Source organism: Arthrobacter sp. TE12232 (assembly GCF_054062615.1).
This window is the reverse complement of sequence record NZ_JBSSFK010000001.1, coordinates 2,573,788-2,631,458: the sequence shown is the minus strand read 5'-3', so window position 1 is coordinate 2,631,458 and position 57,671 is coordinate 2,573,788. Positions and strand designations below refer to the sequence as shown.

Genomic DNA, 57,671 nt, shown 5'->3' with positions numbered 1-57,671 from the left:
GCCGCCATCGGTCGATTTCCAGACGGAGATCGGCTCGCACCCTGCCCAGACGACGCCGGGCCGGGACTCGGCATCGGGGTGGATCTGCCAGATTCGCTCCAAGGCGGCGTCCGTGCCGTCGGGGAACGTGATGGCGCCGTTTTCGGGCTCCTCCCACGTCCCGCCCAGGTCATCCGAGTGAAAGACGGTGGGACCCCAGTGCTCGGAGCGGACCCCCACCAGGATCCGGGTCCGCCCGCCGCGGCTGTCGATGCCGATGCTGGGCACTTCACTCATCAGAAAATGCGGCCCGGACAGGGACCATTCCCTCCGGTCCGGGCTGGTCGCCAGCCACAGACCCTTCTTGGTGCCGATCGCCAGGATATAACTCTCTGCAGTAGCCATGCCCCCCATGCAACCACCCGCACCGGAAGGCCGCAACGGTTTTCTTGCGATGCCGCCGTGGTCCCGGGACGGTGCGCCGGCGTGCCGGGCCCCGCCGTCAGTCGACGAACTCCGACTGCGTCTCGATAAAGTCCCAGTCCGCGTCCGTCAATGATCCGGCGCCGCCGGCGTCGAAGATCCCCCGCTTGACGGTCTCGGGCAGCTCGATGGTCCGGAGGTTTTCCCGGAGCCATTCCTTACTCGCCAAATCCAGATCCAGCCACCACATATAGATCTCCACGGCAGCCACCTCCTCCTGTGTTCTTCAACCGTAGGCCCCGCCCCCGGGGTGTACAAGGGATGCGCCGGGACCGGCACCGCAACGGGTCCGGCCGCGGGACCGGGAAGTAAGTCCCTGTTCAATGCGACACCGCCGGGCAAGAATGAAGTATGTCTGCCGAGTCCGCCGAGTCCGCCGCCGGGCCCTCGCCCGTCGTGGTGGCCGTGCTTCCGGGACAGCATCCCGAGGTGCTGCAGACCGCGGGAGCGCTTGCCAAGCGCCTCGCCGCGCCTCTGGTCTGCGCGTATGTGGACGAGGCCAGCTACCTCGTGGAGTGGGATCCTGAGCGGTCCGCGCACCGACTGTCGCTGCATCCGGACACGGACAACGACGAGATCCGGGCGACAACCCAGGAGCTGCGCTCCACCATTGAGGCAAGCTGCGGCGGCCTGGGCATCGACTGGTGCCTGCGCACCCTGGCGGGCGACCCGGCCCGGGCGATCGGCAGGCTGGCCACCGAGACGAACGCGCTCATGATCGTGGTGGGGACCCCGGAACCCGGACTCGGCCACCGCATTTCGGCGGCGCTCAATGGCTCCGTGGCGGCATGGCTGAGCCACCATCAGGAGCATCCAATCCTGATCGTTCCGGCGGCAGGAAAATAAAGCGAAAGTAGTTATTCGGGGTGCTGGCGCTATCCCACTACCGCCGAGTAAGCTCGATACGTAGGCCGGATGAACCGCCTACCCAATAGCTGCTCCGGAGTGCGTATCCCCCAATAACGCACTCCGGAGCTCTTTAATTTCCGCCATGCGCCGAATTCACCGCCGGGCCGCCCCGAACGCTTGAAAACATACCCCTAGGGGGTATATGTTGAGGGCATGAGCGAGTCCGAAGTTCCCGTCACAGCCCCCCTGGCGCCCCACGAGGAGCGCGGCTACACCTCCAATAAGGAGGCCTACCTGCGCCGGCTCAAGCGGATCGAAGGCCAGGTGCGAGGCATCGCCCGCATGGTTGATGAGGACAAATACTGCATCGACATCCTCACCCAGGTTGCCGCCGTCACCAAAGCCCTGCACGCGGTGAGCCTGGGGCTCGTGGAAGAGCACATCGGCCACTGCGTCGTCGGCGCCGCCTCGGAGCCGGATCCGGAACTGCGGGCCGAAGCCATCGATTTCAAAGTCAAAGAGGCCGCCGATGCCATCGGCCGCCTCCTGCGCTAAGAATTGCACCACCCACCCCACCACCGGGCCGGGGAACCATCCCCTGCCCAGCGACAAGGAGCACGCCATGGGCACCGTTTCCACTACCGTCAACGTTTCCGGAATGACCTGCGGCCACTGTGTGTCCTCCGTCAGCGAAGAACTTGAGGCGCTCTCAGGCGTCGAAAAGGTCGACGTCGACCTCAAGGCCGGCGGCATTTCCAGCGTCACGATCACCTCCAGCGAAGCATTGTCGTTTGCCGAGATCGGCGAGGCGGTCGCTGAAGCGGGCTACCTCGTGGTCGCCACCGAGGCCTGAGCGCCCTTGCGGGCCGGCGGACGGCACAGAACGGACCGAGCGATGAGAACAGAAGGGCGCCGTGCGTAACGAGCAACTGCTGCACCAATCCGGAAGCCGTGTCATTGACCTCGATATCGAGGGCATGACGTGCGCCTCCTGCGTCAACCGGATCGAACGCAAACTCGGAAAACTCCACGGCGTCGAAGCCTCCGTCAATCTGCCCCTTGAGACCGCCCACGTCACCGTCCCGGCGGCCATCACAGACGAACAAATCACCGCCACCGTCGCCGCGGCAGGCTACAAGGCCACGATCCGGCCCCCCAAGCACCCGACTGACGCGAGTGGCCCCGCCGAAAGCCCCAAGCTCGGCCCCCGGCTCGTCGGGGCAGCCGTCCTCACCATCCCGGTGTTTCTCATTTCGATGTTCCCGGCCTTCCACTTCGCCAACTGGGGCTGGGCAGCAGCCCTCCTCGCCCTGCCCGTGGTTACCTGGGCGGCGTGGCCATTCCACCGGGCAGCCGCCGTCAACGCCCGGCACCTCTCCTCCACGATGGACACGCTCGTCTCCATTGGCGTGACGGCGGCCTACGTCTTCTCGGCCTGGCAGCTCTTCGCGGACCCGCTAATGACCGCCCACCCGGAGATGGACGGAACGGGGATGGACTCCGGCGGACTCTACTTCGAGGTTGCCTCGGTAGTCACCACGTTCCTGCTGCTGGGCCGGTATCTGGAGGCCAATGCCAAGCAAAAAGCCGGAGACGCCCTCAAGGCACTGCTGAATCTGGGTGCCAAGGATGCCACAGTGCTCCGCGACGGCCAGGAGCAGCAGATTCCCGCCGATCGGCTGGGGGTAGGCGACCTCATTGTGGTCCGCCCCGGCGAGAGGATTGCGACTGACGGCATCGTCGTCGAAGGGTCCTCCGCGGTCGACGCGTCGCTGGTCACGGGTGAATCGGTGCCGGTGGAAGTCGGCCCGGACAGCTCGGTCACGGGTGCCACCATCAACACCTCCGGCCGGCTGCTGGTCCGCGCCACGCGCGTCGGCGCCGAAACCACCTTGGCCCAGATGGGCCGGTTGGTCTCCGAGGCGCAGACCGGCAAGGCGCAGATTGCGCGCCTCGCGGACCGGATCAGTGCCGTCTTCGTGCCAGTGGTCCTCGCCATCGCCGTGGTGACCTTTGGCGCCTGGCTGCTCGCGGCCGGCCCGGAGATCAGCGACGCCGAACTCCGGGCAGCGTTTACGGCCGCCGTCGCCGTACTCGTCATTGCCTGCCCCTGCGCCCTGGGCCTGGCCACCCCGGTGGGGCTGCTCACCGGAACCGGCCGGGGCGCCCAGCTGGGCATCCTGATCCGGGGCCCCCAGGTCCTCGAGGACACCCGGACCGTTGACACCATCCTGCTGGACAAGACCGGCACCGTGACCACCGGCCACCTCGCCGTCGACGGAACAGAGGCCTTCGGAGCGTTCACCCCTGCGGAGGTTCTGCGTCTGGCCGGAGCCCTGGAGGCCGCGTCTGAACACCCGATCGCCCGCGCCATCACTGCCGCGGCACGGGACGCGGCACTGGTTACGGCACCGGGTACGTCACCGGACGCCGCGGCCGGGGCGCCGGCTGCAGGGAACCGCGAGGTCGCGAACGGCGGCGCCGGCCTGGCCGTCGTCGCCGGTTTCCGCTCCGCGCCCGGCGGCGGCGTCCAGGGCACCGTCGAGGGCCGGCTCCTGACGGCAGGCCGTACGGGCTGGCTGGAGCAGAACGGCATCGCGCCCGCCGCCGCGCAACTGGAGGCACTCAGCACCGCCGAAGCCTCCGGCGCCACAGCGATCTGGCTCACCGTGGACGGGGAGCCCGCCGGCATCATCAGCCTGCGGGACACGCTCAAGCCGGGCTCCGCAGCCGCGATCTCGCGGCTGCGCGGGCTGGGTCTCCGGCCGATCCTCCTGACCGGGGACAACGCCGCCGTGGCCGCGCAGGTGGCAGCCGCCGTCGGCATAGCTCCGGAGGATGTGTTCGCAGGGGTGCTGCCGGAGGGCAAGGTCGAGGCGGTGCGGAAGCTGCAGTCCGACGGCGCCACTGTCGCCATGGCCGGTGACGGCGTCAATGACGCCGCCGCGCTGGCCCAGTCGGATCTGGGCATCGCGATGGGCTCCGGCACGGATGTTGCAATCGAGGCCGCCGACCTGACGGTCATGGGCAACGATCTGGGGCAGGTCGCCCAGGCCATCGAGCTCTCCCGCCGGACCCTGGCGACCATCAAAACGAACCTCTTCTGGGCCTTTTTCTACAACGCCATCGGCATTCCCATAGCGGCCCTGGGACTCCTGAATCCGATGATCGCAGGGGGCGCCATGGCCGCGAGTTCCGTGCTGGTGGTGGCCAATTCGCTGCGGCTGCGCAGCTTCGGCAGGTAGGCCGGCCTTCGCCCGGGTCCCCCTCAGGCCGCGCCAAAGCGGGCGGCAGCTTTGGCTTTGGCCTTGGCAGCTTCCTCTCCGCGGTCCTTTGCCGGCGCGTGGGTCACGAGGGAGTCGAGCAGGTGCTGGGTGGCGTGGGCAATCTCGTGTACAGCCCGGTTGAAGGCCTCTTCGTTCGCCTTGGACGGCCTGGTGCTGCCACTGATCTTGCGCACGTACTGCAGCGCGGCGGCTTCCACCTCGGCGGTGGTCGCATGGGGTTCAAAATTATGGAGGGTCCGGATATTTCGGCACATAGCTCCATGCTAGGTGTCCCGAGGCCCGGGAACGAGGGCACCGCTACACGACGCCGGACCCGCATTGGGGCCGGCGCCGGCGGAACGCGCCTACGGTACGGGTTCGACGTCGTTCGCGTGGTCCAACGGGGCCGGCACCGGGGCGGCGCGCAGTTCGTCCAGCCGGACCAGGACCACACCGCCGACGATCAAGAGACCGCCGAGCAGCTGAATGGTGCCGGGCAGTTCGCCGAGCAACAGCCAGGCCCAGATGACGGCGAAGAGGACTTCGGTCAGCGACACGAAGGACGCCACCTTGGATCCGAGGGCCCGCGCGGCGACAATTCCGGACACGTACGCCAGGACCGTGGCCAGGACCACGAGGCCGCCGAGGGCGACCCACCAAGGGGTGATCCAGGGTCCCAGCCGCGTGTCGGCCGTGCCGAAGGCCATCGGCACCAGACCGGTGGCGGCCGCGAGCCACATTACGACGGCTCCGACCATCAGGCCGCCGGAAGCCAGGACAATCGGCGGGAGGGTGTCGTTTTCCTTGGCCGTGATGAAGAAGTAGATCGCGAGGCAGACCGCGGCCGCTATTCCCCACAGCACGCCGATCAGGTCGATCTTCACGGCACCCGTCAGGTCCAGGACCAGCACCAGTCCGCCCAGCGACAGCAGGGTGCCGGCGATGGTCAGCGGGCGGGGACGCTTCCGGCTCGCGGCCCACAGCCACAACACGATGATGACGGGCGCGAGGTACTCCAGCAGGAGGGCGACGCCCACCGACAGCCGGGACACCGCATTGAAATAGAACAGCTGGCACGCGGCGACCCCAATGACGCCGAAAAGCAGGATGGTCAGCCAGTTGTCCTTGAGTTGGTGCCAGCGGCCGCGCAGCGCCGGGATGGCGGGAACCGCGAGGATCAGCGCGGCGCCGGTGAGACGGCCCGTAACGGCGGCCCCGGGCGTCCAGCCCGTTTCGAGGAGGGCCTTCGCGAATGATCCGGAGATGCCGAAGACCGCCGAGGAGAACAACGCGATGCCCAGGCCCGAGGCCATGAAGCTGGACGCAACACCGGACCGCCTGGTGCCGGCCGTGGCGCCCCGCGCCGTGCCCGTTGTCTCCCCCATTGCGCTGCCGGCCGGTTCCGAGGCAGGCCGCAGGGCGGCAAGGTCTTGGACCGGGGCGGCGACGGTGCGGCGGGGGGCAGACACGGCATTCTCCTGTCAGGAGTAAAGTGGGGTTATGGTCATGACATTACGCCCGCGCAAGGTAAGGAGTCAAGATGGTCTTTGCCCCTGACACAGAAGTTGCCCTGCGTTCCGTGGTCAACCTCATCAACACCGCCGCGAACGGCCAGGAACATCTGGCCACGGTCGAGGACCTGGACGGTTTCCTGGCGGCTGAGGGCTTCACTGGCTCCCGGACATGGGACCAGGCCGAGCTGGAAAGCATACGGCGGCTCCGCGGCGAACTCGCCGAGCTCTGGGTGGCGGAGGAGGCCGCTGCCGCGGAGACCGTGAACCGGCTGCTCCGCGAGGCCCGGGCACTCCCCCAGTTGGTCAAGCACCATCCGTGGGACTGGCACTTGCACGCCACCACGCCCGAGGCCCCGCTGGCCGACCGGATGAGCACGGAGGCGGCCATGGCGATCGTGGACGTGATCCGCAGCAAGGAAATGGACCGCCTGCTGGTGTGCGCGGCGGAAGACTGCGACGCCGTCGTGCTCGATCTGAGCCGCAACCGCTCCAAGCGCTACTGCGACACGGGAAACTGCGCCAACCGCGCGCACGTGGCGGCATACCGGGCTCGCAAGGCGGTGTCCTGACCTGCGGGGCCCCGGTGTTGCGTGGTTAGGCCTGCGGCGTCAGGCGTGCGGTCCGTTGTCGCCGGAATCGGCCGAATCGACGGGGCCACCGGTTTCGGGCCCGGGCTGCACAGATGGGCCGCCGTGGCCGGAAGGCGACCGCTTGGAGCTGAGGTTGACGCCGGAGCCCTTCCCCAAGTGCTCGGCGTTGTCCTTGTAGCTCATCGAGAGCATGGCGGCCACCACGAGGATCACAATGAAGGCGATCCCGGCGCCGATGAAGGCCAGGTCAAAGCGGGGCGAACGGGCGCTGCCGCCCGAGGCGAAGATCAGGACGCCGAAGAACACCACGACGGCCCAGAACGCGGAGAACATGAGCGTTCCCTTGACCGAGGTCCGCACGTTGCGGGACGCTCCGGATTTCTGCTGTGCCAAGGTGTTTTCCTCCTGCAGCCTGCGCGGGAAGCGTGGCTGTCTTGTTACCGCAATTGTTCTACGCCGGGTAGAACCTGTCGGTACTAGTTTACGGCCTCCGCGGAATCGCCCCGAGCATCATGCCGCAGGGTCAGCCCGGACAACATCCACAGGACGCCACTGATGATGGCCCCGCCGCCGGCCACGCCGAGGAGCGCGTGCGCACCAAGGCCGATGAAGAACGGCAGCGCGATCGCCGTGCCCAGCCCGATCACGCCGGAGGCGATCCAGTCCCGGGCCAGGACGGAACGTCCGCGGCCCAGAATGCCCGCGAGCAGCTCCGCAATACCGGCAACGCCGAGACCGATTGCGGCGATCGTTCCGAAGACGAGGGAGCTGGGGATCATGGCCACGGCTGCACCGGCCCCGGCCAGGACGGCCCCGCCGGCAGAGAGGATCCTGCCAGCACGTTCACGCGGACGGTACCCGGACTTCGTCACCGTCCAGATCAGCACAACGCCGGTGGCCAGCAGGTACAGGCCGCCGGCCCAGCCCATGCCCGCCTCGGATGGCGCGGCCCAGAACACGGTCACCGCGCCAAACACGAGCGCAACGGCAGCCCTGACCAGCACGGGCTTCCAGAGGTCGGCCGCGGCGCGGATGGCAGGGGTCGCGTCAGGCGCTGCGGGAAGAGTCACCCGTCCAGTTTAGTGCGAAGCCGGCACTGCGCGCGCCGGGACCAGGACGCCAGCCGGCGGAGGTCCGGCGGCGGGCGGCGTCGGCCGGCCGGTCCGGCTCACCGCGCGCCGAGTACCATCCAGCGGTCCGTCCGCGCCCGAAGGCCCAGCGTCAGCGCCCGCGCCGCCATGTAGCCCAGGGAGAAGGCGGCCCAGAGCCACAGCAGCCCCGCGCCGCCGCCCGCGCCGGAGTGCCGCACCGCCAGGAGCAGGGGAAGATAGGCCGCGAGATTCACGACGCCGGCGATCGCGAGATAGCGGGCGTCGCCGGCTCCAATGAGGACGCCGTCGAGGACGAAGACGTAGCCGGCGACCGGCTGGCCCGCGGCAAGGACCCACAGGGCGAGCGTAAGCGCCGCCCGGACCTCGGCGTCGGACGTGAAGAGGGCGCCCGCCCACGGCGCCGCCGCCGCGAGGAGGATCCCGGTCAGGGCGCCGAAGCCGAGTCCCCACCGCGTCATGGTGCGCGTCAGCGCCCGGACGGCGCCGGGCCGGGCCGCCCCGAGTTCCTTGCCGATCAGGGCCTGGGCCGCGATCGCCAGGGAGTCCAGGGCGAAGGCGAAGAACGTGAAGATGGTCATTGCCAGCTGGTGCGCGGCAAGATTGACTGGACCCTGGGCCGTCACCACCACTACCGTGGCAAGAATCGCGATGCGCAGGCTGAGCGTGCGCAGCATGAGCCAGGAGCCGACCTTGGTCAGGGCCCGGATCCCGCGCCAGTCCGGCAGCAGGGACACCCCGTGGTTGCGGGCGTTGCGCCGGACGATCAGCACGTACACGGCCGCCATGGCCCATTGCGCGATGCTCGTGCCCACGGCGGAACCTGTCACGGACCAGCCCAGCCCGTAGACGACGAACAGGTTCAGCACGGTGTTCAGCGTGAATCCGGCAGCGGCGACGGCCAACGGGGTCCGGGTGTCCTGAAGCCCGCGCAGCACGCCGGTGCCCGCGAAGATGAGCAGCATCGCCACCAGGCCCGGCATGGACCCGCGCAGGTAGTCCATGGCATACCCGTGCACCTCGCCGCGGGCACCCATCAGGTCCAGGAGGGGCCCGGCGGCCAGGAAGCCGGCGGTCGCCAGGACGATGCCCAGCAGGAGGGCCAGCCAGATGCCGTCCCGTCCGGCAGCGAGGGCTTTTGCGAGCTGGCCGTTGCCGATGGCCCGCGCGACCGCCGGCGTCGTGGAGTACGCGAGGAACACCATGAGTCCCACGGCCGTGTGGAGGACCGCCGATGCGAGCCCGACGCCGGCCAGTTCGGCCACTCCGAGGTGGCCCACGATTGCCGAGTCCGCGAGCAGGAACAGCGGTTCGGCAATCAGGGCTCCGAAGGCCGGCACTGCCAGGCGGAGGATTTCCCGGCGGTGCCCCGTGGACGGCGGCAGGGTCTTGGGCAGGGAAGCGGAGGCAGGCACGGCTTAACCCTAGCGGGGTGCACGCGACGTCGCCCGGCGTCATTTAGTTGACTTTTCAACTAAACTGGGTAACCCTTAAGTTGAAAGTACAACTTCCTCGCTGCTTCGGCCCGTTCCGCAGTTTGGGGACTCCGCTTTTTGCGGATCCCATCGTTTCGCCCCGGCCGACGCGGCGGTCCACTCGAGAAAAGGCCCCCATGAACCAGCCCGCACTGACCACCTCCGCCCGAACCATCCTGCGCGTTATTACGGGATTCCTGTTCGCGGCCCACGGCTGGCAGAAATTCAACGAATTCACCATCGCCGGCACCCAGGCTGCCTTCACCCAGATGGGCGTCCCGGCGGCCCAGGCGGTGGCACCCGTCGTCGCGACCCTCGAACTCGTCGGCGGCGTCGCACTGATCCTGGGCGTGCTCACCCGCGTGTTCGCCGCCCTCCTCGCACTGGACATGCTCGGCGCCCTCTTCCTGGTCCACGCCTCCGCCGGCGTCTTCGTCGCCACCGGCGGCTACGAGCTGGTGCTGATCCTGGCGGCCGCCGCTCTGGCCGTGGCCCTCGTTGGCGCCGGCACGGTCTCTGTGGACAAGGCGCTCTTTGGCCGTAGCGGATCCCGGCTCCGCGTCCTCGCCTGAGGCGTTTTTCCCGGCACCTTTCAGCGCTCCCGGCGGGCGGTCACCTCGCGGTGGCCGCCCGCCGTCGCATGTCACCGGCTTCGGATGCCGGCGGTTCGCATGCCGCGGCTTATGGCGTCCCGGACAGCGATTGTGTCGCCGGCCCACGGCTCCCGGCCGGCCCTTCAGTAAACTCACAGCATGAGCGAGAACGCGCCCAATTCCGTGACCCTGCGCTTCCTGGCGGCCCCCACCGACGTCGGCCACAGCGGTTCGGTCGACGCCGGCACCGTGCTGGAGTGGGTGGACAAGGCGGCCTACGCGGCCGCCGTCGGCTGGGCAAAGTCCTATTGCGTAACGGCCTACGTGGGAAACATCCACTTCGCAGATCCGGTCAACAGCGGTGACATGGTGGAGGTCGAGGCCACGATCGTCTACACAGGGCGGTCCTCGATGCACATCCGCACCGTGGTGTCCTCGAGCGATCCCAAGGGCGGACCCGCCACCATGCGCAGTCAGTGCATCGTGATCTTCGTGGCCGTGGGCGCAGACGGCAAGCCCATACCGGTGCCGCAGTTTGAACCCGCGACGCCGGCAGAAATCGAGCAGCGGGACGACGCGCTGGCCCGGATCAAGGTCCGCGAAGAGATCGTCCAAGCCATGAGCGAGCAGGAATACACCGATGCCGGCACGGCCGAACGCGTGGTGCTGCGGTTCATGGCGGCGCCCACGGACGTGAACTGGGGCGGCAAGGTCCACGGCGGAATCGTTATGAAGTGGATCGATGAGGCCGCGTACGTCTGCGCCTCCCGGTACTGCGGAAAGGACACCGTCGCCGTGTTCTCCGGCGGCGTGCGGTTCTACCGTCCGTTGCTGATCGGCCACGTCGTGGAAGTGGAGGCCCGGCTGGTGTACACCGGCACGAAAGGCATGCACATCGCCGTGCACGTCCGTTCGGGAGACCCCAAGGGACGCGAGCTGAACCTCACCACGTACTGCCTGACGGTCATGGTGGCCCGCGACGAGACGGGCACATCGGTCCCGATCCCGCAGTGGGTTCCGGTCTCCGACGAAGACAAGCGGCTGCACGCCCATGCCCGCGAACTGCTGGAAATCCGCGGCCGGGCCCCCGGGAACCGGCTGCCCAACCATCTGCTCGCGGCAGGCGGCAGCTAGGTCCTGGCCGGGCCGGCGGGCGGGGTTGGTCCTGGTCGGGCTGACGGGCGGGCCGGGCCAGCCGGGCGGGCCGGCTAGAAGCCGCCGCCACCGCCGGCGTCGGCCGCCATGTTGGCAAACCGCGAGTAGTGGCCCTGGAAGGCCACAACAATGTCTTTCGTGGGGCCGTTACGGTGCTTGGCGATCAGGATGTCCGCCTCGCCGGCGCGCGGGGACTCTTTGTCGTAAACATCTTCACGGTGCAGCAAGATCACCATGTCGGCATCCTGCTCGATGGAGCCGGATTCACGCAGATCCGAGACCATGGGCCGCTTGTCCTGTCGCTGCTCCGAGCCACGGTTCAGCTGCGACAGTGCAATCACGGGGACCTGGAGTTCCTTGGCCAGGAGCTTCAGCGCACGGGAGAACTCGGAGACTTCCTGCTGACGGGATTCCACCTTCTTGCCCGAGCTCATCAACTGCAGGTAGTCCAGGATCACGAGCTTGAGGTCATGCTGCTGTTTCAGGCGCCGGCACTTGGCCCGGATTTCCATAAGCGACATGTTGGGGCTGTCATCGATGAACAGCGGGGCATCGTTCATGCGGCCCATCGTGGTGGCGATCTTGGACCACTGCTCGTCTTTGATGGTGCCCTTGCGGAGGTCTTGAAGGCCGATCGTGGCCTCGGCGGACAGCAGGCGCATGGCGATCTCGTTGCGGCCCATTTCGAGGGAAAACATGACGGTGGCGAGGTTGTTCTTGATGGCGGCCGAGCGGGCGAAGTCCAACGCGAACGTGGATTTTCCGACGGCGGGGCGCGCGGCGATGACGATCATCTGGCCGGGATGCAGGCCGTGGGTCAGTTCATCGAGCTCGTAGAAGCCGGTGGGGACACCCACCATGCCCTCGCCGCGGTGTCCCGAGGCCTCGATCTCGTCCACCGTGGACTCCATGACGTCCTTGAGGACCACGTAGTCCTCGGCGGTACGGCGTTCGGCGACGGCGTAGACCTCGGCCTGGGCCTGGTTGACGAGGTCCTCCACCTCGCCGTCCTGCCCGTAGCCGAGCTGAACTATCTTGGTGCCGGCGTTGACAAGGCGGCGCAGCACCGCGCGTTCGCCCACGATTTCGGCGTAGTATCCGGCGTTGGCGGCGGTGGGGACCGTCTGGATGAGTTCGTGCAGGTAGGCGGGTCCACCGATCCTGTTGATTTCCCCGCGTTTGGTCAGCTCGTCCGAGACCGTCACGGCATCGGCAGGTTCACCGCGGCCGTAGAGGTCAATGATGGCCTCGTAGATGGTTTCGTGTGCCGGACGGTAGAAGTCCTGGCCGCGCAGGATCTCGACGACGTCGGCGATGGCGTCCTTGGAGAGCATCATGCCACCCAGGACTGACTGCTCCGCGGGAATGTCCTGCGGGGGCTTGCGGCTGCCCTCGGCTCCCCGCGTACCCTCGACTGAGTCCAGATGCGTAACTGACAAAACTGCCGTCCTTCATTGTGTGCCGCGGCGGATATCCTTTCGCCGCGGCGCGTAAGCGCTGTGCGGTGATGCCCAGCTGCCCTGATGCCTAACTGCTGCGGTGCCCACCCGCTGTGGTGACGCCCAACTGCTGGGGTGCCCAGCGGCTGTTATGCCCAACTGCTGCGATTCCCAACTGCAGTGATTCCAAACTGCTGTGATTCCCAACAGCGGTGATTCCCAACAGCATTGCCTGGCGCCACCCAATTCGTATCGGTCAGCTCCGACAATTCGCGCCGGTCCTCCCTGCGCGGTTCTCCACAGCACTGGTGCGGCCGTACGCCGCCGGGATCCCGGGGCGGGTTTCCTCAATGGGCACCGCCCGGCGACCGAAGGATTTCCGCTTCCAAAGCCCGATGTCCTGCAACGTTATCCCCCGATCGGGCAGGCACCAACCCGGACGGTGCGCCGCCCTGTGGATAACCTGTGCACTAGTGGCAGATGCTTGTGCACAGTCTGTGGGTAGAGCTGTGGATAGAAAAAAAGTTGAGTCCGTAATCCGTTCTTGACCTGCGGAAACATTGGATTCATCTTGTGGACACAAAACTATTTTCGCCAAGGTTCATCCACAGCCTGCACCTTGCGGCTGGGGATACGCCGCGGCATGGGAGGCCACATTCGCGGCCTGATGCACGCATTTTGTGAGCGGACTCACGCCATTGGGGAGGATTGAGGTGGAGTTGACGCGGGCCGCGGCGCACTGTAGACGGGGTGCAGAACATGCTGTGGATAACCGCAATCTGGCATAAGCTCTAACCATGGGCGATGTACTGATAGTCATGTTGCCTGCCCTCATTCTGGCGGCGGTGCTCTGGGCGGTCACCACGGTCCTGAAACCGCGGAATTTCGGCATCTCAGACGCCGAGCGCTACCAGCGGGAACTGGCAGTAAAGTCCCAGGCCCACTATGCCGCGCAAGTCGAGGCTGCCGTGGCCGCCCGAGCCCGGATTGAAGCGACCACGCGCCCAAGCCAGAACTCCCAGCAGCAGTCGCAACAAGAGGACCATGCCCGCTCAGCGTTGCTCTCCCGGAACGCCTCGGCCCCTGCAGGGACGCGGCACGGAGACCCCCTGCTCGCCGTCGGACACCTCAGTCCCCAGCTCCTCCAGGAGCTGCAGGCGCTGGCCCGCAGCGGCCATAAGATCAAGGCCACCCGGCTGCTTCGGCAGTCGACGCACTCAGACCTCAAGACCGCCAAGAATTATGTAGATCGGCTGTAGCACATGGAAGCACTGCTCATCCCCGTCCTGATCCTGGTGCTCGTGGCCGCTGGCGTGCTGCTGGCGGTCCGGGCATGGAGCCGCCGCGGCCAACGCTCCCGACCGGAGGCCATGCCACAGCCGGACCCCGACTCCGCGGAGCTCGCCCGGGCGGCGGCCGCCAAGCTCAACCAGGAGCAACACCGGCGGCTGTACGCACTGATCGCGCAGGGACAGGCCATGGCGGCCATCAAGGTGTACCTCGAAGCCACGGGAGAAGGCCTCCGGGCGTCCCGCGACGCTGTCGCGGCTCTAGCGGCCCACCCCCAGCCGTTCCGTGCCCCAGAGGCCGTCAAGGAGCCGGCCCCGGACGAGGACGAGGTGCCGCAGCGGTTTTCGTACCGCTACCGCGCGATCGCGAGCAAGGGCGACGTCACGCGCGAGGTGAGCAGCAACATGCTCAATGACGAGATCTACGGGAGAATCCGCACCCTGGCAAAGAGCGGCGACACCGAGGCGGCGGCGACCGCACTGACCCGCCACTCGGATATTTCCATGAAGCAGGCCAGAGAGTTTATCGCTCTGCTCGACGACTGATCACGGACAGCTCGAAGAGGCCCGGATTGCCCGGCCTGTAGACGCTACCGCTGGCCGGAGATCCCGGCGAGCAGCTGCTCAAACGGCAGGGACTCCAGCATGGCCGGCTTCTGTTGCGACCCTGAGTCCTGGAGCAGGCGGACGAACTCCCCTGCCGCCCGATCCACGCGCACGGACAGCGGCGAGCCGCCGTCGTCGTTGTTTCCCCAATCCTGGGGACCGGCGAAGACTGCGGTGGCCGCGATCCGGGTCCGAAGGTAGGTGAACAGCGGCCGCATCGCGAAGTCCAGCACCATCTGGTGCCGGTCCGTGCCGGCGGTGGCACCGAGGAGAACCGCCTTGCCCTCCAGTGCCTTGGGATCGAGCACGTCGATGAAGGACTTGAATAACCCGCTGTAGGACGCGCTGAACACCGGGCTGACGGCGATGACGCCGTCGGAGGCCTCGACGCCGGAGATCACGTCTGCCAGCCGCGGAGCTGCATAGCCGGTGACGAAGTTGTTGGCGATGTCCACGGCGAGGTCCCGCAGTTCCACGACCTCGATGTCCACGGCGTAGCCGGCCGCAGCAAGCTGCCGCTCGGCCGAAGCCGCCAGCTGATCCGCCAGCAGTCGGCTCGACGAGGGGACGCCGAGTCCGGCGGAGATAACGGTGATACGGCGGGTTTCCACGGAGTGCTCCTAAGTTGAATCAAGGTCAGCAATGCTAATACATGCATTTGCATCTACCTACACAAGAGGCGGCCGCATGGATTTATTCCCGCCCCCGTTGCGCCATCATTCCTGGTCCCCAAGAGGGGGGAATAACAACCGCAGCTGATGGCGCAACGGCTCAGAGCATGACCCATCCCTCGATGCAGCTCGTGGAATCTCCGCCCACCCAGATGTCCTCACCGGCGGCCTCGACGTAGATCCGGCCGGCGCGACCCAAGGCGGTCCCCTGCGCCGCGACGAAGGCCTCCGGAGCACGTCCGCTGCGGATCAGCCACTGGGCCGCGCCGGCGTTGAAGCTGCCCGTGACGGGGTCTTCCGCGGCGGCGTCCCCCGGAACAAAGGTGCGCACCTCGAAGTCGACGGCGGATCCGGCCCGGTGCCGCCCGATGACGCCCACCTTGAGCCCGGCCATCGCCGCATAGTCCGGGCGGATGCCCAGCACCTGTTCTGCCGATTCCAGCAGCACACCGATCCAGTCCGGGCCGTTGACCAGCCACGACGCATCCAGCAGGGCTTCCCGGGGCAGCCCCAGGCCGGCGGCGATACGCCCCAGGTCTTCCTCCGCCACCGCTCCCGAGCGGGTCAGCGGCGGGGCCGCGAACGCGAGGCGTCCGGCGTCGCGCTTCACCCTCACCAGTCCGGCACCGCATTCCTGGACCACCACATCGTCCTGCTGCGGGATGCCGCCCGCCTCAAGCCAGGCGTGCGCCGAGCCCAGGGTGGGATGGCCGGCAAAGGGAAACTCTTCGCTGCCGGTAAAGATCCGCACCCGGTAGTCGGCGTCGGGGTGCGTGGGCGGCAGCAGAAACGCGGTCTCCGCAAGATTGGTCCAGTTGGCGAACTGCTGCATTGTCCCTGCCGCGAGCCCCTCGGCGTCGACGACGACGGCCAGCGGGTTTCCGCGGTACGGCTCGGCGGAGAAAACGTCGACCTGGTTGAAGGGACGAAGGCGGGGCGACGCGGCGGGATCAGGGTTCACCGCAGCAGGCTAGCATCAGCGCCCCCAATAGGGGCCGTGAGTGACCCGCGTTGACGTTAAAGCAGAAGGCCCCCGCTGTCGGATCCTCAGAGGGATCCGACAGCGGGGGCCTTCCGGCAGTCCGGGACTGCCTAGCCGGGGAGGCGAGTAGTCGAAAAGACTACTTGCCTGCGACGACGTCGAGTTCGATCACAGCGGAAACGTCGTCGTGCAGACGGACGTTTGCCTGGTAGGAACCGGTCGACTTGATGTGTGCCGGCAGTTCAACCTTGCGCTTGTCGATGCGGCCCAGGCCAGCGGCCTCAACAGCGTCGGCCACGTCGCCCTGCTTGACGGTGCCGAACAGGCGTCCGGTTGCGCCAGCCTTGACGACCAGCTTGACCGGCTTGGCGGAGAGTGCAGCGGCCTGCTTCTGAGCGTCTTCCAGGGAAGCGTGCTCGCGGGCAACGCGGGCAGCCTTGATGGACTCAACCTGCTTCTCGCCACCCTTGGACCAGGTCAGGGCGAAGTTGCGGGGCAGCAGGTAGTTACGTGCGTAACCGTCCTTGACCTCGACAACATCGCCAGCAGCACCGAGACCGGTTACTTCGTGGGTCAGAATGAGCTTTGCCATGTTAGTTAATCCCTTCCTTAGCCGCGGCCAGCGCCGGAGTAAGGCAGCAGAGCAACTTCGCGGGCGTTCTTGATTGCCTGGGCGATCTTGCGCTGTTCCTGCACCGTGACGCCAGTGACGCGACGGGCGCGGATCTTTCCGCGGTCGGAGATGAACTTGCGCAGCAATGCTACGTCCTTGTAGTCGATGACAGTGATGTCAGCGGCCTTCAAGGGGTTGGACTTTGGTTTGGGCTTACGGAGTTCAGCCTTAGCCATCGTGGAGCTCCTATTCGATGGAGCCCGTGGATATTGATCCACGGGATGGTGGTGATCCGGCGCAGTCTGCACCCGGCCGCCTTGCGGCGTCCCGGCGGCTTTCGTTGCCGGACCTTAAATGTTGTTTAGAAGGGAGGTTCGGAATCCGGGCCGTTGCCCCAGCCGCCGCCTGCATTGCTGACCCCGGGCGTGGCCCAGGGGTCTTCCTGCGCAGCGGGCTGGTTGCCGCCCCAGTTTCCACCGGCGTTGCCGCCCTGGTTTCCACCAGAGTTGCCACCGAAACCGCCGCTGTTGCCGCCGCCGAAGCCGCCCTGTCCACCCGGAGCGCCGGAGCGCTGGGTGCGGTTGACCTTGGCATTGGCGTAGCGCAGGCTCGGGCCGATTTCATCGACCTCGAGCTCGATAACGGTGCGCTTCTCGCCTTCTTTGGTTTCGTAGGAACGGCTCTTCAGCCGGCCGGAGACGATCACGCGCATGCCCTTGGTCAGGGATTCGGCGACGTTTTCGGCTGCTTCACGCCAGACCGACGCGCGGAGGAACAGGGTTTCCCCGTCCTTCCACTCATTGGACTGCCGATCGAAGGTACGGGGAGTAGAAGCGATGGTGAAATTCGCTACGGCCGAACCGGACGGTGTGAACCTGAGTTCGGGGTCACTGGTGAGATTACCGATGACCGTGATAGTGGTTTCGCCTGCCATCTACTGCCTCCTTGTGCGTTCCTGCGGGGATGAAGATTGAAGGTTGACCGCTGAATTACTCAGCAACAACTTTCTGCTCTTCAGGGCGGGTGATCTTGGTGCGCATGATGGTCTCGTTGAGACTCAGCTGGCGATCAAGTTCCTTGGCGGTAGCCGGCTCAGCGGTGAAGTTCACCACGGCGTAGATACCTTCGGACTTCTTCTGGATTTCGTAAGCCAGGCGACGACGGCCCCAGATGTCAACCTTTTCGATGGTTCCACCATCGTTGGTGATGACGTTCAGGAACTTCTGAAGCGACGGCTCAACGGCACGCTCTTCGACCTCGGGGTCGATGATTACCATCAATTCGTAAGGACGCATATGTGAACCCACCTCCTTTGGGCTAAGCGGTTACGGCATTTCCGTAACAGGAGGTTCATTTGCGGTGCCGTGCGATGCCCGGCCACCGGAACGGAGGCAGGGCGCAGCACAGACTTCAATATCTTAGTGCATCGTGGCTTGTTTCGGCGATTCCTAACGGGTCAACGCTAGCCCGGGCGCCCGGCGGCGGGAACGGGCTAGGACCCCCATGTGGAAAACCGCCGCGCGGCCGGGGGTCGGGAAGCCGGCCGCTGGTCTGTGTCATGATCTGAAAATGGACACCGACACCGACACCGACCCCGCAGCCGCGCTGCCGCCGGTCCGCCGCAGCCGGCTTCGCTTCGCCGTCATGGTGCTGGTGGGGCTCCTCGCCGCCGCGGCAACAGGGATGGCAGGGCACTGGGTGGAAGCCCCGGCGGTCGGATGGGGCTGCGCCGCGGCCTGCTATGTGATCTGGGTCTGGCTGGTCGTGGGCCGGCTGGGCCCCGCCGAAACCCGGGCTCACGCCACGGCGGAGGACCCGTCCCGCAGCGTCACCGACCTGCTGATCCTGGCCACGAATGCGGCGAGCCTTGTGGCGGTGGTCGCCGTCGTCATCGATTCACACAGCAGCGACAACGTGGCGCGCCTCGGCGGCGGAGTGCTGGCCCTGGCATCGGTGGCGCTGTCCTGGCTGCTGGTCCAGACCCTGTTCACACTGCGGTACGCGGAGCTCTACTACGGCACTGAGCCACGTGCGGGCGGGGCCGTTGGCGGGATCGACTTCAATCAGGACGGACCCCCGCAGTACACGGATTTCGCGTACCTCGCCACGAGCCTCGGGATGACCTACCAGGTCTCGGATACCGCGCTGAAAAACCATGGCGTGCGTGCCGAGGCGCTCAAGCACAGCCTGTTGTCCTACGTTTTTGGGACCATCATCCTGGCCGCCACACTCAACCTCGTGGTCGGGCTGACCGCCTAACCCTCGTGCCGATTGGGGCCGGCGGGGGGCAGTCGGCGTCCGCTTCAAATGCTCCGCATACATTGCGGTCGCACTACTCGAATTCGCCCGAACCACTACTCGATTATTCGTGCGCCGTAGTAGTCCGGCAGGCCCAAAGCTATATTTGCTTCAGCACGGCCATTTGGTCAGGGATTCCGCTCCCGCCCCGGAGCACGATTTCGGACCTTTGCTTTGGAAGAAGCATTGGACTGTGAGGATTAGCAGCTCAGATTGGCTTCATTATTTCTTTTCCCAGAAGGAGATGATGCCAGTTCTGAACGGTCTCGAGGGATGAAATGGGGGGCACATGGTTTTGTTTGGCCGAGACAAGGAAATCGCCCGCGTCCTTGCGTTGATCCGAAGCCCCCGCGAGTCCGCGATGACGGTTACGGGAGGTCATGGAAGCGGCAAGTCGTCGCTGCTCGCGGAAATTGCTAAGTGGGATGAGTACCGGACGGTCCTCCTCCGCGCTAATCCTTCAGAGTCAAGTTGGCCCTTTTCCGGCCTTACCGCGCTGCTCAACGGAATTGACGACCCCGCGCTGGCGCCCCTCACCAACTATGTGGCCACGTCACCACGCGGAAACCTCGACGCCGCGGACATTTCAACGATGCTCCTCTCCGCTCTCCGGCAATGGTCCGCGGACCGGACGGTTGTCGTGATTGACGACGCCGAGCAACTCGACCCTGCCAGCCAGACTGTCCTCGGCTTCCTGGCTCGCCGCCTTGCAGGAACAGGACTGGTGCTCATTGCAAGCATGCGCGGCGAGGCGCCGGAGAGTCCGTTTGCCCGGCTGGCCACTCTTCAATTGGAGAATTTGAGCCTCAGCGACGCAGTACGAATGCTCGAAGCCATAACGCCCGGAGTGGGCAGCACAGCAGTAATCCACGCTGTTGCAGCGGCCACTCACGGCAATCCGTTGGCATCGATCAACCTCTACAATCAGCTGATGCAGCGCCAACTGCAGGGGCAATACGCCCTCCCTGTCCCCTTGCACTGGAACGGAAGCTTCGAGCCTGATCTGGCGGCATCGATTTCGGCGTTTTCGCCACGAGGACGGCGGGCACTTGACCTCCTTTCCCTTTCTTACCGGAGCAGCGCCGCTCTTCTGGAGGAAATGCCCGGGGACCTATGGGCGGGCGTGGATGAAATTGTCTCCGCCGGAATAGCCGTCCAAACCGGTTCGCACCTCAGCATTCAGAATCAAATGCTACGCGCGCACGTTTTCTCAGCTATGCAACCTGCGGAAAGAACCGCACATCACCACGCGTTGGCTGCAGTCGCCGAAAAAGCGGATCGACAGGCCTGGCCGTGGCACTTGAGCTACACCCCGGCCGTGCGCCGGGACACATCATTCACCTTGCTCCGCCACGCCATTGAACTTGTGCGGGCGGAGGAGACGCAATCTGCGGTCGAGTACATCGAGCGGGCCCTCACCATCAATCCCTGGGAGGCAGAGACGGCTGCCAGGCTAGGCACAGTCGCGGAAGTGCTGTTCAGCAGGGGGGAATTCGTCCATGCGAAACGCTACTTGGACTGGGCACAACGGATCACGAAAAACCGTGCGCTGACACTGCGCCTCACCGGGCTCGATTTCCAGATGGAGCTGATGAAGGGCAATTCCGTGCGGCCGAGCATGATGCTTCGGCTCATTAAGGAATTCGGGCATCATGATCCGGGGCTCTCCGCCTGTCTCCTCTCCATCGGCGCCCTGCACATGGCCGAGCGCTGGCAGGTCGAGGATGCCGAGCAACTGTTGGAGCACGCGGAACATTTCCTGGGCGAAGCGTCCAGCGAGGCCCTGGCCGTGAACCAGCGCGCAAGACTACTGGCCGGCGCCGTAAAAGGGAGCGTTGAACAGATATCCCGAGCAGCCGACGGCGACGCCAACAGTTCCCCGGCATCGCTACTACTCAAGGGGCGCGCTCTGACATATGCCGAGAATTACGAGGGAGCCCGCGACCTCTTTTCCCTTGTCCGGAACTTAAGCGCGGCCAGCGATGCGAACTGGAGTGAGACGGCGCGATACTTCGCAGCGGACAATGAAATCCGCGCCGGAAACTTTCGCTCCGCCATTGCACTCATAGATGAAATTGCCAGTTCAGCGACAAGCCAGCAGTACCACCGCGGGATGCGCAACAATTTTCTGCTCTGGCGGGCCCATTCGGTCGGGGACCAGGTGGCGGCCCACGATTGCCTCGCCGAGGCTCAAACGTTTGTCAGCGCCGACGCGCCACCGCCGGCGGCGGCGCAGCTCTTTGCGTGCCAGGGGCATTTTGCGCTGATGCGGGGCGACCTTGAGGAGGCCTGCACCTTCCTGTCGAGGGCTGTCGAAATTGGAGTCGGCTTCAACAATCCGGCCCTTCTGCGCTGCGAGGCCGACCTGGTGGAGGTGCTGGCCCGGACGGGCCACCGACGCGAGGCCGCCCGGGCCCTCACCGGGATGGAGTACCGGGCCGCCGGCCTGAGGTCCCAATGGCTGCGGATCGCTGTCTCCCGGTCCCGGGCCTTGGTCGCGGAAGGAGACCACTCCCTGGAACTCTTCGTCCAGGCCCTGAATTCCTGGCAGAAGGATGATTCCTTGTTCGAACGTGCCAGGACGCTTCTCTGCTACGCCGAGCGGCTGGAGACTTCCGGCAGGCACAAAGACGCCAAGAACGCCCTGCTGAAGGCAAAAGCGCTGTTCGAAGAGGCGGGAGCCGCGTCGTGGACACAGACCGTGGACGCAATGCTTCTCGGCGACCACCTGCAGGATGTCCCGGAGATCCACGGCCCGGCGCTGCCGCTGCTCTCGGACCAGGAACGCGAACTTGTCCAGCTCGTCGCCCGCGGCCGGCGCAACAAGGAAATTGCAGCCTCGCTGTTCGTCTCCGTCAGGACGGTCGAAGTGCGCCTCACCGCGATATATCGGAAGCTGGGGGTCCAGTCACGTTCCCAACTGACGTGCCTTGTGTCTACCGGAGGAACAGTTCCATTACCGGAGCCAGCCCGTGAGGCGTCCGTCCTGGCCGTCTAGGGATGCGCCTGCTCGGAGCCTCTGTCCTGCCCGGAGCGGGCTCGCAGCCGACCGAGGGATCGCCACATCCACAATCCCGCAGATCCCGCATACTTCTCCCGCCCGGACCACATGAAGCCGCCGATTCCGGTTTCTTCCGGTCCGTCAGCGCTAGTTTTTCCCTAGGCACACAGAGTGAATTGCTGAACCGGGTCGATGAGACCGGCAACCGCCGGCTGGATCCGCAAAGAATCGGCGCCGCGCCGCGTAGGTCCGGTGAGAGAGAAGGTGGGGGATGGCGGTTTGGACAGCGGCGCGTCGGGACAGGCAACCCGGCGGAAATCGACCGGCTTCCGGCGCGGAACGCCGCTTTGCACGGGCCGCAGCCGCCCGTCTCAGATTCAATCCGGCCCCTACCGGCCGGATTGCCGGGTCCGTTGCTGCACAACGAACCCGCGAACAGGAGCTGGCGGTATCCGGAGCTGACGGAACCCGCGTCCGGATGCTGCCAGCCAACTTCACGACCGTGTCCACCGCGCAGGCTCCGCATCCCCGCGCCGGCGTCCTGAGCAGCGGGCGGGTGTGACCAGGTGAGTGAGCTCCTGCTGATCGCCGCCACCGGCCTGGGCCGTGAGGTACTGGCGACCGTTCGCAGCGGCGGACGCTACGACGTCGTTGGTTTCCTTGACGACGACGAGCTGGCCGGGACCGACGTGGACGGAGCGCCAGTCCTGGGAACCATCGACGACTCGGTCCACTACACGCACGCCTTCTTTCTGGTCTGTCTGGACGCCGGCCGTCCCCGCGAGGCCGTAGTTGAACGGCTGAGTGCCCTCGGCATTGGCCGCAACCGCTATGCCACAGTGCTGGACCCGTCGGTCCGAATGCCCGAAGGATGCCGGATCGGGCGGGGCAGCATCCTGCTGCAGAACGTGACACTGACCGCCTCTGTCACCTTGGGTTCGCACGTGGTGGCCATGCCCGGGGTCACGTTCACGCACGACGACGTCGTGGCGGACTTCGCGACGTTTGCCGCCGGGACCACTCTTGGCGGAGGTGTCCGGATAGGCCGTGCCGCCCACCTCGGCATGAATTCCAGTGTTCGGGAACGGACGTCGATCGGCGCGTACGCGACGGTCGGCATGGGTGCCGCAGTCCTGAGCGATGTCCCCGACGGCGAAACGTGGGTGGGTGTCCCGGCACAACCGGTCGACCGCGGGGAATTCAGCGGAGTGGCGGGGCAGCTGTGAACCGCGGGCGGCCAGTTCAATACGCTCTCCGAGAGGCGGTCTAAACAGCATGCGCATTCTCGTCTACCCCCACGAGCTGGGTATGGGGGGAAGCCAAATTAATGCACTTGAACTCGCCTCTGCCGTGCGGAACCTCGGCCATGAAGTGTTCGTTTTCGCCACTACCGGAATTCTGATCGAAAAAGTAAAGGAATTATCACTTCAGTTCATCGAAGCGCCTCCTCGGAGGCATGGCGTTGACCCGGCCACGATCCGCAAACTGACGTCCACTGTCCGGAGTCTGGACATAGACCTGGTTCATCCGTATGAGTGGGCTCCCTGCGTGGAAACAGCTTTCGGGCCAGCGCTGCGTTACGGCACCACGTCCGTCATGACGGTACTTTCCATGGACGTGCCCGACTTTCTGCCCAGGCACTTTCCGCTCATCGTCGGAACGCAGGGACTCGCTGAAGAGGAGCGACGGCGGCGAACGAATATCCACGTCATAGAACCACCCATCGACACGGCCTACAACAAACCCGGGGCCACGGCGATGACACGCCAGCAGCTGGGTATTCCCGACGACGAGTTCGTCATCACCATTGTGGGCAGGCTCAGCACCGATCTTGGAAAGCTAGAAGGTGTCCGGACTGCCGTCAGAGTGGTCGATCGCCTGGCCGCCCGCTTCCCCGTCACGTTATTGGTCGCCGGCGATGGGCCCGGGCTCCGGGAGGTCAGGACGGCCGAGCAAGACATTAACCGCCAGCACGGCCGCAAGGTCATTCGTGCAGCAGGCAATGTGGTGGATCCGCGGCCCTTTTACGACGCGGCTGATGTGGTAGTGGGAATGGGCAGTTCCGCACTGCGCGGGATGTCGTACGGGAAGCCTCTAATTGTGCAGGGTACAGCTGGTTTCTGGCGGCTTTCCTGTCCTGAAAATGAAGAGCAGTTTCTTATGGACGGATGGTTCGGCCACGGCTCTGGCGGGGACGGTGCTGTTCCACTTGAAGATGTCCTGGTCCGTTTAATCAACAGCGCCGGGCTTCGGGCGTCGCTCGGTGCCTACAATCGGCGGCTGGTTGAGCACAGATTCAGCCTTGAACATGCAGCCCAGCGGCTTGAGTCTATTTACCTTCGTGCCGTAAAGGCACCTCAGCCAACCGTGCTGAGGAGCAGATCTCTGATCCGCACCGGGTATGAAGTGGCTAAATTTCGCACTGTCATAAACCTTGAGACATCAGGTCTGCGCCTCGCCAAGGGGGCACGACAATGAGCCAGCAAAATCTGGGGCGGCAGCTGGGAAGCGGGCTGGCATGGAGCACCATCAATAGTCTGGTTCTCCGGCTGGGGAGCTTCGCCGTCGGAGTAGTCATCGCGCGGATTCTCGCCCCAGAACAGTTCGGTGTTTTCGCCGTGGCCCTGACTGTCCAGGCAGTGCTGATGACCCTCGCGGACCTCGGCATGAGCGCAGATTTGATCAGGTCCGCAGATCCCGAACGCATTGCTCCAACCGTTGCAACGCTGGCTCTGGCATCTGGTACGACGTTGGCCATAACTATGGCCCTGTCCGGCCAGGGGGTGGCCGATCTGCTCGGCAGTCCGGACGCTGGACCCGTGATTTCGGTAATGGCCTTCTCCCTTCTGCTAGCTGGCGCCGGAGTGGTGCCCTATGCCTCCCTGCAGCGCCGTTTTGCGCAAAAGAAGCTGTTCGGGATCGCGGCCGCAGATTTCATCATCGGGACGGCCCTCACGATTGTCTTGATTCTGGCCGGCTGGGGAGTCATGGGTCTGGCGTGCGCACGGATCGTCTCCCAAAGCGTCACTCTTGTACTCCAGTTCGTCCTCTCCGGAGAGAAAGTCCGCTTTGGCTTTGACAGGGCAGTAGCGCCTGCCGTGCTCTCTTTTGGGGTCCCCGTAGCCCTCGCCAACATGCTCTCTTGGGCGTTGTTAAACGTAGACAATGTGGCCATCTCACGGCTCTCGGGTCCAGTGGCTCTTGGCTTCTATTTTCTGGCGTTTAATGTGTCCAACTGGCCGATGAGCGCTGTTGGTCAGGTGGTGCGGTCCGTCTCTATCCCGACGTTTTCACGGCTGGCCACAAGCAGACCGGACCGTAACTTTGCGGTCCTTGTTGGTCCGGTGTGGGCGATATCGCTGCTTGTCGGCCTCCTGCTCTCTGTCCTCGCTCACCCCGTGATTGAACTGGTCTACGGACCAGGTTGGCTGCCTGCCGCTGCAGTCCTGGCTTGGCTCGGGGTCTTTGGCTCGCTGCGCACTCTCTTCGATCTCTCCGCTTCCTATCTTCTGGCCCGCGGAGCATCGAAGGCGACGCTCCTGGTCCAGATTGCCTGGATCGTGGCGCTCATCCCCGCAGTGGTCCTTGGGCTACGAGCCGACGGCAGCCCGGGAGTCGCAGCTGCACACCTGGCTACGGCTGTCCTCGTCGTCTGTCCTGCCTACGCTTTGGCGCTGCAGCGATGTGGTGCTGATCTTCGCGCTGTCGGCGCCAAGCTATGGCCTCCGGTGGTTGCCGGGCTGCCGGCAGGAGCCGCGTCCATGGCGGTTGAGGCAGTAGTGCCGGGCCCGTTTTGGAGCTTCCTCGCCGGCGGCTCTGTCTGCGCTACTGTCTACGCGCTCATTCTTGCCCGGTGGTTCCGGAGACAAATCCGTGAGGCAAAGCAGCTGACCAACCGACAGGATCCGACTGTGCCAGTAGCGGGCCAGCCGGTTCAGGAACACATCACCACGTTGAAGGAAGTGACATGACGCACCTAGTACCGTTGGTAAATCTTTCGAGGCAGCAGGCACAGGTTGCGGACGCCATACGCGAAGGATTCAATCGCGTCATTGCGGAGAGCAGCTTCATACTCGGTCCCCAAGTCACAGAGTTTGAGGAGGCTTGGGCCCGATACTGCGGCGCCGCCGCCGCCGTCGGGGTCGGCAATGGCACGGACGCGATCGAACTTGCGCTCCGTTCCGCGGGTGTCGGTCGAGGCGACGAAGTGATATTGCCGACAAACACCTTTGTGGCGACAGCCGGCGCGGTTGTCCGTGCCGGCGCTGATGTGGTCCTTGCAGATTGTGACGATAACTTTCTCGTGTCGCCCCGGGACGTCGCGCAGAAGCTGACCTCGCGCACCCGGGCCGTACTCGGGGTCCATCTCTATGGCCAGGCTGCACCCATGGAAATTATCCGGGACGAGATTGGCGACGATGTCGTGCTTATAGAGGACATGGCGCAAGCACAGGGTGCCAGGCGCTTCGGGCGTCGTGCCGGGTCTTTGGGAGACATCGCCGCGACAAGCTTCTACCCGGGCAAGAATCTGGGAGCCTACGGCGACGCCGGCGCACTCATGACCAGCTCGGAGGAGTACGCGGAAATGGCCGCGAAACTGCGAAACCATGGCGGGACGCAGCGATACGACCATCCGGAGATCGGCTTTAACTCCCGGTTGGACAGTCTTCAGGCTGTCGTGCTCTCGGCGAAGCTGGATCTTCTTGACGAATGGAACCGCCAGCGTCAGGCTGCCGCGGCTTTCTATGACGAGCTGCTCTCAGATCTTGATGGAGTGATCCCTCCCAAGGTCGCGGCCGGCAACGACCACGTATTCCACCTGTATGTCATCCGCGTGGCGCGCCGGGATCGGGTGGTCAATCGGTTGCAGTCGGCGGGAGTAGGTGCCGCAATCCACTATCCGACGCCGGTTCATCTCCTGCCGGCGTATGCGGGCCTGGGCCACAGGGTCGGGGACTTCCCCTGCGCCGAGCGTCTGGCGGGCGAAATCCTGTCCCTGCCGATCTATCCCGGGATTACGCACGATGAACAGACGTACGTCGTGGACCAGCTGCTCATTGCCATGGGGCGGTGAGCATCCATGACCGCAACGGCAGCGCAGGTGACTGACAGAATCCGCGTGCGCGCCCGAGAGCATCGTGGCGATCCGCCAACGGTGACAGTGGTGATTTCCTGTTTCAACTACGCCCGGTACCTTCGCCAGGCAGTGCAAAGCGCGGTCAGCCAGGACGGAGTAGCGGTCGACGTCATCATCGTTGACGACGCGTCCACGGATGACAGCCTTCGCGTCGCGCGGGAGTTGTCATCCAGCTATGGGTCTGTCCAAGTGCTGGCTCATGCGAGCAATCGAGGAGTCGTGAAGACTTTCAACGACGGCGCCAAAGCCGCTTCAGGCGAGTTCCTGGTGCGCCTGGACGCTGATGACTTGCTGACGCCGGGCTCCCTCCGGCGAGCTGTGGCTGTCGCCCGGGCCTATCCATCAGTGGGGCTGGTATACGGACACCCTCTCCACTTTTCAGGCGAAGGGCTGCCGTCGCCGCGATCCAGGGCGGCATCGTGGACGATTTGGCCCGGTCGTTCATGGCTTCTGGACCGTTGCCGGAGCGGGATAAACGTCATCACGTCGCCGGAGGCACTCGTACGGCGGTCAGTTCTGGAGGAGATCGGCTACCAAGCGCCGCTTAAGCACACTCACGACATGGAACTATGGTTCCGCATCGCAGCCTTCGCGGACGTTGCCTACATCCACGGTGCGGATCAGGCCTGGCACAGGGAACATAGCGGGAGCCTCTCGGCACGGGAAGTGGACGTTCTGGTGGACCTGCAGGAACGTCGTGAGGCATTCGATGTCCTGTTCAACGGGCCCGCGGGAAGAATTTCCGAGGCTCCGTTTCTTCGCCAGGCCGCAACTCAGGCCCTGGTCAGCGAAGCACTCTCAACCGCACGCCACGAGCGGGACCGCGGCAGCCGGGATTCCCAGCTGCATTCGTCCTGCCTGGATCTGGCCATCCAGCTAGATCCCGGCGTGGCCCGAAGGCCCCTATGGCGGGCTCTTACCAAAACGAACCGCCGCAGTTCGACCCAGTGGCTCAGGACGATGGGACTCGCCCGCCGCCTCCGCGGACGGTTCACATCGCAAGTGAGATGGAATCGTTGGCATCGGAACGGAGTCTACTGACATGCGAGGGCTCACCAGTCCGGCTGATGTTTACGAGGATGAGTCCTTCGGCGCGTGTCAGGCCTGCCCTCGGCAGCCTGACGCAGCCGACAGCGGGAGCATTGCCGGTGGATTCGCCGCCCGGCCTAGATCGGGCCAGCAAGTTCCAGGGTCAAGGATCCGGTGGCGTGAGTGGAGGAGCTATGGAATCTGAAAGCGGCCAACTGGTCGTGGTGACGCCCAGTTACGCCAGGGATTACCAACTGTGCCGGGATCTGAATCGCTCAATTGTCGCCTGGATGCCCGAGCACGTTCAGCACCACATCGTGGTACCTCGAAAGGACTTACCGCTTTTCCGAGCGCTAGCCAGCAGCAGAACAGTCATCCACGATGTGGGGGAGTTTTTGCCTTCCGACATGCTGAAAATGCCAGCCGTCAACCTGTGGGTCAACATCAAACGCCCGTGGCCACCAATACGCGGCTGGATTACTCAGCAGTTGGTAAAACTTTCCACTGCCGCGACCCTCGACGCCGACGCAGTCCTGCTCATAGACTCCGATATGGTCCTAGTCGCCCCCACTGAGTTGGCTTCCTTTCAGCAGGACGGGAAGTTGGCCATGTATCGCAAGCCTGAGGCGGTCCACGAAGGATTGCCCAGACATCGCCTGTGGCTCGAATCCGCAAGAAGCCTCCTGGGTCTGGAGCCGCCCGATGCCGGGAACCTAACGGACTACATCTGCTGGCCGTGCATCTGGGACGCCGAGACTGTCCGTGCCATGCTCGGAAGGATCGAGGAAGTCACCGGCATGGCATGGCAGTCGGCCATCGCCGCCCAACTTCACTTCTCCGAGATGATGCTCTACGGAACTTACGTCGATGAAGTTCTGGGCGGCCCGCCGGCGGCAACTTCGGACATGAAGAGCATCAGCTATTCGGACGAAGTGGCCCTGAGTTCGGCCGAACTGAGTGGGTTACTCCGTGCCGGTCCAACCGATGTTCTCGCCGTGATGATTTCAGCCAAGGCTGGTATTCCGGAGGACGTCCGTTCGAACGCGCTGGATGACTATGCCGAATACCTTGCAGAAAGCCACTCCGGGTTTGATGGAGGTGCCCCGTGACTCTCTCGTATCGACAGGCCACCGATCTTTGGCGGCTTGTACAGACCCATGGTGCTCGTGGAATCGCCACGGCAGCATGGAGGCGAACAGCCAATAAGATCAACCAGCGACTCGACTTAGGAACGGCAGACTTGCCCGTTCGTGTCGAGGACCTCATGGAATCAAGAAACGTTTCCTTGACCGCCCCCACTTGGCGGGCCGAGTCCGCGCTACGGATCGGATGGGTTTGCGCGCCCCCTGGGCCCGGCTCCGGGGGACACACGACGCTCTTCAGAATGGTGGAAGAGGCAGAGGCGCGCGGGCACGTCTGCACGCTGTTCCTTTACGACAAGAACTCCGACGATGTGGCGCGCCATGAACAGGTCATCAGACGGTACTGGCCCCAAATCAGAGCAGAAATTCGAAGTGCCACAGGGCGAATCGAGGGCATCGACGCCCTCGTCGCCAGTTCGTGGGGGACGGCCCATGTGGTCGCCAAGCGGGCTCCCTCGACGGTGAACTGTTTCTACTTCATCCAGGATTACGAACCTTACTTCTATCCACGGGGAGCCTTGTATGCTCTCGCCGAAGAGACGTACAGATTCGGGTTCACAAACATTGCCCTGGGGGAGATGGTGGCATCCAGGCTGTTGCACGAACTGGGAATCGCGGCCGATGCCATCGTTCCGTTCGGCTGCGATACAAGCGACTACAAGATTCTCCCCCGCGACGCTGCCGCAACGCCACGGGCTGGCATCGTCTACTATGCGAAAAGGACCGTTGACCGGAGGGGATATCTTCTGGCCAAGCTGGCGCTGGAGGACTTTCATCGTCGGCACCCGGAGCAAGAAATTCATATCTTCGGAGACACCGTCTCCGGCTGGCCATTCCCCGTTACGAATCATGGGTCCTTGAGCCCCACCGAGCTAAATGTGCTGTACAACCAGACAATTGCGAGCCTGGCGCTTTCGTTCACCAACATCAGCTTGGTTGCCGAGGAACTCATGGCTGCCGGGAATGTACCTGTCCTGAACGACCATCCATTCTCCCGAGCCGACCTATCCGCTCCTCACGCAATCTGGGCGCCAGCCACGCCCTCGGCAATTGCCGACGGCCTGTCTTCTGCTGTTACCGCCACGGATGTCGACGGCCGCGCCCAGCTCCTGGCTGAAACCGTTCGCAAGGACTGGTGCAAACCGTCAACGCTTGTTTGTCAGGAAATCGAACGGGTCTGCAGTCCACCCTCCACGCGTCAGGCCCTGTACGACGCAACAGGGGTGGGCTCATGACCTGGCATCGCTTGGCCCTGACGCGATCTTCTATCATGGGTCGTAGCCATGCCGTCCGTAGCCCTATCCTGCCGATCGGACCCGTAGCCGGAGCAACAAAGGGACGAAGCGTGCCCCCACTTGTTCGAGCGGTTGCCTTCTGCATCTTTTTCTTTCCATCATCCATGGTGATAAAGCCCGTCGGTGCAGCCGGCACCGTGCCGATGCTCTTGGGAACGCTCATCTTCGTCCTTTGGATCTGCTCCGTACTTTTTGGTCTTCACGATCCCGTGGCGTTCCGGCATCCTGGACGAGTCAGTTTGACGGCCTTGTTTCTAGGGATATGCGCCTCCTATTCGGCCCTTTACGCTGGCATCTCCGGTGCCAGCACCGAGGCAGCCCGTTCTTCCGCCGATCGTTGGCTGATCCTTTTGATGGCCACCGCCGGCATAGTCCTCGTTATTGGCGAAGTCGTCCGCACGCTTGACGACGCCATGGTACTCACTCGAGCCCTACTGTCGGGAGCACTCTTCTGCTGCCTGGTTGCTATTGTCCAGTTCTTCCTTCACATCAACCCCATGGAGTGGTTCCAGTACGTCATGCCCGGGTTTAGTTACAACGGAGGGGACACCCCATTTCAGGCACGGGGTGCGCTCTTGCGCGTTGCGGGTAGCACCTTCCACTCCATAGAACTGGCCGTAGTTGCCGCTATGCTCCTGCCGCTGTCTATCTGGCGTTTGATATACGATCGACGGGGATGGATCGGTTTCAAGTTGCTGGGCACCATGCTCTTGGTATTTGCGATCGCATCAACGGTCTCGCGATCCGGAGTCCTTGGTCTCATGGTTGGACTCTCAGTATTCATACCTTTCCTTCCAAAAATTCCCCGCACCTGGGCGCTACTTGCGTCTCCGGTGGCCCTTGCCGGCCTATTTCTCAGTGTGCCTGGGCTAATCACCACCCTCACTGAGACGGTCACTTCTTCGAACTCGGATCCTTCAATTTCCACCCGGACAAACAACTATCCCCGGGTCGAGTCCATGGTGGCAGAGCGACCGTGGCTTGGTGCGGGTCCAGGAAATTACCAAGCTGACAGCGCAATCCACATTCTTGATAACGAGTACTTGAACGCAGCTGTGACCCTAGGCCTCGTGGGCCTTCTTGCGGTCTCGATCTATCTCCTTGTTCCGGGCGCGACCACAATAATGGCAGCGCGGGCCGCACCGAACCCCCAACTGAAGTCGTTGGCTGGGGCCGTGGGCGCCGGAGCACTCGTTGCAGGCATATGCTCCCTCACATTCGATTCTCTGTCTTTCCCCATTTTTGCCCTCACCTATCCGGTTCTAGTCGGCTTAGGTGGAGCTGTATGGATAATGACAAAGAAAGGTATCGAGGCCGATATCTCGACCAGCAGCAAACAAGCAGGAATCGAAGAATTTAAAACTGACGGTCATAAGTTACTGGGAGGGCAGCCATGGATCCGATAGCAGTCTTGAAAACACTATGGCACCACCGATTCGTTTCCCTGCCCATACTGCTACTGACTTTTGCCGCAGCCATATACATATTCGAATTTGCTCCCCGATCCTATGAATCCTCTACTACTTACGCTTTGATAAATCCGGACGTCCCAACGCAGCAGGAGATTGAAAATAATCCGGCCCTGGAGCAGCTCAACAAGAAGAACCCGTACCTCCGCTCCTCGGATCCGTCACTAATCGTTCAAGTCCTCCTCACTCGACTCAATGACAGTTCCACCGCCGATAGGCTGAAGGAACAGGGGCTCAGTTCCGACTACACTGTCAGTCGCGGCGTTGGCGGGGTCAATGGATTCCTGGTCGACATCACCGGGACCGCTGAAACTCCGGGAAAGTCATTTGCGACGACTCGAGCCCTGGGGGAAATGCTCGAGAAAGATCTCTACGACGCGCAAAAGATCAATGGTGCTGACGATACGTATCTTTTCACCTCGATCGTCGTGGCGTCTCCTGATAAGGCCACGGAACAATTCTCCAGCAGGCTCCGGTCCGTCATTGCAATATTCCTGGCCGGAGTGGTGCTCATGTTTGGTTCCGTCTCGATCGCCCGATCGGTCTCGGTGTCCCGCAATCGACGCACTTCCCAGGGAGGAGAGCTGCCGGATGCTGTTAGGAAAAGGAGAGTCCGAAGGAAGGCCAAACCCCCGCAGGATTCGGATCCCCAAGAGCCATCCATGAAGAGTGGCCGCCATGAGTTCGCTCCTGAATCGCCCGGAGCCCAACAAGCGGGCTCGGATGACGCCCAGCGACTCTCCGAGCTCGCAAAATGAGCGGGCATCGTCTCAGCGGCAATGTACGGCTTGGCTACCTCGTCCCTGAATTCCCGGGACAGACGCACAGCTTCTTCTGGCGAGAGCTCGGCGTGCTGCGGCAACTTGACGTTTCTCCGGATGTGGTTTCCACACGACGTCCCGCAGGTCGATGTGCGGGCCAGGAGTGGGCGGCCACGGCACAGGAGCTCACAACCTACTTGGCTCCATTGTCCATTTCTGCCGTCATGGCAACCGTGGGCGAATTTCTCCGCACGCCCCCGCGATCTCTCGCGGGCGCAGTTCGGGTGGCCAGCCTGGCAGCCAATGGAGGGGCGCAGTCCAAAGGCCCCGGTGGCCGGTTCCAGGCCTTTGCGACCCAAATCGGGTGGGTGATGATGGGAGCACGGATCGCATCCGTCGCACGTGAAATGGAGTGGGAGCACGTCCACGTTCACTCGTGTGGAAACTCCGCATACGTTGCCATGTATGCAAATTTGCTCAGCGGCTTACCTTACAGCCTGACGCTCCACGGACCGCTGAGCGACTACGGAGACAATCAGCGCTTGAAATGGAACCGCGCGGCGTTTGCAATAGTCATCACTGAGCGGTTACGTCGCGAGATTAGGACGTCACTCGGGTCTTCGCTCCCCGGGACCATTGAAGTCACGCCGATGGGCGTGGATGTGCAGGAGTTCAGCAGGGACGAACCCTATGTGCCTTGGTCGGGTCAGGAACCGTTCAGGATATTCTCATGCGGTCGCCTGAATCCCAGCAAAGGCCACGATGTTCTCATGGGTGCCGTGGACACGATGGTGCGGAGCGGCGCGGACGTGCAGTTGACAATAGCGGGCGAGGACGACGCGGGAGGGAACGGCTATCGTCAGGACCTCGAACGACTGACGATAGCGCTTGGCATCAGCGATCGCGTCCGTCTGCTCGGAGCCGTATCAGCGGTGTCGGTCAAGAGTGAACTTAGTCGAGCACATGTGTTCGCCTTGGCCAGCCACGCCGAGCCGCTCGGCGTGGCCATCATGGAAGCGATGTCCATGGGGGTCCCCGTCGTTTCGACGAATGCCGGTGGGGTGGCAGAACTGGTCGAGGACAAGGTCAGCGGCTTGCTCGTCGACCCTGGCAATCCGGATGTGCTGGCAGAGGCCGTCCTCCACGTCATGCATGGTCCAACTCTGGCCCGGAACCTCAGCGAAGCGGGGCACCGCCGCGTGCAGGCTTCATTCAACTACCGGCGAAGCGGGGAAGTCCTCGCACGCATGGTTCGTGCAACTAGCGTGGGAGAGGAATCCCCCGAAGCGAGCTGGAGGCAAAACGACCATGCGCGGCTTGGCATGAGGCGCCGCGCCCGTTCCGTGAAATATCCGGCGCTTGCCGAAAATCGTGAACCTTCCCGTGCTTCGGAGCAAAATTCGGCGGGACAACGGACCCCGCTATTGGAGTCAGGACCGCAAAATATTCAACGGCACGCCGAGTTTTAGATTCAACTAAAGAATAGTGTGGAGTTCTCATGCCAAAAATTGCTCACCCAAAGCTTTCCAGTAATAAGAGGCACCGCAGCAGCCTCTTCGGAGTGTGGGCGGCCGTCGGTCTGACGCTGACGGCCACCCTGATCGGCGTAACAACTCCGGGGATGGGGCAAGTAGGATTCGCGCCTAATGCGATCGGGGCCGGCGTCACTGAACCGCCTAACCCGCTCGCAAGCCTTCCGACGATTCCTTGGGAGGGTGGTCCGGCCTACTGGAGCAAGTTCCCAAAGGCAAATGCCGCACGATGGACTGATCCAGGATTCTTCCCCATATCTGTATTCATGGGAAAGCCGGAGCACGCTGCGGAACTGAAGTCCATTGGCATCAACACCTACATGGGCGCCGAACATGACGGCTCACCGATTTCCATGATTACGAATCAAGGCGTCTTTGTCATTGCGCAGGATGAATGGACGCAAACCGAAATCGGAAGTGATTCCAACACGGTTGCTTGGTTCATATCCGACGAATGTGATATTGGTGTGGGGTGCACGGGCGCAAATGCGAAAGAAAACCTCGTAGATCAGAGAAATAAGGTAGATCGGGTTCACGCCTTTGGCGACGGCCGCTTCACAATGGCAAACTATTCGAACGGCGTCTTGGACACCTACTGGGCCCAAGGTTCCATGGCGGAACTAGTGAACCTCGTCGATGTGGCCAGCGTAGACAAGTACGCGTACACCAGTCCATTTGTCGACAACCAGATGCTCCAATCGTCTCACTGGCCGGTCGGAGCAAATCCGGTGGCGGCCGCTTCATACGGGTGGTTGGCGGATCGACTCCGGGCCTATCAGAATCCTGTCGGAGTCCACCCCAATTGGGTCTTCATCGAGGCGGCCATGCCTCTGCTCAATGATCCCGGATCCCTAACAATCACCCCGACGCAAATCGAGGGGGCAGTTTGGTCCGCTATCATTCACGAAGCCCGTGGATTGGCCTATTTTCAGCACAATAACGGTTCGACGTGTGGATTTTATTCTTTGGTCGACTGTGATCAGGCCAGGCTAGACGAAATCAGGAAGATTAACGCCGGCGTCCAGTCACTTGCCCCTGTGATCAACACCCAGTCGTATCAATTTAGCTTCAACGACACGACGAATACAATGCTTAAGGCTTACGCAGGATCGGCATATATCTTTGCGGATATCGGTCTGGGTCAGTCTCCGGGTCTTAAGCACTTCGTCCTCCCGCCGGGAGTCACTGGGTCGACTGTGGAAGTCGTCGGGGAGAACCGGACGCTGCCGGTTTCGGGTAATGCATTCAGCGACACCTTTGCCGGCGAATATTCTCATCACACCTACAAAGTGTCGTTCTAGCGCGGCGTCTCTGGGAATCGGGGCCTGCCGCGACGACTCCTTACACAGCAGCTCATGTCGCTCCGGTCGTTCCCGGCGCGCGGCGGTGGCACGGGACCGGTCGATGTAACCCGGTTCTTACTGGTGGGGGAATTGATTCCGTGGCATACGTGAAAAAGGGCCGCGCTCTGACGTTGGCACCACCGCATCAACGTTCCCGACGACCGTGTCATTTCCGGCAGCCTGCCGGCCGGCGGACGCGGCCAGGTCATTGTCGAAACAGTTGAGCCAGCGCGGGGTGCCACACCTGCGTGTCGCGGATTCGCGGCGGAAGGACCACCGCGTCGAAGGATCCGCGACATCCCCGTTGCCGGTCCCCTAGAGTACCCGTTCCACGAACCATGAAGAGTCGGGGCGACAAGGATCGTGGACCAGGACACCGGCCAGGTCTTGGACGTGGTCTACGGGCGCCGCATCGGACAACCCCTGGGCCCAGCGATGCTCCTGCGGGCCGGCTGGCGGAGATCTTAGCGGTCGATGACTCCACCGCGGTGAAAGCGGAACCCCAGACCCTGGTTGAAGGCTGACGGACGGGCGGGAACCCAAAAGCTCTACCGAACCGTGTGCCGCCGGTCGAAAGCATTCAGGATCCTCGTCGTCAGAGGCGTCAGTGTCGGCGGCGAGTGCCGTCCGGACGGCGAAGGCCTGACCCGCAGATCCTGACCAAAGCGACCGGTGGTCCCATCGTGGACGACCACCGGCGGTGGCGCTGGAGAGTCCCCCATGCCCCAAACGGGAGCTCCTCCGCAAAACGAATCCTGGGATGCCCACTCAGCCGGGGGCTGAACCACGGCTGAGTGGGCACGGTCTCCATTCATCTAGCGGTTGAAGATGACGTCGACCCAGTAGTTGGTGTTGTTGTAGCTGTTGTTGGGGAACGCAGTGGCTCCATAGCTGTAGACGCCGTTGGAGCCGTCGGTCCCGCTGGCCAGGCCGTGCAGCGGAGGGGTGTCCGCAGCACTGCTGAAGTAGCCTCCGTTAGCCGAATAGAACCCGTTCGGGGCCTGGTAGGAAACCACATAGGTGGTGTTGGCCGTGATGGCCACCGGACTGGAGAATGTAGCCTGCTGCCAGCCGGAGGCGGTTTCACCCGAGAACGTCACCGAGGCCAGCAACGTCCCGGAGGCGGACCACAGATGGCCGGTATGGGTCCCGGTATTGCTGCTTCCCTTGTAGAACCGGACACCCGTGACAGTCCCGGCCACGTCGGAACGGAACTTCATGCCCAGTTCCACAGCGTTAGCGTCGTTGACCGTGACGGTGGACGGCACCGAAGTCGAACTGAACACACTGCACGGGCAACCCGCCTGCGCGACAGCTGTGGTGAATGTCCAGGAATACGGTGCCGCCATGGTCTGGCCCGTGGCGTTCGTGGCCCCGCTGACAGTAGCCGTATACGTCGTGCCGTACGCCAGGGAACTTCCCGGCGTGAACACCGCTGTAGTGCTGGCCGAATCGTAGGAAACCGTACCAGCCACCGCATTGCCGCCGCTGTCCTTCAGGCTGAACACCACGGACGACGCCGTCACCGCCTGATTGAACGTCGCCGCCGGCTTCACGCCCACATCCACACCCGTCGCACCGCTCGCCGGACCAACTGATGAAATTGCGGGTCCTGTTGCGTTGAAGATGACGTCGACCCAGTAGTTGGTGTTGTTGTAGCTGTTGTTGGGGAACGCAGTGGCTCCATAGCTGTAGACGCCGTTGGAGCCGTCGGTCCCGCTGGCCAGGCCGTGCAGCGGAGGGGTGTCCGCAGCACTGCTGAAGTAGCCTCCGTTAGCCGAATAGAACCCGTTCGGGGCCTGGTAGGAAACCACATAGGTGGTGTTGGCCGTGATGGCCACCGGACTGGAGAATGTAGCCTGCTGCCAGCCGGAGGCGGTTTCACCCGAGAACGTCACCGAGGCCAGCAACGTCCCGGAGGCGGACCACAGATGGCCGGTATGGGTCCCGGTATTGCTGCTTCCCTTGTAGAACCGGACACCCGTGACAGTCCCGGCCACGTCGGAACGGAACTTCATGCCCAGTTCCACAGCGTTAGCGTCGTTGACCGTGACGGTGGACGGCACCGATTTGGCACTGAACACACTGCACGGGCAACCCGCCTGCGCCGCGGCTGTGGTAAATGGCCACGCGTAAGCCGTCATGGTCTGGCCCGTGGCGTTCGTGGCCCCGCTGACAGTAGCCGTATACGTCGTGCCGTACGCCAGGGAACTTCCCGGCGTGAACACCGCTGTAGTGCTGGCCGAATCGTAGGAAACCGTACCAGCCACCGCATTGCCGCCGCTGTCCTTCAGGCTGAACACCACGGACGACGCCGTCACCGCCTGATTGAACGTCGCCGCCGGCTTCACGCCCACATCCACACCCGTCGCACCGCTCGCCGGAGACACCGACGAAACAGCCGGCGCCGTCGGTGCCGCGGCCGTGGTGAATGTCCAGGAATACGGTGCCGCCATGGTCTGGCCCGTGGCGTTCGTGGCCCCGCTGACGGTAGCCGTATACGTCGTGCCGTACGCCAGGGAACTTCCCGGCGTGAACGCCGCTGTAGTGCTGGCCGAATCGTAGGAAACCGTCCCGGCAACGGACGAATTGGCTGAATCCTTGAGCGTGAATACCACCGAGGACGCCGTCACCGCCTGATTGAACGTCGCCGCCGGCTTCACGCCCACATCCACACCCGTCGCGCCGCTCGCCGGAGACACCGACGAAACAGCCGGCGCCGCCGGAGCCGCGGCCGTGGTGAATGTCCAGGAATACGGTGCCGCCATGGTCTGGCCCGTGGCGTTCGTGGCCCCGCTGACAGTAGCCGTATACGTCGTGCCGTCCGCCAGGGAACTTCCCGGCGTGAACACCGCTGTAGTGCTGGCCGAATCGTAGGAAACCGTACCAGCCACCGCATTGCCGCCGCTGTCCTTCAGGCTGAACACCACGGACGACGCCGTCACCGCCTGATTGAACGTCGCCGCCGGCTTCACGCCCACATCCACACCCGTCGCACCGCTCGCCGGAGACACCGACGAAACAGCCGGCGCCGTCGGTGCCGCGGCCGTGGTGAATGTCCAGGAATACGGTGCCGCCATGGTCTGGCCCGTGGCGTTCGTGGCCCCGCTGACGGTAGCCGTATACGTCGTGCCGTACGCCAGGGAACTTCCCGGCGTGAACGCCGCAGTTTTGCTCGCCGAATCGTAGGAAACCGTCCCGGCAACGGACGAATTGGCTGAATCCTTGAGCGTGAATACCACCGAGGACGCCGTCACCGCCTGATTGAACGTCGCCGCCGGCTTCACGCCCACATCCACACCCGTCGCGCCGCTCGCCGGAGACACCGACGAAACAGCCGGCGCCGCCGGAGCGGACGGGCTAAAGGCAGCATCCACCCAGTAGTACTCCGCGTCGTAGATCTGGTTGGGAAAGGTCGACGACGTGCCGTACCGAAAGAACCCATTGGGGGTGCCAGGAAGGCTGCGGGTGAAATGCAGAGGGGCGCTGTCCGTGCTGCCGTTCCCCGCCGGTGGCGGAGACGGGTGGTTATAGAAGAATCCCTCGTCTTGGGAATAGTGGCCGGCAGGCGCATAGTAGGAAACCACGTACATGGTGTTGGCTGCAACAGCAAGGGCCGGCGACAAGCTGACGGTTTGCCACCCTGTGGACGACTCTCCGGTGAAGGTGGCAGTGGCTAGGCGCTGCCCGGACATGTTCCAGACATTCCCCACATGTGTGCCGGTGTTCTTCGCGGCCTTGTAGAATCGCACGGCGCTGATGGTTCCGGCGACATCCGTGTAGAACTTCGCGCCGACCTCGACGCCGGACCCATCACCGGAGTCCGCCGCCGCCGGGGCGACATTCACGCCGACCAGTGAGCACGGGCACGAAATGTTAGTAACAGATCCTGGGGCTGGAGACTCAAGGTTGCCGCTGTCGTCCACTGCCCGAGACTGCAGGGTCGACGTCGGGTTTCCGTGTGCAATCCACTGATAGGTCCAGCTTGTGGTTCCCGTGGCGGGGCGCCAGGTCTTGCCGCCATCGGTGGATATCTCGACGCCCGCCACGACGCCACCGGTGTCCGCAGCGGTGCCGCTGATGGTCACGACCGTGCCATCAGCTATTGTGGCGCCTCCCGCAGGAGACGTAATCCTCGACGTCGGCGCCGTGGTATCCGTTGACGCCACGGCCGGCGTCAGTCCGGCGATGATGGTCACCGGCTGGGTTCCCATGTCAGCGAAGAGATTGATGGTGGCCTGCTGCATGTTCTTGTCCACGGCTTTTCCAGTCGTGTAGCCGTCGAGTCCCCAGGACCACTGCACTGTGCCAGCGCCGAAGACCAAGGCGCCGCTAGCCGCTTTGTAGGTCGTGAGGTTGTGAGTCGCTGTGCCAGGATTCTTTGTGGTGGATCCATAGTCGGTGAAGACTTCAGCCGTCGTGCTGGTGGTTTGAGACAACTTAAAGGATCCGGCGGGTCTGAAGCCGTTATCCGAATCGGAGTCCCATTCGTAGCCAAGCGTGCCCAACCCGGCGCCCAAAGTGGCCGTGGTTCCCGCGGACAGCCCGGCAATCGTCGTGTTCCTCCACAGCCGCAACTTGCCAAAACTGGCGGGAACGGTGATATCGGTGGTGCCGGAGTTGACCAGGAAGAATTGTCCGGTCAAGGCGTTCTCTGGGTTGCCGCCGCCCGTCGCAGTTCCGTAACGCGGGTCGCGCCAGGTGCCGGTCCACGCGACCGGGTCTGTAGGGGCATTGAAGTGCGTGTCTTTGTACGACACCAGGGTCCGTCCCGGCGTACCCGTCCCGTCGGAGCTGGGTTCCCAACGGGTCTTCCAGAAGGCCTCATTGCCGCTGAAGAAGGCAAGATGAACCCCGGCGTCCCGGGCGGCTTCCACATTGGTCCGTTGGTCCGCAGACCAGTATTCGTCGTGGCCCACGGACATGAATGACTTGTGGTTCAGGAGCAATGGCCCCTTGGTGGCGACGTCAAGACCGCTCATATAGCTCACGTCGTAGCCGTTGGCCTCCATGAACCGGATCATGGGATATTCGGCATACATCAGCCAGTTCTGCCCTTGAGCATCCCCCGCAGTCGAAAATGGCCTGTTGTAGGAGACCTTGAACGCGGCCTTGTAAGCCAGCGGGCTGCCGGGTGGGCATGACACCGTGCAGGCGTAGAGGCTGTTCCCCCCGTAGCTGTTGTAGGCCTGCCACGTCGTATCCGAGGTCTGGAACATGACGTCTGAGTGAGCGGCGTCGTCGCGGACCACAAAAGGAACGACGCTGACGCCGGTGGCATCATTGCGTACGAGCCGTGCGATATACACGCCGGACACGGCTGACGCCGGAACCTGCCAACTGGCCGAAACGCCCCAGTTGCCGCAGTCGATCAGGCCGGTGGCGGAGAACGTCGCGCACGCCGGCTGGGTCTGCGGAAGTGCAGCGCTCGGGAGCACGTTGGCCGCGATCTTGCGGGCGCCCAGCCCCTGGTAGTACCCAAGGCGGTATACATCGATGTGATACGACGTGGACGGCGTCTTGACCTTGAATTTCACGGTGTCGCCAATGTTGACGCTCATGGACGTGGCATAGCCCTGGATCGTGCTGCTGCCGGCACCGGCGACCTGCCACTCAGACGCCGGGTTGCCCGGCTGGGTGTTTTCGCAGGCTACTTTGCTCACGATCGGGGCCGTGCACGGTGCGGCTGCATTCGCCGTCGGGACTGCGAAGACCGATAACGCGGCGGCAAGTAGTGCCATGATCACGGCCAAGACTGTCGGCCGGACAATCCGGAGGGGGAAAAAGGCGTGTACAGACTTCACGATGGACTCCCTGCTGGGGCGCGATCACTCAAGGGCGCGGCCGCGGTGTCTGCACTACCTTGGCCTGACGAGGACGCCGATACCTAGGAGTCCTGTCGTTTGGTGCTTATCCAATTGTCTTGAAGCCGCTCGCACGTGGAGGCGTCGGGGTGACTCTCCGCGGCAGTCCGGAACCTGGACCACCAACCTACGGGGCTTCCATACGCCTTGAACTCTAGGACCGCCCCGGAACCCCTGCCAGAGCATCGGAGTCAACTTTGTGGGTATCCGCAGGATCCATGTGGGTCCGCCGTTTGCCGCCCAACCCCCTGCTGACCTGCTGTTACGCCGCAGGCTGTTACGCCGGCGCGCGGAAGAACGTCCGGGTGACCGTGGCCAGCCGGTGCGGGTCCTCGACCCCGCACAGCTCGCGCGCCGAGTGCATCGAGAGCAGGGGCACCCCGACGTCGACCGTCCGGATCCCCAGCCGGGTGGCCGTCAGGGGGCCGATCGTGGAGCCGCACGGCATCACGTTGTTGGAGACGAATTCCTGGTACGGGATGCCGGCGTCGGTGCACAGCCGCGCCCAGAGGGCGGCCCCGGCGGCGTCGGTGGCATAGCGCTGGTTGGCGTTGATCTTCAGCAGGGGGCCGCCGTTCAGGACCGGCCGGTTGGCGGGGTCGTGCCGTTCCGGGTAGTTCGGGTGGACTGCATGGCCCGCGTCCGCGGAGACACAGAACGACCCCGCAAAGGCCTGCCGCCGCTGGCTCGCCGAAGCCCCGAGCCCGTCGGAGATCCGCACCAGAATGTCTTCAAGGACCGGTCCGCAGGCGCCGGAGCGTGATGCGGAGCCGATTTCCTCGTGGTCGAAGGCTGCCAGCACGGCGATCGGTGCACCCTCCGGCAGGGGCGTGCCGGCGTGGGCGATCAGCGCCGTGAGCCCGGCGTGCGTCGCGGAGAGGTTATCGAGCCGGCCGGAGGCAAAGAATTCGCGTTTCGCGCCGAACACCGCGGGGGCCTGGGTGTCCGCGATGACGATGTCGTACCCGCCGATCTGCGCCGGATCCACTGCGGCATCCGTGACCTTCGCCGCGAGGAGGCCCAGCAAGTCCTCGGCGGCGGGATCGCCCAGCCCGAACACCGGATTCATGTGCTGCTGCTTGTCCAGGGCCAGTCCTTCGTTCACGGCCCGGTCCAGGTGGATGGCGAGCTGCGGGAAGCGCAGCAGCGGACCGGTGGCCGTAAGGTGCTGCGTGCCGTCGCGCATGACGAGCCGGCCGGCGAGCTGGAGTTCGCGGTCCAGCCAGGAGTTCAGGAGGGGGCCGCCGTAGACCTCGACGCCGGCCTGCAGCCAGCCGAACTTGCCCGTGGTGGGCTTGGGCTTGAGTTTGAACGACGGCGAATCCGTGTGGGCGCCGAGGATATTGAATCCCGTGGTCGGGCCGGCGGCCGGCGGCAGCACCCAGGCGATGAGGGCGCCGTCGCGCATCACGTAGAACTTGCCGGCCGTGGCGGCGGGTGCCGCCCAGGGCTGCAGCTCGTCGAGGCCGGTGAAGCCTGCCTCGTCCAGCCGGCGCGCGGCCTCGTGGACGGCGTGGAAGCTCGACGGCGACGCGCTGACGTAGGCGCCGAGGTCCTGGATGTGGTCTGCGGCAGAGCTCGGTGTTGGCATGGTTTCGAGTCTAGCCCGAGCCGCGCGGGGCGCTGGGGCGACCGCGTCGGTGCACACGGACATGCCCTCCCTTAGCGCCAAGGAATGGACATGAAGGCATTATGTCCACTGATGGGCGCCGGGGGAGGGCATGTCCGGTGGTCCGGGACCGCTGCGGGAGCGGGGGGAGCCTATGACATCGGGCGGGCGCCTACTGTTGCTTCCTCGGTCGCAGCTCCGGCAGGAGCCGATGATTCCCCGGCAGGAGTCCCGGCACGATTCACCGTGGAGTTGTCGGCCGGGACCTCGGCTATGCCGGGGACGGTGGCCTTGGCGCCGTTCTTGCGGTAGCGGAAGACTCCGAGTCCCACGACGACGGCGGCGAGTGCCAGCGAGAGGACCAGCGATTCCCGCGTGGATTCCAGGATCACCATGCCGATCAGGAGCGCGACGATGCTGACGATGGCCGCCCAGGTCAGGTAGGGGAAGAGCCACATCTTCAGCTGGAGGTCCTTGGCGGCGGCGCCCATGCGGCGGCGCAGGATCAGCTGGGAGACGGCGATCACGAGCCACACGAACAGTGCGATGGCGCCGGAGGTGTTAACCAGGAACAGGAAGACAGTGTCCGGGGCGATGTAGTTCAGGCCGACCGTGACGAAGCCGACCACCGTGGAGGCCAGCACGGCGGAGGAGGGCACGCCGGTCTTGGAGATCCGCATCCAGGACCGGGGGGCGTCCCCGCGCCGCGACAGCGAGAACAGCATGCGGCTGGCGGTGTAGAGGCCCGAGTTCAGGCAGGAGAGCACCGAGGTCAGCACCACGATGTCCATGATGGTGCCGGCTCCGGGGATCCCGAACAGTTCGATGACTGCAACGTAGGGGCTCTTGGCGACGGAGGCGGAGTTCCAGGGAAGCAGGGTGACCACGATCGCGATGGATCCGATATAGAAGACGAGGATGCGCCAGACGGTGGATTTCACGGCCTTCTTGACGGCGTCGACCGGGTTCTCGGATTCGCCGGCGGCGATGGTGGCAATTTCCGCCCCGAAGAAGGAGAAGACGACGACGAGGATGCCGGCCAGGACGGCGCCGGGTCCGTTGGGCATAAACCCGCCGTGACCGATCAGGTTGTCCAGCCCGGGTGCCGGGACGCCCGGGATGAGGCCCAGGATCGCGGCGACACCGAAGAGCAGGAAGAGCACGATTGCCGCCACTTTGATGGACGCGAACCAGAATTCGAACTCGCCGTAAGACTTCACGGAGCCGAGGTTGGTTAGCGTCAGCAGCACCATCAGGGCAAGCGCCCAAACCCACTGGTCAATACCGGGTACCCAGCGGTGCATGATGGCCGCCCCCGCCGTGGCTTCGATGCCGAGGACAATGATCCAGAACCATGCGTAGAGCCAGCCGATGCTGAACCCTGCCCACCGGCCCAGCGCCTTGTCCGCGTAGGTCGAGAATGAGCCGGTTTCCGGGTTGGCCGCAGCCATTTCGCCGAGCATGCGCATGACGAGGATGACGACGAGTCCCGCCGCGGCGTAGGCCACCAGGATGCCGGGGCCGGCCTGCTGGATCGCGGCGCCCGAACCGACAAACAGTCCGGCGCCGATCACGCCGGCGATGGCGATCATGGATAGATGCCTGGGTTTCAGTGATTTTGAGAGCTGCTGGTCAGCGTGCATGGAAGCGCCGTCCTTCGTGGGGGGTCCGGGCCCGTTCTTATGCCGGCAATGCATGGGTTCCATACTGTGCGGCGGGCCACAATGTCGTTTCACCCTAGACCGCCTCGCGCACTGCCCGTCTTGTGCAGTCCTACAAATGACGCGGGGTCGGACCGGGCCATGACCCAACAAAGAGGTGTAAGAAGCAACCAAAGTTGCCTCAAGGGCAATTTGGTAATGTGCCTGAAACCACTGCTTCAAAACTACCGGCCGGTAACCAGGTCGCCTGTCCCGCCAGCCGTCGGGCAGGCGCCCGTCCGAGGGGGTGCTTCCGCCAGTCGTCCGCTTCGGCTAGCAGTCGCTAGTAATCCGCGTTGCTCGGCACCACGAGCCCGGTCTCATAGGCGTACACAACCGCCTGGACGCGGTCGCGGAGGTGCAGCTTGGTCAGGATCCGGCGCACGTGCGTCTTGACCGTGGCCTCGGACAGGAAGTACCTGTGCGCGATTTCGGCGTTGGAGAGACCCTCCGCCATCGCCCCCAGCATTTCGGTTTCGCGCGGGGTCAGGTCCTCCAGCAGGGGATCCCTCGCCGGACGCGCCGGATTATCGGCCGGGCCGCCGCCGCCGTCCACCCCGGACGGGCCCGCCCCCGCCGGGTCGGCGCCGCCCCCGGCACCGCGGACATAGGTCTCCAGCAGCCGCTGCGTGACACGCGGAGCAACGACGGCGTCGCCGCTGGCCACGACCCGCACGGCACTGATCAGTTCGGCAGGGGCGACGTCCTTGAGCAGGAACGCCGAGGCGCCGGCCTGCAGCCCGGCAAAGGCGTATTCATCGAGGTCAAAGGTGGTCAGGATGATGATCTTGGCGCGGGACGCCGAGGCCGCAATGGCCCGGGTCGCCTCGATCCCGTCCAGCACCGGCATCCGGACGTCCATCAGGACGACGTCGGGCACGAGCTCCCGGGCTTGCCGGACCGCATCGGCGCCGTCGGACGCCTCGCCGACGATGCACAAGTCATCTTCGCCCTCGAGGATGAGACGGAACCCCATCCGAAGCAGCGGCTGGTCATCCACCAGCAGAACGCGTATGGCTTCTTTGTCGGCCACTGTTCCCCCTTGTTTGTGTTGCGGCTGTTGGGATTAGAGCTGTTGGTGATGCGGCTGTTGGTGTTGCGGCGTCTTCATTGCAGTTCAGTTCCGCGTGCACCCGCCAGCCGCCGTTGCCGGTATGCCCTGCCTGCACCGTGCCTGCGTAGATCTTGGCCCGCTCCCGCATCCCGGCAATTCCCTGGCCGGTGCCGAGCGATTCCCGTGAATCGGCGTGCGCGCCGGCCCCCGGAACGCCGAATTCCACGGTTCCGCGGCCGTCGTCGGCCACGTCAATGGTCACGAGCGAACCGTTCCGGACGATGCCCACGTCCACGCGGCTCAGCGCACGCCCGTAGCGCAGCACATTTGTCAGCGACTCCTGCACGATCCTGTAGACGGTCAGCTGGAACGCTGCATCGCCGGGCAGCGCCGGACCGGTGTGCGTGTAATGCAGCGGCAGGCCTGCGGTGCGGAAGCCTTCAAGCAGTTTGGCGAGGCTGCCGCCGTCCACGAGCGGTTCCCGCGGAGCATGTCCCGCGCCGGAATCGTCGCGCAGCACGCCGAGGACGCGCCGCATGTCGGCCAGCGCGGTCCGTCCCGTCCGGGAGAGTTCCTCCAGAACACCGGCGGCGCGCTGCGGATCCTTCTTGACCACGACGGCGGCGCCGTCCGACAGGCTGATCATGACGGTCAGCGAGTGCGCCACGACGTCGTGCATTTCGCGTGCGATCCGGTTGCGTTCGGTGACCGAGCCGAGCTGCTGGGCGCGGGCCGCCCAGGCGGCTATCTCGTGCTCGTGCTCGCGCCGTTGCCGCACCGAGATCCCGATCCCCGTGGCGATCACGTTGGAAAGGGTGATGCTGATGGCGGCCGCGATGCTCGTGATCAGCTGGAAGTTCTCCGGCGTGCTGACGGCCATGTCCGGGAGCCGCCCGTCCAGCGGGCCAACCGCGAGCATGAAGTACAGGAGCACGAGCGGGGCCGTCGTCACGGCGAGGGCCGCCAGGGCGAAACGCCGGGTGCGGACCACCGCGACCGCGTACAGCGCAAACCAGAGCCCGGCGGAGACATTGGATCCCCACGGATGCAGGAACGTGACGGCCAGTTCCAGCGCCCCCACGGCCGCCGTTACCTGCACCGGGCGGGAGCGCCGGAAAAGCAGGACGGGAGCGGCCGCCGCGAGCAGCACGGTGACCTGCCATTCGCCGTGAATGAGTGACTCGACCGCCGTGGGCGTGACCAGGAGCAGGTAGCAGAGCACCACCAGGACATCCATGACCCGCGGACGGGCCAACAGGTAGCGGCGGAGCCAACCGCGCCGGCGTGCGGTGATTTCGGCGAAGGACGCGTCGGCCGGAGCGGCTGACGCGTCCTTCACGGGCACAGCATCGATCATGCTCTGAGCCTAGACTGCGGGATCTGCAGGCCTAGACATCCCGCCTCTTGAGCATGACGCCGGCGAGGATCACGGGAACAACAACCCAGGCGCCCAGGACCAGGCCGGCCTGCCAGGCTTCCAGGGTGTCCGGGACGTGGTCCAAAGCTGTGAGCGGATCCACCGTGTTGCCCGGCAGGTACTTGCGGGCCTCCACGAAGAAGTCCCCCGGAATGAGCTGGAAGGCGATGGGTGCCACGAAGAACAGGCCCACCAGGCTCATGATGCCGCCCGCCGAGTTGCGGATCAGGGTTCCCAGGGCCAGGCCGATCGCCGCGACGGCTGCCACGTAGATGCTGTTGACGATGAGCATCTTGACCGACTGCGAGCTGCCCAGGTCAAGGCCAAGGCCGTAGTTGTCCAGGATCGGCACCGAGACGAAACCGGCGGCCAAGGTGGACGCGGCCGTGACCACGAAGGACGTCAGCACCACCACCACGAGCTTGGCCGCGAACGCCGGGATGCGCTTGGGCACGGCCGCGAACGTGGACCGGGCCATGCCGGTGGTGAATTCCGAGCTCATCAGCAGCACGCCGAGGGAGCCGAGGATGAGCTGGGCGAAGGCGATGCCGGAGGTCGGGACGCCGACGGCGAGGTCCCCTCCCTGCGCCGCGATCCTGGCGGCCGCCTGCGGGTCCCGCGCCGCGGCCTCGGAGAACTGCCCCGTTCCCCAGGCGGAGAGTGCCCCAAACCCCACCATCACCACAATCGTGGACCCGAGCAGGATCAGGGTGGAGAGCAGGGTGCGGAACTTGATGAATTCGGAGTTGAGGACCCGCGGGAAGCTGGGTCCGGGCCCGGTACTGGTGCCGTCTCCGGACCGTTGGGGGCCGGCGTCGGCACCGCGGGGCGAGGGCGTGGATTCAACGGTAGTGGAACTCATGGCTTACTTGCCTCCGGCTTCGACGGGATCGGCGCCCGTGGTGATCAGCGAGTGGTATTCGACCTCATCCTTGGTCAGTTCCATGTAGGCCTCCTCGAGGCTGGCCTGGAGCGGCGTGAGTTCGTAGATCATGACCTGGTGTTCCAGCGCGGCGGTGGCGATCTGCCGGGGGTCCAGCCCCTTGACTTCCAGGAGCTCGCGTTCCTGGACCTCCACCGAGACGCCGGTTCCGGCCAGCAGCTGCATGAGCCGGTCCGGCTGGTCGGTCCGGACCCGCGTGCGGCCCTGGCCTTTGCCGGTGATGATCTCCTGGATCGGGGCGTCGGCGATGATCCTCCCGCGGCCGATCACGATCAGGTGGTCCGCCGTGACGGCCATTTCACTCATGAGGTGGCTGGAGAGGAAGACCGTGCGCCCCTCGGAGGCCAGGTACTTCACCAGGTTGCGGACCCACACCACCCCCTCCGGGTCCAGACCGTTGACGGGCTCGTCGAGGATGACGGTCTGCGGGTCGCCCAGAAGGGCCGCGGCGATGCCCAGCCGCTGGCCCATGCCGAGCGAGAAGCCGCCGACCTTTTTCCTGGCCACTTCGGCCAGTCCGGTCATCTCGATCACGTCGTGGACGCGCTTCTTGGGGATGCTGTGCGTCGCGGCCATGGCCAGCAGGTGGTTGTAGGCGGAGCGGCTCGTGTGGACGGCTTTGGCGTCCAGCAGCGCGCCGACGTCCCGCAGCGGGGCGGCGTGCTTGGTGAGTGGCGATCCGTTGACGGTCACGGAGCCCGACGTCGGCCGGTCCAGTCCCATGATCATGCGCATGGTGGTGGATTTTCCGGCCCCGTTCGGGCCCAGGAAGCCGGTGACCCGGCCGGCTTCGACGGTGAAGTTGACGCCGGCGACGGCGGTCTTGTCGCCGTAAACCTTGGTCAGGCCTCGTGCTTCGATCATGGAAGCGTTCCTTTACGTAGCGGGCTGTTGTCCGGGGCGCCGCAGTCACGGGCCCGTCTGCACACCACGCTACCGACGCCGGGGGCGTATTTCGCCGGTCTCAGGGATGATTCAGGGGCGAATCAGGGTAGTCCGGGAGGATGACAGGCCGCCCGCGAGCGGGGCGGCACGAGCGTGGTTCAGTCGAGCGGCGAATAGTACGTCAGCGCGCCGCGGCGGACCGCGAACTCCACGCTCCGCACGCCGGGCATGACCTCACCGTCAACGGCCAGGACCATGGGCCCGTCCCCTGGTTCCACCGTGATCCGGTCCGTTTCGGTGAGGTGGGTGATCCCGGAGGTGGCCACGGTGCCGGTCAGCACGGCCCAGAGCAGCCGCAGCCGGGCGAACGGCTCGTCGGCGGTGATCATCCGCAGGTCCAGGACTCCGTCGGCCAGCACGGGGCGCACCAGCGGCGCGTGGTCGCGGGGGTAGTAGCGGCCGCGGCCGATGTAGAGGATCCACAGCCGGTGCCGCACCCCGTTGACGATCAGCGTGGTGGGGGTGCCGGCCGCGAAGGTCCGGAACATGGCCACCACACCGGCAAGGGGTTTGCCGAGTGCCGGCTGGAGCTGTTCGCGCCGGCGGACCAGGTTCGGGTAGAGGCCGATGCTGGCGGTGTTGAGCATGCTCAGTTCGAGGTGCTCGGGGCTGTCGGGGAGCCCCCGCTCAACGCTCACGTGGCCGACGTCGGCCACGGCCGCCTCGCCGCGCGATGCCGCCCGGACGGCCGCCTCCAAGGTGGGTGTCCCGGCGTCGCGGGCGAAGTGATTGAGCGTTCCGCCGGGAAGCACCAGGAGAGGGAGCGAATGTTCGACAGCGGTGGCCGCCGCGGTACCGACGGTTCCGTCACCGCCCCAGACGCCGAGGGCCACAATCCCCGGGCGGGTCGCGACGCCGGCTATTTCCGCCGCGATGTCCTCGCCCTGGCCGATTTCCTGTATATACGCTTTGGGGAATATTTTCTGGAGGGCGTCTGCGGTCTCGTCGGCATAGGAGCCGCCGAGGGCGTTAATCGCGATGCCGAGGCCCTGACCCTCCGGAAGGTCCGGAGCCCGGAGGGCGCTGCGGCGGGTCTCCGGGAACGGCGGCCGGACAGGCCACCATTTCCGCGTCACGATGGCCGCCCCGGCGCCGATCGCGGAGCCGAACAGCACGTCCGAGGGCCAGTGGGCCCCCGTGTGGACCCGCGAGTAGGCCACCCCGGCCGCGACAGGGGCCAGCGCCGCTCCGAGTCCCGGCCGGACCATGCCGACGCCCAGCGCGAAGGCAACCGCGGAGGCGGAGTGGCCCGACGGCATCGACGAACTGGTGGGCTGGGGGTTGACGAAGCGGAAGACCGGCAGGTGTTCGGGCAGGGGGCGCCGCCGGGGCAGGAGCGTCTTGAACACCACGTTGGTGACGGCCGACGCCACGCCTTGCGCAATGAGCCCGTGCGCGGCTGCCCGCCGCGTCTTTCCGGGCACGAGGGCCAGGACTCCGGCGATGCCGAACCAGAGCTTGCCTTTGTTGGCGGCTGCGGACAAGCCGCGGAAAAACTCATCGTGGCCACCGCCCGGCAGCTTGGACACGGCGCGCACAAGTTTGCGGTCGAGGGTCGACAGGCGGCCGGGAGCTTTCCTCAGCATGGTTCGCATCTGACCACCATACTGCCGGACCCGGAGCGCCGCAGGCAGGGCCCCGCGGCAGGCTATCAGCCTCGCAGGGCTCCCTACTTGGCGGGCAGCGGCTTCGCGGCGCCGGCGAGCAGCAGGGCCACGAGAATGGGAATCCCGATCGCCAGCAGTGCGGTCCTGATCCCCGTCGCATCGCCCAGGAAGCCCAGCAGGGGCGGCCCGGCGAGGAACGCGATGTAGCCCAGCGTGGACACCACGGACACCCGTGCGGCCGCCTTCCGGGGGTCATCCGCCGCGGCGGACATCCCGATCGGAAACGCAAGGGCAGCCCCCACGCCCCAGAGCACGGCACCGGCGGCGGCCAGCCAGATGGTGCCGGCGAACACGAAGAGGCAGAGGCCCGCAGCCGCTGCGGCCATGCTGGCGCGGAGTACGGCCACACGGCCGTAGGCGTCGATCGCGCGGCCGCCGAAGAAACGCATGGCCGTCATGGCGAGCACGAAGGCGGCGAACATGAGCGCGCCCGTGGACTGTTCAGCGCCGAGACCGTCGACCGCAGCCTTGGCAATCCAGTCGTTGCCGGCGCCTTCGGTCAGGGTGGCGCCCAGGACGACGACGCCGATCAGGAGCGTGCGGCCGTCCCGCCAGGCGGAGACGGCCTTGCCACGGCCCGTTTCTCCGGCGGCGGACCCGGCGTCGGTCTGATGCGGCAGGAAGTAGCGCGGGGCCACGGTGGTCAGGACGGCGACGATCGCGGCGACGACCAGCAGGTGCTCCGGAAGCCCGACCCCCAGGGTGGACAGTCCGGCACCGATGAGGGCTCCGACGAACGCGCCGCCGCTGTAGGCGGCGTGGAACTGCGGCATGATGGTGCGCCCAAGCCGGTGTTCGACGTCGGCGCCTTCGATGTTCTGCGAAACATCCCACAACCCGACGCCGATCCCGAAGAGGAACAGGGAAGCGGCAGTCCCCGGCACGGAGGCCGCCATCAGGGACAGCGCCACGCCGACGCCGGCCGCCGCGGCAAACAGCCCTGCACTGCGGACCGTATTGGCGGTGCCGATCCGGCCCACGACGAATCCGGCCGTGGGCAGGGCGATCAGCGAGCCGACCGCCAGGCACAGCAGCAGTGTTCCCATCTGCCCCGAGGTAATGTGCAGGATTTCCGTCACCGCGGGGATGCGGGCGGCCCAACTGGCGAAGACCAGTCCGTTGATCCCGAAGACCAGGAACGTGGCCCCGGCGGCGGCCTTCAGTTGCGGCTCGGTTGCGGTGCTGGTCATACGATCACTGCTTCCACTGAGTGTTGCGCGAGGTGGGCATGTTCTTCCTGACTGAGCCGCCGGTCCGTCACGATGGCATCCACGGCGTCCAGGGATGCCACGAGGGCGACGGCGCTGGCATCCCACTTGGATCCTGCGCAGGCGACGATCACCCTGCCGGCGGATTCGAGGCCGGCCCGCTTCACGGCGGCGTCGTCAAGATCGTGAGCCAACAGCCCGTCCTTGAGGTTCAGGGCGCAGGGAGTGACCACGGCGGTGTCGAAGCGCAGCGAGCGGATGTTCGATTCCGTCATCGGTCCGCGGAAGGACATCTCGCCGGGGATGAGGCTGCCGCCGGGCATCAGGAGCTCGGGACGCCGACCCGCGGGCGCATCCTCAGGGGACAGTATGCTGACGGCCCGCAGCGACATGGGCATGATGGTCATGTCGCGCTGGCGCAGCTGGCGGGCGATCTCGGTCGCCGTGGTGCCACTGTCCAGCCAGATGTGGCCCCGGTCCTGGAGCATGGCCGCCACGCCGGCGGCAATCCGGACCTTGACGGCGTGGTCCTCCAGCTCGCGCTGGCCGTAGGCAGGGTTTTCTCCCCGCAGCACCAGGCTTCGGGCGCCGCCGTGCACCCTGCGGAGGACGCCATGGAGCGCCAGCACGTCGAGATCGCGCCGGATAGTGGCCCCGGACGCGCCGCAGGCGGTCATCAGTTCGTCCACGGTCATCTGGTCCCGATGCCTCAGCAGCTCGCCGATCAGGCGATGCCGCTCATCAGTATTCATGAAGAAATGATAGCAGTCGGTGATCATTTGATCATCGAATGCGCAACTGCGATCACACCGTATGGGACGGGAGGGCAGCTATGTCCCTACGGCAACGTGGGGAAGTGCAGGACGCGAGGGAGGGTCTACCTTAGCGGGCGCGCTCGACGCGCTTTTCGTCCCAGACCGGCTCGGCCGATTCATAGACCTTGCCGTCCGAGCCGAAGACCAGGAAGCGGTCGAAGGTGCGGGCGAACCAACGGTCGTGGGTGACCGCCAGGACGGTGCCCTCGAAGTGGTCGATCGCCCGTTCCAGGGCCTCGGCCGAATGCAGGTCCAGGTTGTCCGTCGGCTCGTCGAGCAGCAGCAGCGTGGCGCCGGAGAGCTGGAGGAGCAGGATCTGGAAGCGGGCCTGCTGGCCGCCGGAGAGCGACTCGTACTTCTGCTCGGACTGCCCGGCGAGGCCGTAGCCGTCCAGGGCGCCGGCGGCGGCTTCGCGGCCGAGCCCGGAGCGGTGCTCGTCGCCGCGATGCAGGATCTCCAGCAGGGTTTTGCCCAACAGATCGGGCCGGACGTGGGTCTGGGCGAAGAAGCCGGGCCGGATCCGGGCGCCGAGTTTCACGGTGCCCTCGTGCGGAACCTCCGCAATCTCGACGTCGGACACCGGCAGGTGCTCCCGTTCGGGGTCGGTGCCGCCGGTGGCGAGCAGGCGCAGGAAGTGGCTCTTGCCCGACCCGTTGGACCCGAGGACGCCCACGCGGTCACCGAACCAGATCTCCGTCGAGAAGGGCTTCATGAGGCCGGTCAGCTCAAGCTTTTCGGCCACGATGGCGCGCTTGGCGGTGCGCCCGCCCTTGAGCCGCATCTGCACGTTTTGCTCGATCGGCAGGGCCTCGGGCGGGCCGGCCTCGAGGAACTTCGCCAGGCGGGTCTGCGCGGCGTGGTACCGGTTGGCCATGTCTGAGCGGAATGCCGCCTTGTTCTTGTACATGTTGACGAGTTCCTTGAGCTTCACGTGCTCCTCATCCCAGCGCTTGCGCAGCTCCTCAAAGCGTGCGTTCCGGTCCGCGCGGGCGTCCACGTAGGAGCCGAAGCCGCCGCCGTGGATCCACGCGCCGGCACCGTTGATACCCGGTTCCAGCGTGACGATGCGTCCCGCGGCGTTGTTGAGCAGTTCACGGTCGTGGCTGATGAAGAACACGGTCTTCTTCGAGTCATTCAGCTTCGCTTCGAGCCAGCGCTTACCCGGGACATCGAGGTAGTTGTCGGGTTCGTCGAGGAGCAGCAGTTCATCGGGGCCGGCAAAAAGAGCCTCGAGCACCAGCCGCTTCTGCTCGCCTCCGGAGAGGCTCGACGCCGGGCGGTGCTGCGCGCGGTCAAACGGCAGGCCGAGGGCCGCCATGCACACCTCGTCCCAGACGGTCTCGACGTCGTAGCCGCCGGCATCGCCCCAGTCCACGATCGCCTGGGCATAGTTCATCTGCGTGGGCTCGTCGTCGTGCTCCAACATGGCCAATTCTGCCTCGTCCACGGCGCGCGCGGCAGCCGCCAGCGCCGGCGGGGCGGCTGACACCAGGAGGTCCCGGACCGTGGAGTCGTCGCGGACTTGGCCAACGAACTGGCGCATGATGCCCATGTTCCCGGAGCGGCCAATCACGCCTTCGTCCGGGACGAGGTCACCGGAAATGATCCGGAACAGCGTGGTCTTACCGGTTCCGTTCGGCCCGATCAGCGCGGTCTTGGTGCCGTCCGGGACCTTGAAGGTCACCCCGTTGAGCAGCTGGGTGCCGTCGGAGAGGAAGTAATCGATGCCGGAAACGTCAATATGAGCCACGCCTTCAATCTTCCCACGGCCGCGCGGGACTCCCGGCGGACGCCCCCGCAGGACGTGAGGGAGCGGCCGGGTCAGCTGGCCCGGGTGAGGAACTCCTTGAGCAGCGGACCCGACGTGGTGGCCCCGAGGCCGCCGTCCTCCACGAAGACGGCGACGGCCAGATCACCGTGCACGGCGACGATCCAGGCGTGGGTCTTGGGCGGGGTGTCATTGCCGAACTCGGCCGTTCCGGTCTTTGCTCCGACGGGCTCGCCCGGGACGGACGCCAGGAACCCGGCGTGCCCGCTGGTCACGACGGCGCGCATCATGTCAGCCAGTGACGCCGCCTCCGCCGCAGTAATCGGCGCCCCGGCGGCCGTGGCCGGTGCCGCAGCAGCGGATGTCGTCGCGTCACCGGACGGCGGCGCTGCCGGCGCCGTGCCGGAGGCTCCGGTGCCGGCCGTGGGCGTGCTCCCGGCGCCCGGGGAAGTGACGCCCGCATTTGGATTCAGCACCAGCTGGGCTGCCACCGGGGCACCCTTGGCCACGGAGCCGGCCATGATGGCGGCGGCCAGTGGGGACAGGAGCACCTTGCCCTGGCCGATCATGGACGCGGCGTGCTCGGTGCCGGCGGCTTCACCGGGGACTGAGCCAAGGAACGCGGCCGCTCCCAGCGCGGGCGCCTCGACGGCCACGCCGAGGGAGGTCGCGGCCGATTCGAGCTGCGCCTGGCTCACGGAGTCCCGGGCGTTGATGAAGGCGGTGTTGCAGGAGTGCGCGAAGGCATCGCGCAGCGTCACGGAACCCAGGGAGGACGCGGGGTACCCCTCGGCGTTCTTGAAGGTGCGGCCGTCCACCGTGAGAGTGGGCGGGCAGTCCACCTTGGAGTCCGGGGTCATTCCGTTGCGGAACATGGCCAGGGAATCAACCATCTTGAAGATCGAGCCGGGGGCGTACTGGCCCAGCATTGCCGTGTCATAGCCGTTGCTGCCCGGGCCGGAAGCCGCTGCCAGGACGGCGCCGCTGGAAGGCCGGAGCGCCACGATGGCCGACGCCGGACCGACGTTGCCGAGGACGTCCTCCGCGAGCTGCTGTAACTTCGGGTCCAGGGTGGTTTTCAGCGCGGTTCCGGGCTTCATCCCGGTCTGGAAGAGCACCCGCCGCGGATCCGGGGAGGTCGCCTGGATTTCCGCGGCGGTAAGGCCGGCTTTCTGCGCGCGGATCACGATGCCGTCGGTTCCCCGCAGCTGCGCGTCATACTGCTGTTGCAGGCCTCCGTTTCCGGTGGTGTCGCCGGACTTGAGTGCGCCGCCGGACTTTTCGATCTGCTCCGCGTTGGCCTCGGAGACGGTACCCAGCAGGGCCCGTGCAAACGTCCGGGTGGGGGCCAGCGGCAAGGTGTCCGGGATGGTTCGGGCGCCCGGGATGGCCGAGATTTGCTCGTCGGTGACGGTCCGGGAGCCGTCTTCGCGCAGGGTGATGGCCGGGACGAATGCCTCAGGACCTGTCGCGGCGACCTGCTGGGCGTAGGCGGCCGGGTCGACGCCGACGAGTTGGGCAAGCTTCGTGGCGGAGTCAGCGGGGTCCGCGCCGCCGAGTGCGGGCTTGTCGATGCCAATATTGACCACGGGCCGGTACGTGACCAGAGGGACGTCGCCGGCGCCCAGAATGTCGGCCCGCTGCGGCGTCTGGGTGGCGCGGGTGACGACCTCCCCGTCAGCGAGGTCCGGGACAAGGATGGCCGGTTTCCATACGGTGAGCCATTTGTCGCCGGACTTCTTTAGCTGCGCGGAAACGGTATATTTCCATTCCTCCGCCCCGACCTTCCAGATGTAGTTAAGCGGAAATGTGGCCGTGTCCGCGTCGAATGCAAGATCTCCGGCCTGCACGGCCGGTTTGTCCGGATCAAGTCCCTTGAAAATTTCCTTGAGCTGGTCATTTGCGGCGCCCGAGTCCTTGCCCTCAAAGGCGACGGATCCGACGTCGAGCGCGGATACTGCGGTGGCCAGCTGCTTGGCAGCATCTTGCGCGCCGGTCCGGCCGTCGCCGCAGGCGGCCAGCGAGCCGCTAAGAACAAGGCCCACAAGGGCCAGTGCAAGTTTTGGTGAGTTCCCCATGGCGACATTATGCCCCGGGCCACGGACTACGCCCTTGTCACACAACGCAGTCACACAACGCGATCGCACCGCAGGACCGCCCAACTTCCCCGCATGACGCCGGCTAAGGCCTCCGGATGATGCGCCGCTGCGTGGCCACGGCGATTGCGGCGGTGCGGTTGTCCACGCCGAGCTTGCCGTAGATGTGGACCAGGTGGGTCTTGACCGTTGCCTCGGAGATGAAGAGATGCTTCGCGATCGCCCGGTTTCCCATGCCCGTGGCCAGCAGTTCCAGCAACTGGATCTCGCGGGCGGACAGGGCCGGCTCCGGGTTCCGGATCCGGCCCATCAGCCGGGCCGCGACCTCGGGGGCCAGCGCCGTTCCGCCCGCGGCGGCGGACAGTACCGCCTGGCGGATCTGCTCGGGCGGGGCGTCCTTGAGCATGTAGCCGCTGGCGCCGGCCTCGACGGCGGCGAGGATGTCGGCATCGGAGTCGTAGGTGGTAAGGATGAGCACCGGCGGCGCGGGCTGGCCGGTTTCTCCGGCCTTGATCCTGCCGGTGGCGGTGACCCCGTCCATGCCCGTGCCCATCTGCAGGTCCATGAGCACCACGTCCGCGGGCTCGCCCAAGGTGTGGAGCCTGGCCAGTCCGGCCAGGGCGGCGCCGCCGTCTGCTGCCTCGGCCACGACGGTGATGCCCTCCAGATCCCCGAGCATGGCCCGCAGCCCGGCACGGACCACGGGGTGGTCGTCCACGAGGAACACGCGGATGTTGTTCACTGCCATCGCTCCTTGACGTGCGCGGGCCCGGCGGCGGAACGGTTGGCTTCGCCCAGGGGCAGCCGGATGGCCACCACGGTTCCCTCTCCCGGGGCGGATTCGATGTCCAACCGGCCGTGCAGGGCCGCCACGCGCCCCCGCAGCGACGTCAATCCATAGCCGGACCCGTCCGGCCGGGCGGTCAGCGCCGCGGGATCGAACCCGGTGCCGTCGTCGTAGATGT

At 65.2% G+C, this 57,671-nt stretch carries 50 protein-coding genes (2 of these 50 only partly in view); 22 read left to right on the top strand and 28 right to left on the bottom strand.

The window, feature by feature from the left end; translation table 11 throughout:
* Together ACVWZ7_RS11665 and ACVWZ7_RS11660 are read right to left on the bottom strand one after the other, a co-directional pair.
* Positions 1-393, bottom strand: partial view of a WD40/YVTN/BNR-like repeat-containing protein gene (locus ACVWZ7_RS11665; protein ID WP_344364840.1) — the 5' portion only. 732 nt of this gene lie to the left of the window's left edge; only the first 393 of its 1,125 coding nucleotides appear in the window; its start codon is at positions 391-393; its stop codon lies off the left edge, out of view.
* An 88-nt stretch (positions 394-481) separates the two neighbouring features.
* On the bottom strand, positions 482-664 hold the full coding sequence (locus tag ACVWZ7_RS11660; RefSeq protein WP_091248826.1) for a hypothetical protein: 183 nt from the start codon (positions 662-664) through the stop codon (positions 482-484).
* A 149-nt stretch (positions 665-813) separates the two neighbouring features.
* On the opposite strand from ACVWZ7_RS11660, the gene ACVWZ7_RS11655 reads away from it, so the two are divergent.
* The 4 genes from ACVWZ7_RS11655 to ACVWZ7_RS11640 all read left to right on the top strand — a co-directional run bounded on the left by ACVWZ7_RS11655 (position 814) and on the right by ACVWZ7_RS11640 (position 4,556).
* Positions 814-1,308: a universal stress protein gene (locus ACVWZ7_RS11655; RefSeq protein ID WP_456507928.1), complete on the top strand. Its 495-nt coding sequence runs from the start codon at positions 814-816 to the stop codon at positions 1,306-1,308.
* A 216-nt stretch (positions 1,309-1,524) separates the two neighbouring features.
* A complete protein-coding gene (locus ACVWZ7_RS11650; protein WP_344364844.1) occupies positions 1,525-1,866 on the top strand; it encodes a metal-sensitive transcriptional regulator in 342 nt (113 codons plus the stop codon).
* A 67-nt stretch (positions 1,867-1,933) separates the two neighbouring features.
* Positions 1,934-2,164: a heavy-metal-associated domain-containing protein gene (locus ACVWZ7_RS11645; RefSeq protein ID WP_344364847.1), complete on the top strand. Its 231-nt coding sequence runs from the start codon at positions 1,934-1,936 to the stop codon at positions 2,162-2,164.
* A gap of 61 nt (positions 2,165-2,225) precedes the next feature.
* On the top strand, positions 2,226-4,556 hold the full coding sequence (locus tag ACVWZ7_RS11640) for a heavy metal translocating P-type ATPase (protein ID WP_344364849.1): 2,331 nt from the start codon (positions 2,226-2,228) through the stop codon (positions 4,554-4,556).
* 23 nt (positions 4,557-4,579) lie between these two features.
* On the opposite strand, the gene ACVWZ7_RS11635 is transcribed toward ACVWZ7_RS11640, so the two are convergent.
* A complete protein-coding gene (locus ACVWZ7_RS11635) occupies positions 4,580-4,852 on the bottom strand; it encodes a DUF2277 domain-containing protein (protein WP_116766764.1) in 273 nt (90 codons plus the stop codon).
* 90 nt (positions 4,853-4,942) lie between these two features.
* On the bottom strand, positions 4,943-5,890 hold the full coding sequence (locus ACVWZ7_RS11630) for an EamA family transporter (protein WP_344365302.1): 948 nt from the start codon (positions 5,888-5,890) through the stop codon (positions 4,943-4,945).
* 227 nt (positions 5,891-6,117) lie between these two features.
* On the opposite strand from ACVWZ7_RS11630, the gene ACVWZ7_RS11625 reads away from it, so the two are divergent.
* Positions 6,118-6,660, top strand: a complete 543-nt coding sequence (locus ACVWZ7_RS11625; protein WP_344364852.1) for a CGNR zinc finger domain-containing protein — start codon at positions 6,118-6,120, stop codon at positions 6,658-6,660.
* 39 nt (positions 6,661-6,699) lie between these two features.
* Here ACVWZ7_RS11625 and ACVWZ7_RS11620 read toward each other — a convergent pair whose 3' ends face one another.
* From ACVWZ7_RS11620 to ACVWZ7_RS11610, 3 genes are all read right to left on the bottom strand, one after another.
* Positions 6,700-7,074: a hypothetical protein gene (locus tag ACVWZ7_RS11620; RefSeq protein WP_091248436.1), complete on the bottom strand. Its 375-nt coding sequence runs from the start codon at positions 7,072-7,074 to the stop codon at positions 6,700-6,702.
* Positions 7,075-7,157: 83 nt separating this feature from the next.
* Positions 7,158-7,751 carry a hypothetical protein gene (locus ACVWZ7_RS11615; protein ID WP_344364855.1) on the bottom strand — a complete coding sequence of 198 codons (594 nt, stop codon included), beginning with the start codon at positions 7,749-7,751 and terminating at the stop codon, positions 7,158-7,160.
* 98 nt (positions 7,752-7,849) lie between these two features.
* Positions 7,850-9,205, bottom strand: coding sequence for an MATE family efflux transporter (locus ACVWZ7_RS11610; protein ID WP_456507927.1), 1,356 nt, complete (start codon positions 9,203-9,205; stop codon positions 7,850-7,852).
* 197 nt (positions 9,206-9,402) lie between these two features.
* Here ACVWZ7_RS11610 and ACVWZ7_RS11605 point away from each other — a divergent pair, with 197 nt between their 5' ends.
* Both ACVWZ7_RS11605 and ACVWZ7_RS11600 read left to right on the top strand, forming a co-directional pair.
* Positions 9,403-9,837: a DoxX family protein gene (locus ACVWZ7_RS11605; RefSeq protein ID WP_091248439.1), complete on the top strand. Its 435-nt coding sequence runs from the start codon at positions 9,403-9,405 to the stop codon at positions 9,835-9,837.
* A gap of 180 nt (positions 9,838-10,017) precedes the next feature.
* A complete protein-coding gene (locus ACVWZ7_RS11600; RefSeq protein WP_116766768.1) occupies positions 10,018-10,992 on the top strand; it encodes an acyl-CoA thioesterase in 975 nt (324 codons plus the stop codon).
* A 74-nt stretch (positions 10,993-11,066) separates the two neighbouring features.
* Here the strand turns inward: ACVWZ7_RS11600 and dnaB are convergent, their stop codons facing one another.
* A complete protein-coding gene (gene dnaB, locus ACVWZ7_RS11595; RefSeq protein ID WP_018775337.1) occupies positions 11,067-12,452 on the bottom strand; it encodes a replicative DNA helicase in 1,386 nt (461 codons plus the stop codon).
* 797 nt (positions 12,453-13,249) lie between these two features.
* Here dnaB and ACVWZ7_RS11590 point away from each other — a divergent pair.
* Entirely contained in the window at positions 13,250-13,711 is a 462-nt protein-coding gene (locus tag ACVWZ7_RS11590) for a hypothetical protein (RefSeq protein ID WP_456507926.1), read from the top strand.
* 3 nt (positions 13,712-13,714) lie between these two features.
* Positions 13,715-14,287, top strand: coding sequence for a hypothetical protein (locus ACVWZ7_RS11585; RefSeq protein WP_116766770.1), 573 nt, complete (start codon positions 13,715-13,717; stop codon positions 14,285-14,287).
* Positions 14,288-14,331: 44 nt separating this feature from the next.
* Here ACVWZ7_RS11585 and ACVWZ7_RS11580 read toward each other — a convergent pair whose 3' ends face one another.
* The 6 genes from ACVWZ7_RS11580 to rpsF form a co-directional block, all read right to left on the bottom strand.
* Positions 14,332-14,958, bottom strand: a complete 627-nt coding sequence (locus ACVWZ7_RS11580) for an FMN reductase (protein ID WP_456507925.1) — start codon at positions 14,956-14,958, stop codon at positions 14,332-14,334.
* Positions 14,959-15,118: 160 nt separating this feature from the next.
* On the bottom strand, positions 15,119-15,979 hold the full coding sequence (locus ACVWZ7_RS11575; protein WP_456507924.1) for a PhzF family phenazine biosynthesis protein: 861 nt from the start codon (positions 15,977-15,979) through the stop codon (positions 15,119-15,121).
* A 160-nt stretch (positions 15,980-16,139) separates the two neighbouring features.
* Positions 16,140-16,592, bottom strand: a complete 453-nt coding sequence (gene rplI / locus ACVWZ7_RS11570) for a 50S ribosomal protein L9 (RefSeq protein WP_018775331.1) — start codon at positions 16,590-16,592, stop codon at positions 16,140-16,142.
* 17 nt (positions 16,593-16,609) lie between these two features.
* Complete coding sequence (gene rpsR, locus ACVWZ7_RS11565; protein ID WP_003800144.1) at positions 16,610-16,849, bottom strand: 30S ribosomal protein S18; 240 nt, start codon at positions 16,847-16,849, stop codon at positions 16,610-16,612.
* Between the two features lie 125 nt (positions 16,850-16,974).
* Positions 16,975-17,547: a single-stranded DNA-binding protein gene (locus ACVWZ7_RS11560; protein ID WP_116766774.1), complete on the bottom strand. Its 573-nt coding sequence runs from the start codon at positions 17,545-17,547 to the stop codon at positions 16,975-16,977.
* Between the two features lie 55 nt (positions 17,548-17,602).
* Positions 17,603-17,908 carry a 30S ribosomal protein S6 gene (gene rpsF / locus ACVWZ7_RS11555; RefSeq protein WP_026266755.1) on the bottom strand — a complete coding sequence of 102 codons (306 nt, stop codon included), beginning with the start codon at positions 17,906-17,908 and terminating at the stop codon, positions 17,603-17,605.
* A gap of 274 nt (positions 17,909-18,182) precedes the next feature.
* Here rpsF and ACVWZ7_RS11550 point away from each other — a divergent pair, with 274 nt between their 5' ends.
* From ACVWZ7_RS11550 to ACVWZ7_RS11490, 13 genes are all read left to right on the top strand, one after another.
* Positions 18,183-18,872, top strand: a complete 690-nt coding sequence (locus tag ACVWZ7_RS11550) for a DUF1345 domain-containing protein (protein ID WP_456507923.1) — start codon at positions 18,183-18,185, stop codon at positions 18,870-18,872.
* A gap of 328 nt (positions 18,873-19,200) precedes the next feature.
* The gene (locus ACVWZ7_RS11545; RefSeq protein WP_456507922.1) at positions 19,201-21,909 is read left to right on the top strand and encodes an AAA family ATPase; all 2,709 of its coding nucleotides are present in this window, start codon (positions 19,201-19,203) and stop codon (positions 21,907-21,909) included.
* Between the two features lie 569 nt (positions 21,910-22,478).
* Entirely contained in the window at positions 22,479-23,138 is a 660-nt protein-coding gene (locus tag ACVWZ7_RS11540; protein WP_456507921.1) for a NeuD/PglB/VioB family sugar acetyltransferase, read from the top strand.
* A gap of 49 nt (positions 23,139-23,187) precedes the next feature.
* Positions 23,188-24,390: a glycosyltransferase family 4 protein gene (locus tag ACVWZ7_RS11535; RefSeq protein ID WP_456507920.1), complete on the top strand. Its 1,203-nt coding sequence runs from the start codon at positions 23,188-23,190 to the stop codon at positions 24,388-24,390.
* Positions 24,387-25,883, top strand: coding sequence for a lipopolysaccharide biosynthesis protein (locus tag ACVWZ7_RS11530; protein WP_456507919.1), 1,497 nt, complete (start codon positions 24,387-24,389; stop codon positions 25,881-25,883). Before ACVWZ7_RS11535 ends, ACVWZ7_RS11530 begins: the two co-directional genes overlap by 4 nt.
* Positions 25,880-26,986 (top strand): DegT/DnrJ/EryC1/StrS family aminotransferase, encoded by a 1,107-nt coding sequence (locus tag ACVWZ7_RS11525; protein ID WP_456507918.1) that lies wholly within the window; start codon positions 25,880-25,882, stop codon positions 26,984-26,986. Before ACVWZ7_RS11530 ends, ACVWZ7_RS11525 begins: the two co-directional genes overlap by 4 nt.
* Positions 26,987-26,992: 6 nt before the next feature.
* Positions 26,993-28,090 (top strand): glycosyltransferase family 2 protein, encoded by a 1,098-nt coding sequence (locus tag ACVWZ7_RS11520; protein WP_456507917.1) that lies wholly within the window; start codon positions 26,993-26,995, stop codon positions 28,088-28,090.
* A gap of 182 nt (positions 28,091-28,272) precedes the next feature.
* The gene (locus tag ACVWZ7_RS11515) at positions 28,273-29,187 is read left to right on the top strand and encodes a DUF6492 family protein (RefSeq protein WP_456507916.1); all 915 of its coding nucleotides are present in this window, start codon (positions 28,273-28,275) and stop codon (positions 29,185-29,187) included.
* Between the two features lie 275 nt (positions 29,188-29,462).
* On the top strand, positions 29,463-30,455 hold the full coding sequence (locus tag ACVWZ7_RS11510) for a glycosyltransferase family 1 protein (RefSeq protein ID WP_456507915.1): 993 nt from the start codon (positions 29,463-29,465) through the stop codon (positions 30,453-30,455).
* 110 nt (positions 30,456-30,565) lie between these two features.
* Positions 30,566-31,921: an O-antigen ligase family protein gene (locus ACVWZ7_RS11505; RefSeq protein ID WP_456507914.1), complete on the top strand. Its 1,356-nt coding sequence runs from the start codon at positions 30,566-30,568 to the stop codon at positions 31,919-31,921.
* Positions 31,909-32,742, top strand: coding sequence for a chain-length determining protein (locus tag ACVWZ7_RS11500; protein ID WP_456507913.1), 834 nt, complete (start codon positions 31,909-31,911; stop codon positions 32,740-32,742). The genes ACVWZ7_RS11505 and ACVWZ7_RS11500 overlap by 13 nt, the downstream gene beginning before the upstream one ends.
* Entirely contained in the window at positions 32,739-34,214 is a 1,476-nt protein-coding gene (epsE, locus tag ACVWZ7_RS11495; protein WP_456507912.1) for an exopolysaccharide biosynthesis GT4 family glycosyltransferase EpsE, read from the top strand. Before ACVWZ7_RS11500 ends, epsE begins: the two co-directional genes overlap by 4 nt.
* A 29-nt stretch (positions 34,215-34,243) precedes the next feature.
* Positions 34,244-35,578, top strand: a complete 1,335-nt coding sequence (locus ACVWZ7_RS11490) for a hypothetical protein (RefSeq protein ID WP_456507911.1) — start codon at positions 34,244-34,246, stop codon at positions 35,576-35,578.
* Between the two features lie 857 nt (positions 35,579-36,435).
* Here the strand turns inward: ACVWZ7_RS11490 and ACVWZ7_RS11485 are convergent.
* The 14 genes from ACVWZ7_RS11485 to ACVWZ7_RS11420 form a co-directional block, all read right to left on the bottom strand.
* The gene (locus ACVWZ7_RS11485; protein ID WP_456509101.1) at positions 36,436-41,361 is read right to left on the bottom strand and encodes a DUF4082 domain-containing protein; all 4,926 of its coding nucleotides are present in this window, start codon (positions 41,359-41,361) and stop codon (positions 36,436-36,438) included.
* 400 nt (positions 41,362-41,761) lie between these two features.
* Positions 41,762-43,075 (bottom strand): M18 family aminopeptidase, encoded by a 1,314-nt coding sequence (locus tag ACVWZ7_RS11480; RefSeq protein WP_456507910.1) that lies wholly within the window; start codon positions 43,073-43,075, stop codon positions 41,762-41,764.
* A 170-nt stretch (positions 43,076-43,245) separates the two neighbouring features.
* Positions 43,246-44,736, bottom strand: coding sequence for an amino acid permease (locus ACVWZ7_RS11475; RefSeq protein WP_456507909.1), 1,491 nt, complete (start codon positions 44,734-44,736; stop codon positions 43,246-43,248).
* A gap of 340 nt (positions 44,737-45,076) precedes the next feature.
* Positions 45,077-45,769: a response regulator gene (locus tag ACVWZ7_RS11470; RefSeq protein WP_456509100.1), complete on the bottom strand. Its 693-nt coding sequence runs from the start codon at positions 45,767-45,769 to the stop codon at positions 45,077-45,079.
* Between the two features lie 16 nt (positions 45,770-45,785).
* Positions 45,786-47,204: a sensor histidine kinase gene (locus tag ACVWZ7_RS11465; protein ID WP_456507908.1), complete on the bottom strand. Its 1,419-nt coding sequence runs from the start codon at positions 47,202-47,204 to the stop codon at positions 45,786-45,788.
* A gap of 31 nt (positions 47,205-47,235) precedes the next feature.
* Entirely contained in the window at positions 47,236-48,126 is an 891-nt protein-coding gene (locus ACVWZ7_RS11460; RefSeq protein WP_344364920.1) for an ABC transporter permease, read from the bottom strand.
* Between the two features lie 3 nt (positions 48,127-48,129).
* The gene (locus ACVWZ7_RS11455) at positions 48,130-49,071 is read right to left on the bottom strand and encodes an ABC transporter ATP-binding protein (RefSeq protein ID WP_091248496.1); all 942 of its coding nucleotides are present in this window, start codon (positions 49,069-49,071) and stop codon (positions 48,130-48,132) included.
* A 179-nt stretch (positions 49,072-49,250) separates the two neighbouring features.
* Positions 49,251-50,747 carry a phosphatase PAP2 family protein gene (locus tag ACVWZ7_RS11450; RefSeq protein WP_456507907.1) on the bottom strand — a complete coding sequence of 499 codons (1,497 nt, stop codon included), beginning with the start codon at positions 50,745-50,747 and terminating at the stop codon, positions 49,251-49,253.
* A 74-nt stretch (positions 50,748-50,821) separates the two neighbouring features.
* Positions 50,822-52,009 carry an MFS transporter gene (locus ACVWZ7_RS11445; protein ID WP_456507906.1) on the bottom strand — a complete coding sequence of 396 codons (1,188 nt, stop codon included), beginning with the start codon at positions 52,007-52,009 and terminating at the stop codon, positions 50,822-50,824.
* Positions 52,006-52,779, bottom strand: a complete 774-nt coding sequence (locus tag ACVWZ7_RS11440; protein ID WP_456507905.1) for a DeoR/GlpR family DNA-binding transcription regulator — start codon at positions 52,777-52,779, stop codon at positions 52,006-52,008. Before ACVWZ7_RS11440 ends, ACVWZ7_RS11445 begins: the two co-directional genes overlap by 4 nt.
* Before the next feature lie 130 nt (positions 52,780-52,909).
* The gene (locus tag ACVWZ7_RS11435; protein WP_116766317.1) at positions 52,910-54,592 is read right to left on the bottom strand and encodes an ABC-F family ATP-binding cassette domain-containing protein; all 1,683 of its coding nucleotides are present in this window, start codon (positions 54,590-54,592) and stop codon (positions 52,910-52,912) included.
* Positions 54,593-54,663: 71 nt separating this feature from the next.
* Entirely contained in the window at positions 54,664-56,688 is a 2,025-nt protein-coding gene (locus ACVWZ7_RS11430) for a penicillin-binding transpeptidase domain-containing protein (RefSeq protein WP_456507904.1), read from the bottom strand.
* A gap of 103 nt (positions 56,689-56,791) precedes the next feature.
* Positions 56,792-57,454 carry a response regulator gene (locus ACVWZ7_RS11425; protein ID WP_456507903.1) on the bottom strand — a complete coding sequence of 221 codons (663 nt, stop codon included), beginning with the start codon at positions 57,452-57,454 and terminating at the stop codon, positions 56,792-56,794.
* Positions 57,445-57,671, bottom strand: partial view of a sensor histidine kinase gene (locus tag ACVWZ7_RS11420; protein WP_456507902.1) — the 3' end only. The gene runs 1,144 nt beyond the window's last position; 227 of the gene's 1,371 nt are visible here — the last part of the coding sequence; its start codon lies beyond the right edge, outside the window; the stop codon is at positions 57,445-57,447. Before ACVWZ7_RS11420 ends, ACVWZ7_RS11425 begins: the two co-directional genes overlap by 10 nt.

Coding starts and splice junctions, on each gene's coding strand:
- ACVWZ7_RS11475 (WP_456507909.1), bottom strand. CDS start 44,736: ATGCACGCTGACCAGCAGCTCTCAAAATCACTGAAACCCAGGCATCTA.
- ACVWZ7_RS11460 (WP_344364920.1), bottom strand. CDS start 48,126: ATGAGTTCCACTACCGTTGAATCCACGCCCTCGCCCCGCGGTGCCGAC.
- ACVWZ7_RS11525 (WP_456507918.1), top strand. CDS start 25,880: ATGACGCACCTAGTACCGTTGGTAAATCTTTCGAGGCAGCAGGCACAG.
- ACVWZ7_RS11465 (WP_456507908.1), bottom strand. CDS start 47,204: ATGATCGATGCTGTGCCCGTGAAGGACGCGTCAGCCGCTCCGGCCGAC.
- ACVWZ7_RS11635 (WP_116766764.1), bottom strand. CDS start 4,852: ATGTGCCGAAATATCCGGACCCTCCATAATTTTGAACCCCATGCGACC.
- ACVWZ7_RS11650 (WP_344364844.1), top strand. CDS start 1,525: ATGAGCGAGTCCGAAGTTCCCGTCACAGCCCCCCTGGCGCCCCACGAG.
- ACVWZ7_RS11455 (WP_091248496.1), bottom strand. CDS start 49,071: ATGATCGAAGCACGAGGCCTGACCAAGGTTTACGGCGACAAGACCGCC.
- ACVWZ7_RS11425 (WP_456507903.1), bottom strand. CDS start 57,454: ATGGCAGTGAACAACATCCGCGTGTTCCTCGTGGACGACCACCCCGTG.
- ACVWZ7_RS11630 (WP_344365302.1), bottom strand. CDS start 5,890: ATGGCCTCGGGCCTGGGCATCGCGTTGTTCTCCTCGGCGGTCTTCGGC.
- ACVWZ7_RS11600 (WP_116766768.1), top strand. CDS start 10,018: ATGAGCGAGAACGCGCCCAATTCCGTGACCCTGCGCTTCCTGGCGGCC.
- rpsF (WP_026266755.1), bottom strand. CDS start 17,908: ATGCGTCCTTACGAATTGATGGTAATCATCGACCCCGAGGTCGAAGAG.
- ACVWZ7_RS11550 (WP_456507923.1), top strand. CDS start 18,183: ATGGACACCGACACCGACACCGACCCCGCAGCCGCGCTGCCGCCGGTC.
- ACVWZ7_RS11440 (WP_456507905.1), bottom strand. CDS start 52,779: ATGAATACTGATGAGCGGCATCGCCTGATCGGCGAGCTGCTGAGGCAT.
- ACVWZ7_RS11515 (WP_456507916.1), top strand. CDS start 28,273: ATGGAATCTGAAAGCGGCCAACTGGTCGTGGTGACGCCCAGTTACGCC.
- ACVWZ7_RS11585 (WP_116766770.1), top strand. CDS start 13,715: ATGGAAGCACTGCTCATCCCCGTCCTGATCCTGGTGCTCGTGGCCGCT.
- rpsR (WP_003800144.1), bottom strand. CDS start 16,849: ATGGCTAAGGCTGAACTCCGTAAGCCCAAACCAAAGTCCAACCCCTTG.
- ACVWZ7_RS11445 (WP_456507906.1), bottom strand. CDS start 52,009: ATGACCAGCACCGCAACCGAGCCGCAACTGAAGGCCGCCGCCGGGGCC.
- ACVWZ7_RS11470 (WP_456509100.1), bottom strand. CDS start 45,769: ATGGGGTTCCGTCTCATCCTCGAGGGCGAAGATGACTTGTGCATCGTC.
- ACVWZ7_RS11500 (WP_456507913.1), top strand. CDS start 31,909: ATGGATCCGATAGCAGTCTTGAAAACACTATGGCACCACCGATTCGTT.
- rplI (WP_018775331.1), bottom strand. CDS start 16,592: ATGGCAAAGCTCATTCTGACCCACGAAGTAACCGGTCTCGGTGCTGCT.
- ACVWZ7_RS11490 (WP_456507911.1), top strand. CDS start 34,244: ATGCCAAAAATTGCTCACCCAAAGCTTTCCAGTAATAAGAGGCACCGC.
- ACVWZ7_RS11520 (WP_456507917.1), top strand. CDS start 26,993: ATGACCGCAACGGCAGCGCAGGTGACTGACAGAATCCGCGTGCGCGCC.
- ACVWZ7_RS11625 (WP_344364852.1), top strand. CDS start 6,118: ATGGTCTTTGCCCCTGACACAGAAGTTGCCCTGCGTTCCGTGGTCAAC.
- ACVWZ7_RS11480 (WP_456507910.1), bottom strand. CDS start 43,075: ATGCCAACACCGAGCTCTGCCGCAGACCACATCCAGGACCTCGGCGCC.
- ACVWZ7_RS11450 (WP_456507907.1), bottom strand. CDS start 50,747: ATGCGAACCATGCTGAGGAAAGCTCCCGGCCGCCTGTCGACCCTCGAC.
- ACVWZ7_RS11530 (WP_456507919.1), top strand. CDS start 24,387: ATGAGCCAGCAAAATCTGGGGCGGCAGCTGGGAAGCGGGCTGGCATGG.
- epsE (WP_456507912.1), top strand. CDS start 32,739: ATGAGCGGGCATCGTCTCAGCGGCAATGTACGGCTTGGCTACCTCGTC.
- ACVWZ7_RS11510 (WP_456507915.1), top strand. CDS start 29,463: ATGGTGGAAGAGGCAGAGGCGCGCGGGCACGTCTGCACGCTGTTCCTT.
- ACVWZ7_RS11605 (WP_091248439.1), top strand. CDS start 9,403: ATGAACCAGCCCGCACTGACCACCTCCGCCCGAACCATCCTGCGCGTT.
- ACVWZ7_RS11545 (WP_456507922.1), top strand. CDS start 19,201: ATGGTTTTGTTTGGCCGAGACAAGGAAATCGCCCGCGTCCTTGCGTTG.
- ACVWZ7_RS11430 (WP_456507904.1), bottom strand. CDS start 56,688: ATGGGGAACTCACCAAAACTTGCACTGGCCCTTGTGGGCCTTGTTCTT.
- ACVWZ7_RS11590 (WP_456507926.1), top strand. CDS start 13,250: ATGGGCGATGTACTGATAGTCATGTTGCCTGCCCTCATTCTGGCGGCG.
- ACVWZ7_RS11645 (WP_344364847.1), top strand. CDS start 1,934: ATGGGCACCGTTTCCACTACCGTCAACGTTTCCGGAATGACCTGCGGC.
- ACVWZ7_RS11535 (WP_456507920.1), top strand. CDS start 23,188: ATGCGCATTCTCGTCTACCCCCACGAGCTGGGTATGGGGGGAAGCCAA.
- ACVWZ7_RS11655 (WP_456507928.1), top strand. CDS start 814: ATGTCTGCCGAGTCCGCCGAGTCCGCCGCCGGGCCCTCGCCCGTCGTG.
- ACVWZ7_RS11560 (WP_116766774.1), bottom strand. CDS start 17,547: ATGGCAGGCGAAACCACTATCACGGTCATCGGTAATCTCACCAGTGAC.
- ACVWZ7_RS11485 (WP_456509101.1), bottom strand. CDS start 41,361: ATGGCACTACTTGCCGCCGCGTTATCGGTCTTCGCAGTCCCGACGGCG.